Source organism: Amycolatopsis sp. H20-H5 (genome assembly GCF_035828755.1).
GTDB lineage: Bacteria > Actinomycetota > Actinomycetes > Mycobacteriales > Pseudonocardiaceae > Amycolatopsis.
On sequence record NZ_JAYMZS010000033.1, the window covers coordinates 1 to 57,671 of the forward strand.

Sequence of the window (57,671 nt, forward strand, 5' to 3'; positions counted from 1 at the left end):
GCACGGCTGCCTCAAAACCCACACCCACTACAACGAAAACACAGCCTGGGCACACCACACCACCACACAAACCAGACAAAACACCACCGCCGCTTGACAAACAAAACCCAGGGATGTCTTCAGGGGCACGCATGAAACGGTCGTGGCGGTATGAAATGGGCGAATGGGTGGACTTTCCGTCCTTTGTGGAGGGTAAGCGGCTTCGAAGGACAGGTGCCCGAGGCTTCGAGCGGCGGCTGCTGCGACAGTTCTCAGACGCGTTCTGAGGGATGATCACGCGCTCACAGTACTGCGCTGACCTGAGAAGCCGCGGGACAGGCGCTCAGCCGTTTGTATCGTTTCAATGCCGCAGCGAACCGGACAGCGTGTTGTCAAGACCGGGTTCGCCCACCTCGACACGACCCTGCTCGCGAAGATGGCCGCGGTGACGGGAAAGACCGCCGATGCCACGAAGTACGCCGACCTGGCGAGCCGGATCGCCGCGGGCTTCACCAAGCGCTACTTCGCCGTGGACACCGGCGTCTATGCCAACAGGACTCAGCTCGCGTACGCGCTGCCCCCGTGACCGGGGCCAGGTCATGAAACGTTTCAGGACCTGGCTGGGCCGTCAGGCGGTGACGAGCACGAACGGGAGCCCGCAGAGTTCGGCCACCGCGGCCAGTTCGGCGCCGCGGTGGCCGGTGCCGAGCGCCCAGTGGTGCCCGACGCCGGAGCTGCTCCAGGCGTCGGTCCACTCGCCGGGATGGCAGCCGAAGTCGACGCGCGAAGTCGTGTTCCCGATGCGCAGCAACGGTCCGCCGACCACGCGGCCCTGCGAGGCGATGAGCCGGAAGCCGCCGTCGCGGTCCTGGCCAAGGCCGAACGTGGTCACGTCCCCGTGCCGGACGTCGAACTCCACGGACACGCCCCAGCCGCGCTTGCCGTGGTAGACGCCGAGGCCGCGCAACAGCGGCTTGCCGTCGCTGATCGCGAGGTGGGCCGGGCCGTCGTGCCCCATCTCGACGACGTTGTCGTGGAAGTTCAGCGCCTGGAGCTCGGTGAACGAGCCGCCCCCGCCGAGCCGGTCCATGATCAGCATCGCCAGCGAGGTCCGCAGTTCGTACTCGCCAGCCGCCGGGATGCCCCGCGCGGTGAGCAGGGACGCGCCGAGGATGAGCCCGGCGCCGACCCGCTCGTGCGTCTCGCCGTCGAGCCCGCGGTGGTAGTAGGCGAGGCTGTCGAGCCCGAAGTCGTCGACCAGCCTGTCCAGCGCGACGGAAACCGTGGCGCCCCAGCGGAGATCGCCCTCGTCGACGCTGGCGTCGACCTGGAAGACCTCCCGTGCGAGCGCGACCCGCGCCGTGGTTTCGGTCTCGGTCACCTGCTCGGTCCGCACGCGCAGGTCGTCGATCTCCAGCACCTCGACGTGCCCGCCGAGCTGGGCGGGCACGAGCGTCAGGTCGGTGGAGACGTCGAGCATGCCAGGGTAGAGGTGCCCGAGCAGGCCGTGCCGCCCGTGGCGCAGCGCGCCGCGGACGCCCGCCGCGCGGACCCACCGGCCGATCTTCTCCCAGGCGGCGGGCTCCTCCAGATATCCGCTGACGGATCGGGTTTCGATGCCGCACCGGCGGAAGGTGCTGACCAGCTCGGGCAGCGGGCAGGCGCCGCAGTAGGCCAGCCAGGCGCCGGTGTCGAAGGTGGCGTGGTCCATCGCCTCGGTCGGCTGCAGGTTCAGCAGCAGGACCGGCGCGCCGCCGCGCTGCGCGATCGGGACCAGCATCGACGCGGTCAGGTACGTCGTCAGGTACGCGACGATGAGGTCGCACCCCGCCGCGTGCAGCTTGGCCGCCGCCACCGCGCCTTCCCGCGCGTCGGAGATGAAGCCGACGTCGACGACCTCGCAGCCGGACTGCCCCATCCGCTCCGCCACCCTGGCCGCCGAGCGCCGGAGCTGGGGGAGCAGGCCGGGGAACTGCGGCCAGTACGCGCCGAGTCCGCCCGCGACCAGCCCGACCTTGGTGCGGCGGTGCTCCCGGCGGGGTAGCGCTTCGGCCTGCGTCATTGCCGGCTCCTGGGGTCCGAGGAGCCTGAAACGTATCAAAGTCGGCGGCCGTTGGGGAGTGCGGGGCTTTTCCGGAAAAGCACTGACGGGTGGGGAGGTCGGGGGTGTCCCGGCCTCCCCACCCGTCAGTGGGGGGATCAGCGGTGCGGTCAGCTCAGCGTGACTGCTCCGTCGTCGATGACGAAGGACGTCTGCAGGGAGCTGTCTTCGGTGCCGGTGAACTTGAGCGCGACGGTCTGTCCGGCGAACGAGGACAGATCGACGGTCTTGAGCACGTAACCGGCGGCCTGGTTGAGGTTGGAGTAGCTGCCGAGGCTGGTGGTGCCCCCGGTCAGGGTCAGCTTGTCGTAGGCGGTGGTGGTGGTCGTTTCACCCGTATCGATGTGGAGGTAGAACGTCAGGCTGGCGTGGCAGCCCGCCGGGATCGCCACCGACTGGGAAAGGGTGTCGGTGTGGGCGGAGCCGTAGCCGTTGAGCCACGCGTTCCAGGTGCCGCCGTGGGTGGGCTGGCTGGTGCCGTTCTGGGCGATGACCCCACTGCTGCCGGCCCAGACGGTGTTACCGGATTCGAAGCCGGGGTTGCCCAGCTTCTGCCCGGAGCAACCACCCGTGGTGCCGACCGTCCAGCTGAACGAGGCGGAACCGGTGCGGGCGGCGCTGTCCTTGGCGGTCACCGTGACGTTGGAGGTCGCCGCGGTGGTCGGGGTGCCGGAGATCGCGCCGGTGGAGGCGTTGATCGACAGGCCGGCGGGGAGACCGGTGGCGGTCCAGGTGTACGGCGCGGTGCCGCCACTGGCCGACAGCGGCAGGTTGACGGCGGTGCCGACGGCGGTGGACTGGTTACCCGGGTTGCTCACCGTGACCGTGCCGGTCGCGCTGCAGGTCGGGTCGGCCGACTGGGCCGGGACGCTGATGGCGTCCCAAGCGGCCTTGACGATGTTGAACTCGGCGCAGCTGCCGGGGAAGAGGTTCTTCGCCGCGGTCAGCGTCCAGGTGCGGTACTTGAGGTACGAGCTGCCGGTGGTCTTGAGCAGCATCGCGTTGTAGAAGATCTTCACCGCGTTCTGGACACCGAGGCCGGTGACCGTCGAGCTGTTGCAGGTGGTGCTGGTCGGCTGGCCGTTGGTCGGGTTGGTGCCCTCGGCGAGCAGGTAGAACCAGTGGTTGCCGGGACCGGCGGCCGCGTGGACCTCACCGTTGGGAACGGAGCTGTCGTAGCAGTTCTTGTCGCCCAGCGCGGACGGGTTGTACATGTTGCGGATCGGGCCGTTGCCGACGAGGTTGATCTGCTCGCCGACGAGGAAGTCCGGCACGTCGTACGGGGACGGCTCGTTGGCGAACCACTCGGTCGAGGCGCCGAAGACGTCCGCGACGAACTCCTGGGTGCCCAGGCCGGAGATGCCGCCGGGGGTGTGGTCGTCGATGCCGTGGCCGTGCTCGTGCGCGACCACGTCGATGGAACCGATCCAGCCGCCGGCGGTGTTCTTGCCGATCTGGACCTGGCTGCCGTCGTAGTAGGCGTTCTGGTCGTTCAGGCCGACCCGGATCGGCCAGCCGCCGCCGTTGCCGTCGAAGCTGTTGCGGCCCAGCCACTGCGTGAGCATCTTGTTTTCGGTCTGGGCGGCGAACAGTGCGTCGACGCAGCCGGTCTCACGGCTGGTGGCGTTGCCGTTGCCCCAGCTGTCGTCCGGTCCGCTGAACGTCGTGTTGTTCGCGGCGTCCTGGCAGCTGACGTTGGTGAGGGTGGGGTCCTTCAGCGAGTACGTGCTGCCGGAGTGCGTGGTGGCCAGCGGAACGGGGTTCGGGCCGTTCCACGCGCTGTTGCCGTCACCGTGCAGGACGTGTTCCTGGGTGTGCAGCACGGCGCCGGTCGCGGCGTCGACGACCACGTCGAGCTTGCTCGGGCCCTCGGCGTCGCGGCCGAGAATCGTGCTCTGCCAGGCGAGTTTGGGCGTGCCGAGGGCGTAGGTGACCAGCTGGGCCGCCCCCACACTGTCCACGGTGCCCAGCTGGTGCCCGGCGACGGACTCCGCCTGTGTCTTGGACACCGTCGGCTTGGTGGTGGCCAGGTTGATCGTGGTGTCCTGGCCGACCGAGGTGTTCAGCACCTGGCCGGTGCCGTCGGTCACCACGACGAAGTCGCCGCCGACGACCGGCATTCCCTTGTAGGTGCGGTCGTACGGGACGTACTTCAGCCCGTTCGTCGAGGAGATCACCTGATGCTGCACGAAAACGTCGTCCGCACTGGCGTGCAGTGCGGCGGGCCTGCTGGCCACCAGGCTGGTCGCGGCACTGGCCGCCATCGCCTCGGCGTTCGGCATGGCGGCGGGGGACGGTTGCGCCTGTGCGGCGGCGGTTGTGGCAAGGGCGGCGACCAGCACACTGGTCGCGGCTAAGACGACAGGACGTCTCAGTTTCATCGACGGATCTCCTCCGGCAGGGCGAACAACACGACCCGTCCTTCTGGGACGGATCGTGAACGGGGATAGAGAGAAGTGAAAGGTGTTGCTAATGAACGAAAGCAAGGATCCGCCTCGGAACGCCGGTGAACAACCGACGAACGTAGTGAACTTATTCGAGGATGGCGATACATCCCAAACGGGACAATCAGGGATCAAGTAGCCCAATTCGGCGGGGCTCCGGTTTCCGGGAACGCCAGATGATCTTTGACCGCAAGGAAAACGGGGCCGGTTCCGGCACTCAGCGTGAAACCCGTGTCCAGGCAAGGGGTTTCCCCGTTCGGCCGCACCGGGTGCCGTCAACCGGTGGGTGGTGATCGAAAAGAACGCCGGAAACGGCGTCCCGGTGCGGGAAAAGGGCTTGTCAAGGCGAAGATCGGGTGTGAAAGCGGGGAGCGCGGTAGCCGTGGACGCACCGTCTCATCCGGAGAAATGTACGCACTGTGACGTAGGCGTTCCGCGGTGACGAACGATTGGGCCGGATGCTCCTGGAGTGGTTCGGCTTCTCGGCGGTGTTCTTCGCTTCCACGATCGGTTTTCCGTGGCGATAGGCCAAGTGGCGCAATGTCCTGAGAGGCCGCGCGGCGGATCAAGCGAGTCCGCGGAGCACCTTCGCCGGTCGCCGGTCGCCCAGGATGGTGGCGACCATCTCGAGCACGTCACGGGTGCCGCGGACGTCGTGGGCCCGGAACACCGCCGCGCCGTCGCGGGCGGCCATGGCCGTGGCGGCCAGGGTGCCGGGTCCGCGCTGCGCGACCGGGGCGTCGAGGGTCTCGCCGATGAAGTCCTTGTTGGACAGTGCGATCAGCACGGGCAGGCCGGTGGCGACGAGGCGGGCCGTGTGACGGAGCAGTTCGAGGCTGTGCCAGGTGTTCTTCCCGAAGTCGAGGGTCGGGTCGATGAGGATCCCCTCGCGGGGCACCCCGAGCCGGACGGCGTTCTCCGCGCTGCGGGTGGTTTCCTCGATCACCGCGGCCACGACGTCGGGGTAGTGCGGGCGGTAGGGGTCGGTCCGCGGCGGGAGCCCGCCGGTGTGGGAGCAGACGTACCCGGTGCCGAACTCCGCCGCGACCTCGACCAGCCGGGGATCCGTGCCCGCCCAGGTGTCGTTGAGCAGATCGGCCCCCGCTTCGCAGACCTCCCTGCCCACCTCGTGACGCCAGGTGTCCACGCTGATCACCAGCTCGGGGAACCGATCGCGGGCCCAGGCCACGATCGGCACGACCCGGCGGATCTCCTCCTCGGCGGTGACTTCGCCGCCTTCGGCGCCCGCGCGCACACCACCGATGTCGACGATGTCGGCGCCCTCGGCGACAACGCGCTCGACGGCTTCCCGCGCGGCGATGTCGGCGAAGGTGGCGCCCCGGTCGTAGAAGGAGTCCGGGGTGCGGTTGATGATGGCCATCACCAGCGCGCGGTCACGTTCGACGCGGCGGCCGCGGAAGACGAGCGACCGGTGGTTGTTCGGGGTGGGCATGCTGCGGCCTCCGCGATCGGGTCGGGCGGTGTCGGTGCTCCGGCGCGGTTACGTGGCCACGGACGCCGGACTGCGGTGGATGTCCGGCTGGGTGAGCTGGTAGCCGGTGTTGGCGGAGAAGTCGGCGGTGAGGGCGAAGCGGTCACCGCGGACGATGGTGTGGCGCCATTCGACCGGACGGCTGCGCGCGTGGCTGAGCCGGTTGATGGAGAACGCCGCGGTGCCGGGCGGGCAGTGCAGCTGGGCCTGCTCGGCGGTGGTGGGCACGACGGCGTGGACGTCTTCGTGGCCGTGGTCGAGCCGGATCCCGGTGCGGGTGGCTAGTTCGGCGTAGAGGCCCGTGTGGGTGAAGTCGGCTTGCAGCAGTGGCGCGGCGAGGGCGGCGGGCAGCCAGACGCGGTCGAGTGCGAGCGGTTCTTCACCGGCGAGGCGCAGTCGTTCGAGATAGACCAGGGGAGTGGAGCCCTCGAGGTCGAGCCGGGCGGCGACGACGCCGTCGGCGCGGAGGTCCAGGGTGCGCACGATGCTGCGCTGGGGCAGTCCGGCGGTTTCGACGGCGGCGAAGAGGCTGTAGAGCGCGCCCATCGGCTGCTGGATCTCCGGCGGGGTGGCGATGCGGGGCTGGCGGCCGCGTTCGGCGACGATGACCCCGTCGGTGCGGAGCTGCTGCAGGGCCTGGCGCACGGTGTGACGACTGACTCCGTAGTCCTCGACCAGCGCCAGTTCGCCGGGGAACTGGGCGGTGAACTCGCCGTCGGAGAGGCGGGTGAGCAGGTGTTCCTGCAGCTGCTGCCACAGGGGGGTTGCCCTGGTCCGGTCGAGTTTGCGGTGGGCCACGTCCCCTCCTTCGCGTCGCTGGTCAGGCTACCGGTTGCGCAATGTACGGACATCCCTTAGCTTGAATGTACGTACATTGCGAACGGAGTGGGCGGATGGTTCGGCTGGAGACTGCCGAGGCAGGCCACGGGACCGGCCGGGTCCCGTCGGCCGAAGACGGTAAGGCGTGGTTCGCCCGCGTCGCGCCCGGCCTGGCGCTGGCGCTGGTCGTGGCGGCCGTCGCCACCGCGCTGGGCAAGCTCGTCCCGATCGCCGGCGGGCCGGTGCTCGCCGTCGTGCTCGGCGCGCTCGCCGCGGCGGTGCTCCCCGGCCTTCGCGCCGAACGGTGGGCGCCGGGATACGGCGTCGCGGCGAAGCCGGTCCTGCAACTGTCCATTGTGGTCCTGGGCACCGGATTGTCGCTGCAGCAGGTCTTGCGGGTCGGCGGCCGGTCCTTGCCGGTCATGCTCGGCACCCTCGCCGTCGCGCTCGGCGGTGCGTGGCTGCTCGGCCGGTGGCTCGGCGTGCGGGGCGACACCCAGATCCTCATCGGCGTCGGCACCGGCATCTGCGGCGCGTCCGCGATAGCCGCGACGACGGCGGTGATCAAGGCGAAAGAGACGCAGGTCGCCTACGCGATCGGGACGATCTTCACCTTCAACATCGCGGCGGTGCTGCTGTTCCCGCCGATCGGGCACCTGCTCGGGATGAGCCCGCACTCGTTCGGGCTGTGGTCCGGCACCGCCATCAACGACACCTCCTCGGTGGTCGCCGCCGCCTACGGTTACGGCGGGGACGCCGGTTCCTACGGCCTGGTCGTCAAGCTCACCCGTACGTTGATGCTGATCCCGATCGTGATCGTCCTGGCGATCCTCACCGCCCGCAAGCAGGCCCGCGCCGACGCCGCGCGCGAGGGCGGGGCCGCGGCCGGGTTCAGCCTGCGGACGATGCCGTGGGGCAAGATCGTCCCGCTCTTCCTCCTCGGCTTCATCGCCGCCGCCACGCTGGACAGCCTCGGCGTCATCCCGGACGCCTGGCACCCCGCGCTGTCCGAACTGGGCACGTTCCTGATCACGACCGCGCTCGCCGGGATCGGGCTTTCCCTGCGGCTGGGCGACATGCGCAGGGCGGGACCCCGCCCGCTCATGCTCGGCGGGTTGCTGTGGATCGCGGTCGCGGTCAGCAGCCTCGGGCTGCAGGCCCTCACCGGCACTCTCTGAGCCGGGATGATTCCTGGTGGCCGATAGCGGACATTGGCCGGTCCGCCCCTGCCCTTCGCCGTTTTCGCGGGCGAAGCTCCGTGGCCCGGGATGCCTTCCCGGAAACGGATCTGAGGGGATCACATGATCACGATTCGCAGAAACGCACTGAGGAAATTGGGCGCGGCCGCGGCGGTCGCCGGACTGATGGTGGCCGGTGCGCTGGCGACCGCCCCGTCCGCGCTCGCCGCGCGCACCCCGCCGCCGGGCTACGGCCTGTACGCGAACTGCCCTGGCAACGAGCTTCCCTCCACCGACCTCGGGTCCGGGCGGCTGCGGCTCTGGTACTCCACGCTCAACGGCGGCACGTTGTGCGCGAAGGTCTACGACGATCTTCCCGGCTCGCACAACATGTACGTCTCGATCAATCGCACCGACTGGAAGACCATCTATTCCGACGACGGCTACTACACCACCTACGCGGGCGGTGTGGCGGTCTTCGGTATCAACGGCAAATGCGCCAACGTGAACGGAACCCTGGAAGTGGGGGCGTACACCGCGGCCAAGAGCAGGTTCACCTGCGCCTGAGTGAGCCGGGACAGTTCCCGGCGACTGTATACAGTATACGTTTTATGGGTTAGGGTCGTTCCGTCGCAGTGTCGTGAAGAAAGACGGAGGTTCGCACCCCCATGTACAAAGTCACCGACCCGGCGACGGGCGAACTGATCGAACAGATCCCCAACGCGACCGACGAACAGGTCCTGGCGGCCATCGAGCTCGTCCACCACGGGTACTCCTCGTGGCGGCGGCGTCCGGTCACCGAACGGGCGAAGATCGTGTGGCGGGCGGCGGAGCTGTTCGCCGAGCGGGCCGACGAGCTGGCCGCGATCATGACGCTGGAGATGGGCAAGCGGATCAACGAGGGCCGCGGCGAGGTCGGCATCGTCGTCGACATCTTCAAGTACTACGCGGAGAACGGCCCGGCGCTGCTGGCCGACGAGCCACTGCCGATCAAGGGCGGCGAAGCGGTCATCACCAAGGGCCCCCTCGGTGCGCTGATCGGCATCATGCCGTGGAACTTCCCGTGCTACCAGGTCGCCCGGTTCGTGGCGCCGAACCTGGTGCTCGGCAACACGATCCTGCTCAAGCACGCCTCGATCTGCCCGCGCTCGGCCACCGCGATCGAGGAGATCCTGCACGAGGCCGGTGTGCCCGAGGACGCCTACCAGAATATTTTCGCGTCCAGCTCGCAGATCCCGTGGATGCTCGCGGACCCACGCGTGCAGGGCGTGTCACTGACCGGCAGTGAGCAGGCCGGGATCTCGGTCGCCGCCGAGGCCGGCAAGAACCTGAAGAAGTCCGTGCTGGAGCTCGGCGGGTCCGATCCACTGATCGTGCTGGACACCGACGACCTGGACGAGACGGTGCGGATCACCGCGACGGCCCGGATGCGCAACTGCGGGCAGTCGTGCAACGCGCCGAAACGGATGATCGTGCTGGCCGGGCTCTACGACGAGTTCGTCGATCGGCTGGCCGCGCGGGTGACGGACTACTACGTGCCGGGTGACCCCGCGGACCCCGACACGAAGCTGCCGCCGCTGGCGTCGGTCGCCGCGGCCGACGAGGTGGCCGCCCAGGTCGCGACCGCGATCCGCCAGGGCGCGACACTGCGCGCCGGAGGACATCGCGTCGAAGGGCCCGGCGCCTACCTGGAGGCCACCGTCCTGACGGACGTCACACCGGAGATGGACGCCTACTACGAGGAGATCTTCGGCCCCGTGGTGCTCGTGTTCCGCGCGGCGGACGAGGACGAGGCGATCGCGATCGCCAACGACACCCCGTTCGGGCTGGGCGCCAGCGTGTTCGGCACCGACCGGGCACGGGCCCGCCGCGTCGCCGAGCAGATCGACGCGGGCATGGTGTACGTGAACAGCTCCGGCGGGTCCCAGGCAGACCTGCCGTTCGGCGGGATCAAGCGCTCCGGCATCGGCCGGGAACTCGGCCCGCTCGGCATCGAAGAGTTCATGAACAAGAAGTCCATTCGCTTGTAGTGTCCCGGGATCGTTGCCGACGAGTCACTTGACGAGGATCTCGTCAGTGGTGGCGATGAGAACCTTGATCGAGACGACGGAACCCGCCGATTCCCTCGGCGAGATCTCGGGCCGACCATAGGTTCACCTTCGGACGCGACACCCGCCCACCGCCATGACCTCTTCCACATCCAGGCATAGCAACGGGAGCCTCGGAGCAGGAGGTGTCGCGTCCTACTCGGTGTGGGGTGGGTCGTGTGCGGTGTTGCGGATGGGTCTTCGCTCCGGATCCAGCCACGCGGGCGGGAGCCATTCGATGATTCCGTTACGCAGCCGCATATCCCAGCCGCCATGGTGGAGTAGGTGGTGATGTCTCTCGCAGGCGAGTCCGAGATTGACGATATCCGTCGGACCCCCAACACCACCAGGATCACTCCAATACACAATGTGGTGTGGCGTTGCCCATTTCGGACCTCGTGAACACCCCGGACCGGTACACCCGCGATCCCGGATGATCAACGCCCGCCGCTGCGCCGGAGTCGCTGTCCGCACCGCGCGGCCCAGGTCGAGGACTTCGCTGGCGCCGTTCAGTACTGCCGGTACGGCTTTCGCGTCGCAGCACATCCGCCGCACCTGACTCACACTCAACGCACCATAACCATCTAACATGACTATGCCTGCGCGGCGTTCCAGCTCCTCCAGCCCGATCGTCACCGTCACGACCGCCCGTTCACCGGCCTTGACGGGCAGGTCCGGAGAGCGGGCGGCGAGGTCGAAGATCGCCGCCAACGCATCACCGTGACGCTGCGCCGCCGTCCGCGAATCCCGGTTACCGAACACATCAACCGGATCAGGCTTCGCCAACGGAATCAACATGTCCTCCGCGAAATGCCCGGCCTCAGGATCAAACTCACCCGAGTACTTCATCCGACCATCACGCGTGAACGAGTACCGGAACTCCCGGTGGGGACGGGACAGGTCCCGCTCACGATCCTCCGGCTTCTTGTCCAGCACATCCCAGTACCCCAGCACCCGCCGACCCACCTTCCGAACCGTGGCGGGGATCGCCTGCTGCGACAACTCGACCAACGTCGCCTCGTGCGCCGCGACCTCCTCCACTGACACTGAGTCCGGAGCCTGCGAGAGGACGTGTTCGATCTCGTGGGCGTGTTCCCGGTTGATCTCCCCCGACTCCAACGCCTTCCGCATCAACGGAAGCACCGCAGTAGCCTGAGCAACACGAGCGGACGCTTCCCTCTTCGACACCCGCAACGACAACGCCAACATCGTCGCCGTATCACGAAAACCCTTCTCCACAGACAAACCGCGCCTGTCGATGTCACCGACGAGATCCAGCATCCGCGCATACACACGACACAAATCCCGTTCGACAGCAAGAAGCCCAGCAGTCAGCTCCCCATCGGAAAGCTGCCACACCGGCATCATCTCATCAACACTCACACCCCCATTCTACCCGAACATTTGTTCGAATCACCACCCGTTCAGGTACGACTGACCAACTTCTTCCTGGCGTCAGAAACCTCTACGCGGCAACGAAATGGAACAAAAATATCCGGCTGGTGCTGTGGCCGCACAGGTTGGCCGGGTTGGTCAGGCTAGGTGGGGTGCGTGTTGGCCTCAGCGGTGTTGGCGTTCGCTGGGGACGCGTGCTCGTTCACGGCGTTGGGCGAGTTTGTGGTAGCTGGCGGGCAGTCTGCCGGGGTGGTTCCTTTTCATCCAGCTTGCGCCGAGGTGGGGCCGGATGGTCAGTGGCCCGAACTCGTCGAACGCGAACACGCGGTCCGGAAGTTACTGCTCACGTGCTTGATGTAGGCGGCGGGAAGACCGCCACCGCCACCCGGCCAACCTTCTTGGATGCAGCGCTAGGCACCTTTTCCGAAGCCAGAAACCCTTACGTGGCAAAGAAGATGAACAACATATCCGGTTGGACGGCTCGCTGGTGGGCCATCGCCTACCCGTGCGCGAACAGGTCCACCAGCTCAGCGTCCAAGGTGGCGCCGACCTGCCGGGAGGTCAGACTATCCGCTTGTGGATCCCGGCACGGAAACGCTTCCTCGCCGCTCATCGCCGGTGGGGTCTACTCCAAGCCGCCCAGGTGGACCTTCGCCGCTTTTTCCGCCTTGCGCCGTTCCATGACGGCGATCTTCTCGTTGTTGAACGCGGAGAACCCGATCTCGCCGTGGGCCACGCGCTTGCCGCCCTGCACCAGTTCCAGTTCGAGCTCGAAGTCCAGCTGCCGGTCGGGCTTGTCGATCGACAGCTCGCGCACCGTGCAGGTGATCTGCGCGGGCACCGGGAACAGGAAGTTGTCGAACGTGAGCCGGACCGAGTTCCACACGAGGTAGAAATTGGTCAGTGGCCAGCGATCGCGGTAGCCGCTCTCGAACGCGGCGAGGAAGAGTTGTCGCGCCGCCTCGACGATGACCATGCCCTGCACGTGCTCGCCGCTCTGGTGGTCGGCCAGCATCTCGTTGTGGCCGTGCACCCGGATGTCCGCCGCGTAGACGTGCGCCCCGGTCCGGCGCAACCGGGCCAGCAGCACGTTGTCGACGTCGTGCTTGTGCACCACGTCCCGGCCGAGCGGCTCGATGTCCTCGCCGTCGAAGCGGATCCGGTCGGTCAGCCCGTGCCGCGCGATCGCGGCCTCCACGTACGCGCGCTCGAACGCGCCGACGCCCTGGCCGGTGAGCAGCCGCACATCGCCGGGAGCATCGTCGAAGCGGCCTTTGTCTATTTGGGACGCCATTCCGGACACGGTCTGCACCCGGTCGCCGTGGGTGAAACCCGCGAACCGGTCCGCGACGACCATGATCCTTTGGGGTTGCGGAACGCGCAGTGCCGGTGCGGTGTCTGAGAGCAACTCGGGAATCGTCATCTACTGGACCTTCCTGGTTTCTGCTATAGGGCGCCGGTTGTGCGACGCGGCGTGGTCAGTTATTTTCAAAGAGTGCGTGGCGCCCGACGGCGTTGTCGGCACCGTCTGCGCCGTTTCGAGGCTATGGCGTGGTTTCCGCCTGTCACAGTGCCAAAGAGAGCAGGCCGACCCGCGTCGCCCGACCCGCGTGAGGTGGGTAGACGAATGGCTACTCCACTCTGTGTGTCCTACTAGGACACCGGATGAACATTGACCGGTCGCCGCGCCCCGACGTAGGTTCGGTTCACGACAGACCGCATGGGGGCGATCTTGCCGGCAGTGACGAGTGCGCGGATTCCGTGCCAACTCGGCGTGTCCCGGCGCTTTTCACCAGCTTTCTAGCTATCGAAACGGATGCCCCGACGACGATTCCCCTCGGCGACGCAGCCGGGGGAATCCGCCGGGGATTCAGCATGCTCTCTTCGCTGAAGAAAGGGGAACGACATGGTGCAGCCGGGGCTCCGCGACCGGTCGGCGGTCATCGCCGGCATCGGTTCGTGGCTGCCGAACCACGTGGTCACCAACGAGGATCTCGCCGCACAGCTCGACACCAGTGACGAATGGATCAGGAGCCGCACCGGCATCGGGACGCGGCACGTCATCGACGAGGGCATGGCCACCTCGGATCTCGCGGTGGAGGCGGGTTCCCGCGCGCTGAAGTCGGCGGGCTGCCCGGACGTCGACGGCGTCCTGGTCGCCACCACCACCCCCGACCGGCCCTGCCCGGCCACCGCGCCGGACGTCGCGAGCAGGCTCGGCCTCGGTTCCGTGCCCGCCTTCGACATCGCCGCGGTGTGCAGCGGCTTCGTCTACGGGCTCGCCGTGGCGTCCGGCCTGATCGCCCTCGGCGCGCTGGAGCGCGTGCTCGTGATCGGCGCTGATGCGTACTCCACCATTCTCGACCCGCGGGACCGCACCACCCGCGCGGTGTTCGGCGACGGCGCGGGCGCGGTCGTCCTGCGGGCGGGCCACGCGGACGAGGACGGCGCGCTCGGCCCGTTCGACCTCGGCAGCGACGGCGCGCTCGCGGACCTGATCACCATCCCCGCCGGGGGTTCGCGGCAGCGCTCCAGCCCGGACCGGCCGGTCGAGCGCGAGGACGTCTACTTCCAGATGCAGGGCAAGAAGGTGTTCAAGAACGCCGTCGCCCGGATGTCCGAATCGGCGCGCGAGGTCCTCGGCCGGTCCGGCTGGACGGTCGAGGACGTGGATCATGTCGTTGCGCACCAAGCGAACCAGCGCATCCTCAACGCCGTGGCCGCCGAGCTCGGCGTCCCTGGTGAGCGCGTCGTGTCGAACATCGAGCGGGTCGGGAACACCTCCGCCGCGTCCATCCCGCTGGCACTGGTCGACGCCGCCCGGTCCGGCGCGCTGCGACCGGGGGACCGGGTGCTGCTCACCGCTTTCGGCGGCGGGCTCACCTGGGGCTCGACCACGCTGCGGTGGCCGGACGTCGTCCCGCTGGGCCGCTGAACACCAGTTAACCACTACCGGAAGCGGAGCAAATCATGAGTGACCTCACCAGCGGCGTGCTGAGCATCCTGCACAGCCATTTCCTCGTCGACGCCGACGTGCTCGCCGGCGACCCGACCCTCGAGGACATCGAGTTCGACTCACTGGCCATCGTCGAGTTCGCGACGGCCGTGGAGAAGCGGTTCCACATCCCGGTCGACGAGGACGAACTGACCGTCGACCACACCATCTCGCAGGTGATCGAGATCCTCGGCCAGAAGCTCGCGAAGGTCTGACGGACGCCTGCGCCGCGACCGGGGACGGCCCCCGCCCCCCAGGCCGTCCCCGGTTCCCCCCTCTCACCCGGCAACACCCGACAAGGGAGCAGCTCCATGAACCAAGTCGCCGAGCGGATCCGCGTGGTGGTCGCGGGCGGCCACCGGCTGCCGCGGATCGCGTTGTGCCACCTGCTGCGGATCGAGTTCGACGTGGTCGCCACCGGTGGTCTCGACGAGGCCGCGCACCTGGTGACCCGGCACCGCCCGGATGTGGTGCTGCTTGACGTCGACGCGCCGCGCGAGTCCGTGGGCAGGTTCCCGCGGGTCGGCGGGGGCGCCCCGGTGATCGTGCTCGGCGACCACGACGATCCCGCCGCCGGTGATCTCTACGCGCTGGGCGCCTGCGACTACGCGCACAAGAACACCAGCCAGGCCGAGCTCTTCTTCACCATCCGCCACGCGCTGCACGGCCGTTACGGCCAGCCGAAAGCGCACCTGCAGGCGGTGGCCCCGCCGGGTGCCGCGGCTCTGAAGACCCTGTCGGCGCGCGAGTGCGAGATCGTCGGCTACGTCGGGCTCGCGCTGAGCAACCGGCAGATCTCCCGCAGGCTCGGCATCACCGAAGGTACGGTCAAACAGCACCTGCGCAACATCTTCACGAAGCTGGGCGCGGTGTCGCGCCTCGACGCGGTGAACCGGGCGATGGCGGCCGGGTTGATCGCGGATCCTCCCGTCGCTCGCGTTTTCCGCGACGGCACGGCCACCTGAAACGGTAGTTCCGGCACGAATCGAGGAGAACCTCTTGCTAGCTGTGGTGAACACACCGGGTGGCGTCGCGCCCACCGGGATCCGCGAGGTCGGCGAGCCGGAGCCGGGCGCGGACGAGGCCGTCGTCGCCGTGCGGTCGTTCTCGGTCAACCGGGGCGAGCTGTCCCTGATCGAGCGCAGGCCGGACGGCTGGCGGCCCGGCCAGGACATCGCCGGGGTGGTCGTGCGGGAGGCCGCCACGGGCGCCGGTCCGCGGCTCGGCGACCGGGTCACCGGCCTGGCCGACCAGGCGGGCTGGGCCGAGCGCGCCGCGTTGCCGGTGTCGAGGATCGCCGTGCTGCCGGACAACGTCGGCTTCGGGGACGCCTGCACGCTCGGCATCGCCGGGCTGACCGCGGTGCGGCTGATCCGCCGGATCGGCGCGCTGATCGGCAAGCGGGTGCTGGTGACCGGCGCGGCGGGCGGTGTCGGCAGGCTGCTGGTCGAGCTGGCGTACGGCGCGGGCGCCCACGTCAGCGCGGTGGTGTCCAGTGAGAAGCGCGGCGAAGGGCTCGACGCGCTGGGCGCCCAGCGCGTCGTGACCGATGTCAACGAGCTCACCGGCCCCTTCGAGGTCGTTTTCGAGGCCGCGGGTGGGGAGCAGCTCGCCGCCTCGATCCGGATGGTCGCCGCGTACGGCACGGTGCTGCTGTACGGCAACTCGTCCCGCGAGCCGATACCGTTCGACTTCAACACCCTGATGCGCGGCCATGTCGGCGCCCGGGTGGACAGCCTGCTCTACGCCACCGGCGACCCCGACGACGTCGACTTGGCGATCCTCGTCGAGCTGGTCGCCACCGGCAGACTGCACCCCAAGATCGGCTACGGCGGCAGCTGGCGCGGGCTCAACGACGCCCTCGACGCGCTGCGTGGCCGTGAAGTGGCCGGGAAGGTCGTCCTCGATATCGGCTGAGCTGGTTTCCGGTGCCCCTGCCCGTGTTTCGTCCGGACAGGGGCACCGGCGTCTTCACGGCCGGGCGACGACCTCGATCAGCGCGCCGGTCCAGGTGAACCCGGCTCCGGCACCGAGCAGCAGCACCTTGTCCCCCTTGTCCAGCTGCCCGGTGGTGATCAGGTGGCTCATCCCGACGGCCGCGTCGCCGCTGCCCAGGTGGCCGATGGTCCGGCCCAGGTCCCACAGCGATTTGCGCTCCCCGTCGGTGAACGCGGTGAAGTAGTTGCCGCTCAGCAGCCCGTGGCCCAGGTTGGGGAACACGATGTGGCGCAGCGAGTCCTGCGCGTCGCCGGGCAGCAGCTCGTCCCGGATGGCGCTGACGGCGGCGCTGGTCCGCACCGAGAGCGAGCCCTTGCCGTGCTCGGCGAGGTAGCCGCGTTTCGCGGCCCGCACGTCGTGCTCGTCGCTCAGCAGCTCGGCGGTCTCCGGTAGCGGCTCGGCGGTGCGGTGCAACGACTCCATGCCCGGGTTGGACACCGTGTGCAGGCCGGTCACCTTGAGGGCGCCGCGTTTGCGGGAGACGAGGAAAGCGCCCGAGCCGTCGCCGTACACGATGCCGTAGTCGCTGGTGTAGCGGTTGAACGAGGATGTGCCGAACCGGTCGGTGGCGGCGGCGATGACCCGTTCGTCGTAGCGTGACCTGGCGAGGTGGTCGCAGGCGAGCTGCAGGCCGATCATGTTGCCGTTGCAGCCCTGCATCAGGTTGAACGGGATCGCGCGGTCGTTGCCCAGCGCGTTCTGCACGTAGGACGCGGGCGACCACAGCCGTTTGTGCCCGTTGCGGTGGATGGCCGAGACCGAGATCATGCCGACCGACGAGGCGGGCGCGCCCGCGAGGGACAGGGCCTGCTCGGCGGCGCGCACCGCCATGTCGCCGGGGTAGAGCTCGGTCTCCACCGCCACGGTGTCGTATCCCGTGGCCAGCACCCGTTCGGTTTCCGGACCGGGGAGCTCGGCAACGGCGTCGACCAGCTTTTCGCGGTGCTCCGGCAGATAGCTGCCGACGGCTTCGAGATAGATGTCGGTGGCGATGGTCATGAGATCGTCTCCTGGGCGCGTAGGGCGGGCAGCTGGCTCCAGACGGCGGCCAGGGTGGTGAGCTTCTGGGTGATCGCGGCGAGGTCGGCTTCGTCGGCGGCGGTGCGCATCGCGGTGAGCAGGTCGTTAACGTCGGTGCTGGCGATCACCTCGTGCGCCCGCGCGTGCCGTTCGGTGTGGTAGTCCTCGAGCAGCTGCTCCACCTTGGCCTCGTCCAGCGTGCCGCCGAGCACCTGCGCGAGCCTGCCAGCCAGATCGTGCGCGTCGTCCAGGCCGAGGTTCATCGCCTGGCCGCCGGCCGGCGCGTTCAGGTGCGCGGCGTCGCCGAGCAGGAAGGCCCTGCCGTACCTCAGCCTCGGCGCGACCCGCTGGTGCACGGCGTAGAACGCGAGCTCGTCGAGCGGGTCGAGCCGCAGCCGGGCGGTGAAGCCGAGCTGATCGAGCGCGGCGGTGTAGTCCTTTTCGGACAGTCGGTCCACGGAGGTGAGCCTGCGGGTGCCGCCGAACGGCCCCGCCACGCGGAAACGACCCCGGGGCAACGGGAGCACGGAGACGACGCCGGTGTCCGAGACGTACATGGCGGACTCGTCCCCAGGCAGCTCGTGGCGCGGCCTGCCCTCGCCGAGCAGATAGCTGAACGGGAGGGTGACCCCCGGGAACTCGTCGCCGAACAGCTCGATGCGCACCGCGCTGGACGCGCCGTCGCAGCCCGCGATGAACCGGCTGCGCACCTCACGCACCAGGTCGCCCTGGCGGACCGAGGACAGCACCCCGCCGTCCTCGGTTTCGGTGTGCGACACGTACCGCGTGTCGCGCACGATCCGGCCGCCCCGCCCGGTGAACCGCTCGGTCAGCACGCGTTCGAACGTGGGCTGGTCGATGTTGACGTAACAGGGGAACCTGCTGTCCAGTGCGGTGAAGTCGATCCCGAACGACCGTCCGTCGGCGAGGTGGAAGGCGATCCGCTTCTGCGCCACGCCCTCGGCGAGAATCCGCCTGGCCACGCCGAGTTCGTCGAGCAGCTCGAGGCTGTGCGCGTGCACCATCACCGCGCGCGTCCGCGTGTCGATGTGATCCGCCTTGTCCACGACCAGGCACGAGACGCCCCGGTGCTGCAGTTCCAGTGCCAGCATCAGCCCGGCCGGGCCGGCGCCGACAACGAGCACGTCACTGTCCACCAGGGCCGGGCAACCTGGTTCGATGGTCGCGGGCATGGGCTGACTCCTCGGGCCGGGGTGCGGGATGTGTGCCCACGCTAATGACGCCGCCCGCGGCCGGGACATCCTCCTTTGGACATAGCCGGGCGTATTCCCAAGTTGCTCCGAATGGACAAGAAAAACAGGGCAGGGACACGGCTACAGTCGATTTCACCGGCCATCGCCGCATTCCCGGCACTCCACACGAAAAGGGGTTTCACCCGCATGGGCAAGAACACGCGCGAAGTGGTCGAGGCATACCTGGGACATCTGGGCAACGGCGAGGTCGAGGCGGCCGTCGCGCTGCTCGCCGAGCCGCTGGACTGGTTCACCCCCGGCAGCACCACGCTCATCCCGTGGATGGGCCAGCGCTCGACGAAGGACGAGGTCAGGACCTTCTTCTCGATGGCAGGTGAGCACATGACGGCGGAGAACTTCGCGGTCAGCCGGATCCTCGCCGACGGCGAGCTGGCGATCGTGCTCGGCTCGTTCAAGTACAAGGTCAACGCCACCGGGAAGAGTTTCGAATCCGACTTCGCCCTCGAGGTCCGGGTCACCGACGGGCTCATCGACCGCTATCACATGCACGAGGACAGCTACGCCATCCACCTCGCGTTCCTCTGACAAAAGGAGCCGGGACCCGAATTCGCGGCTTCGCGAGAATTGTTGAGGAAGGGAGGAAGCCGATGCCAGAGGAAGACGACTACGACGTGCTCGTGGTGGGGGGCGGCCCGACCGGGATGACCGCCGCCTGCGAGCTGCTCCGCCGCGGTGTCCGGGTCCGGGTGATCGACGCCGCGCCGCAGCCGAGCGTGCATTCGAAGGCGATGCTGGTGTGGCCGCGGACCGTGGACATCCTCGAGGATCTGGGGCTGGCCGGCGAGGTCGCCGAGATCGCGGTGAAACTGCGGCAGATGACCTACTACTCCGAGAAGAAGGTCACCACCCGGCTGCAGATGGACGAGGGGCTCGCGCCCTTCTGCCTGCCGCAGCGCCACACCGAGGAGATCCTCGCGGTGGGACTGAAGGGTCTCGGCGGCCAGGTCGAGCGCAACGTCCGGCTGCTCAGCCTCCAAGGTGTCGACTTCAGCGGCCAGATCCGGCCCGAGCAGCGGATCACCGCGGTGCTCGAACTGCCCGACGGCACGGTCGAGCGGATGCGCGTGCCGTGGGTGATCGGCGCGGACGGCGCCACCAGCGTCGTGCGCAACCAGCTCGGCATCGCCTACGAGGGCGCGACTTACGAGAACCGGTTCCTGATCACCGACGCGCGCATCGCCGGGGATCCGCTGGACCCGGACGAGGTGCACTACCACCAGTCCCGCATCGGCGTGCTGGCGATCGTGCCCCAGCCCTACGGCCTGTTCCGGTTCTTCACCAACGCGCCCGCCGACGTCGAAAACGGGACACTGGCGGACATGCAGAGCCTGGTCGACGTGCGAGGGCCCGGTGGGCTCAAACTGATCGAGCCGGACTGGGTCACCACGTTCCGGGTACACCGCAGGCGGGCGGCTAGTTTCCAGCTCGGCCGGGTGTTCATCGCCGGCGACGCCGCCCACGCGCACAGCCCGATGGGCGGGCAGGGACTCAACACCGGCATCCAGGACGCGCACAACCTCGCCTGGAAGCTCGCCTCGGTCATCCGCGGCGACGCTTTCCCTTCGGTGCTTGAGAACTACACGCCCGAACGGGCCGAGGTGGCCGACGCGGTCGTGCGCGACACCGACCTGCAGACGCGGATGGCGATGTGGAACAAGGGGCCGCAGGTGGCCCTGCGCGACCTGGCCATGCGCACGCTCGACAAGACCAAGCTGCTGAACCGGTACTACATCCCGATCGCGGCGGGACGGCGCTGGGTGTACGAGGAACCCGGCGCGGTGAAGATGGAGATGTGCGACCTGCGCGCCGCGTTGCGCAGGCATTCGAAGGCCGGTGCGGCGCTGCCCCGCGAGCTCTCCGTGGAGCTGGGCGTCACCGGTCCCGGGGTCGATCCGAACCGGTACAGCGTCGTGGTGATGCCCGGCGCGGAGAACGAACTCGCCGGCCTGCACGCCGCGCTGACGCATCTGATCGAGCCGTGGTCGCGGCAGGTGCGGGTGATCGCGGTCGGCAACCGGAAGCTCAAGACCGCCCGGCAGCAGCTGCACTGCCGCCGTCCGGGTTTCTACCTCGTGCGCCCCGACGGCCACGTCGCGATGCACGGCCACCAGGACGATCTCGACAAGCTCTACCACCGGCTCGGCACCCTGCTCGTCCCGCGGGAAAAGCCCGTCGTGAACACCAGCCCAGAGTCAGACACCGTGGAGGATACCGTGACCAGCGCCAACAACAACTACGTCCCCCCGGCCCGAGTGGTCGGCAACGGCCCGCACAAGGTGATCGTGCTGCACGCACTGTTCGCCGACCACCAGTACTTCGAGCACTTCTGGTCCTTTGTGGACACGACGAAGTACTCCTACGCCTTCATGGACGCCCGCGGCTACGGCAAGGCCTTCGACGTGCCGGGCACCTACATCACCGACGAGATCGCCTCGGACGTGCTGACCCTGGCCGACAGCCTCGGCTGGAACAGCTTCTCGCTGATCGGCCACTCGCTCGGCGGCATGCCCGCGCAGCAGGTCTTCCTCAAGGCACCGCATCGGGTGCGCAAGCTGATCGGCATCTCGCCGGTGCCCGCCAACGGGATGCCCATCCCGGACTCGGACTTCCCGCTGTTCGCCGACGCCGCGCACAGCAGGGAGAACCGCAAGACGATCCTCAACCTGACCACCGGCCACAAGCTGTCGGACGTCTGGCTGAACAGCTTCGCGGACGCCTCCATGCAGGCGGTCGGCCCGGTCGCCTTCCGAGGTTACCTGGATTCCTTCCGCACCACGGACTTCTCGGCCCGGGTCACCGGTTCGGACGTGGCCACCCTCGCCGTCGTCGGGGAGAACGACCCGGCCGTCACCGCCGACGCGATGAACGAGACGTGGATGAAGCACTACCCCAACAGCGAACTCGCCGTCATCGGCAACTCGGGCCACTACCCGATGCTGGAGACGCCGATCGCCCTCGCGACGCTGCTGGAGACCTTCCTCGACAAGTGACCCCGCGATGGTCCCTGAAGGCCACCATGACGGCGTAAAACGCCGTGATGGTGGCCTTCAGGGACACTTGCGCTGGAGGTGACTTTCGGGCGTGCCGGGAGGGTTAGCTGACGACGCTCGCCGTCGCCGGGGCGGCGGTCTCGGCCACGGGGGACAGGGTCGCCGCGAACTCCGCCAGCCTGGCCAGCGCGTCCGCGGACGGCGAGCCTGGCTTGGCGTGGTAGGTGATCACCCGCTGGTCTTCGGAATCGGGCAGGGGCAGCGCTTCGAACGACAGGGTCAGCTCGCCGACCACCGGGTGCCGGAACTCGCGGACGCCGTGGGTCTTGTCCCGCACCGGGTGCGAGGACCACAGCCCGGCGAACTCGCTGCTCTTCACCGACAATTCGCCGACCAGCGACGCCAGCTTGGGGTCGTCGGCGTAGCGGCCCGCCACCATGCGCAGCAGCGCCACCAGGTCACGGGACTCCGCGGTCCAGTTGGAGTAGAGCCAGTGTGCCTGCTCGTCGAGGAACACCAGCCTGGCCATGTTCGGCTTCTCGACCGGCCGCAGCGGGCTGTCCGCGCTCAGGTGCCCGGTCAGCAGGGCGTGGGCGAGCGGGTTCCACGCCAGCACGTCGGTGACCCGGCCCAACACCACGGCCGGCACCCGGTCGAACGACTCGATCAGCTGGCGCACCCCGGGCCGGACGCGCTCCTGACGCGAGCCCGCGTCATTTTTGCGGCTCGGCCGGGCGAGGTTGGCCAGGTGCACCTTCTCGTCGTCGTTGAGCTGCAGTGCCCTGGCGAGCGCGTCGAGCACGGCGGGGGAGGCGTTGCGGTTCTGACCCTGCTCCAGGCGCGTGTAGTACGCGGCGCTCACACCGGCGAGGTGGGCGATCTCCTCGCGGCGGAGCCCTGGCACGCGCCTGCGTGCGCCGAAGCCGGTCAGCCCGGCGTCCTCCGGCCGAAGCCGGTTGCGCCGGGACAGGAGAAACTCGCCGAGTTCACTACGCTGAGCCACACGGGCGAGCATACCGAGGATTCCCGCGCACAGCGGGTTTCCGCCGCGGGCAAAGCACGTCCGAGACTGTCCCTGCCGGTGGTAGGAAAGCCTGGCGTACGAAAAAGATGGGTCTGGGTAACCCTGGAGCCAGGTCCCACACTTCCCCGTGAAGCACTCCTCCCGTGGAAGTGAAAGGTCCATCCATGTCGACTGTCGACGACAAAACACCACTGCCCGGCGGGACAACCACGCCGGACGCCGCAGGCCCGCCCACCATGACCTCACGTCAGCGGCTGATTCTTTTCCTGCTGCTGGGGGCCCAGTTCACCCTCGCGGTGGACTTCTCCATCCTGAACGTGGCCGTCCCCGAGATCGGGGCGAAGGTCGGCTTCTCCCTGGAGAACCTGCAGTGGATCGCGACCTCGTTCGCGCTGACCGCCGCCGGCTTCACCCTGCTGTTCGGCCGGATCGCCGACCTGTTCGGCAGGCGCAAGCTGTTCATGGCGGGCATCGCGCTGCTGGGCGCGGCTTCGCTGCTCGGTGGCCTGGCCAACAGCCCGACGGTGCTCATCATCGCCCGGGTGGCACAGGGTCTTGGCACCGCGATGGTCACCCCGGCCGGTCTTTCGCTGCTGACCACCTCGTTCCCCGAGGGCCCGCTGCGTGACCGCGCGCTCGGCCTCAACGGCGCGATGCTGTCGGCGGGCTTCACCTTCGGCGCCGTCCTCGGCGGCGTGCTCACCTCGCTGGTGAGCTGGCGCTGGGCCTTCCTCATCAACGTCCCGGTCGCGGTGCTCATCCTGGTGGTCGCGCCGATCCTGCTCAAGGAGAGCCGGACCCAGCACGCGAAGCTCGACATCCCCGGCGCCGTCACCGTCAGCGTCGGCCTGATCTCACTGGTGTTCGGCATCTCCCAGGCCGGCACGAAGGGCTGGGGCAGCGCGACCACTCTCGGCGCGCTCGCGCTGGGCGTCGTCCTGCTGGTCTCGTTCTGGTTCATCGAGCTGAAGTCCAAGGAGCCGCTGGCTTCGGTGCGGGTGCTCGGCAGGCGGTCGGTCAGCTTCGGCAACCTGGGTGGCGCGGCCACCTTCATCGGCTTCACCGCGATGATCTTCCTACTCACCCTGTACCTGCAGGAAGTGCTCGGCTACAGCCCGCTGACCGTCGGTCTCTGCTTCGGCGTGCTGGGGATCGGCGCGTTCCTCGGCGGCGTCACCGCGCCGCGCTGGATCGGCGTGTTCGGCAGCAGCAGGGCGTTGCTGGTCATCTCGCTGATCGTGCAGGCCGTCGCGGTCGGGATCCTGTACTTCGCCGGTGACAACCGCGGCTGGCTGATCCCGGTGCTGGTGCTCGGCTTCATCTCGAGCTACGGCCACGTCTGCGCGATCGTGGGCTACCTGGTCACCGCGACCTCGGGGCTGCCGGACGACCAGCAGGGGCTGGCGACCGGGATCACCACGATGACCCAGCAGGTCAGCATCACCATCGGCATCCCGATCATGAGCGCCATCGCGACCTCACGGATCTACTCGCTGGGCGGGGCGACCGTGGAGAACAAGCTGAGCGGGGTGACGGTGGCCATCCTGTCCAACGGCCTGATCGTGCTGGCCGTGGCACTGATCGTCGGCTTCTTCCTCCGCAAGGGGAAGACGGCGGCGCCGGTCGCGGGCTGACGCCTGGGCCGTTCGCGAAGATCCCGGAAGAACGCACCGATCCGTGTTCGGCGGACGGTCGGGCTTACCGGGATTTTTGCCGTTGGCGCTGGCGGCGAAATTCGGGTAAGCGTTTCGTTTTCCGGTCCGAAAAGTCCGAATACCTGACGGTGCTTGAATTAACAACAATCATTTCAGGCCGCTGCCACCCCGGCGTGTTCGTGACGGAAAAGTCATTGCTTGTCATCATTCTGTCGAATGACCGGAACCGGATGATCGTGCGTCGAGTCAATAGGCTGATCGTGTGGATTATCCCGTTGTTTCCGCGCCCGCACCGGACCGCCGCATTCGCGTGGTACGCACTGTCATCGCGCGATCGCATACCGCTTCGGGGCCGGGGGGTCCAGAAGATCGCCCAAAATACCCCCTGTGAGCAATATCATACTCACACCTATTCGCTGTCCTGTGCGGACAAAGGACTGTAATAATGCACTTATCCTTCACAAGGAACAACGGTCGACCCAGACTAATCGAAGATCACAATAAATCGTCGATCGAGACTTCGCTTCGACCACTGCTCGGCATCGGATTCTGGCGGGAAGTATCCGATTAATCGAATTCGGACAGCACTACCGTCGCGGCGATGAGGCCGGCGGCTGGGGGGATTCTCTCATGGGTCGGGTTACTCCACGGGCACAAGGGGAAAAGAATGACTGAGACTGCTGGACGTATGGCCGTGCGAGCGCAATTGGTGACCGGGGTAGTCGTGGGGATCGGCAACGATCTCCTGCGGTATGGGGTGGAGCGGATGTCCCAGTCACTCGACTGCGTGTCCGCGGTGCGGTTCGTCCCGGAGCTGGCGGCGGCCATCGAGCTGGCCGAGGGTGGCCGCGACGTGCTGGTGGTGCTGCTGGCCGAGGTGGACGGGCCGATGCGGCTGCGGCTGAACCAGGCGGGCGAGCGGGGCGTCAAGATCATGCTCCTGATCGACGACGACGATCTGACCGAGCTGTCGAAGGTGGTCGGCATCAAGGGCGCCGGCTTCCTGGCGGTGTCCAGCCTCAGCGAGGGCACGCTGTACGACGCGATGTCGCGGATGTGCCGCGGCGAGGTGCCCATCCCGGCGATGCTGGCGCACAGCCTGCTGGCGATGGCGGGGGAGCGGGCGGAACCCGCCCGGTCGCAGCCGCGCATCACCCCGCGGGAGCAGGAGGTGCTGCTGCTCATGGTGGAGGGGCTGAGCAACAAGCAGATCGCGCGGCGGCTGCGGATCTCGGAGCACGGCGCCAAGCGGCTGGTGGCCAACATCCTGGCCAAGACCGACTGCACCAACCGCACGGTCGCGGTGGCCAAGGCGCTGCGTGAGGGCCTCTACGAGCAGTGCGCCCAGGCCCGGGGGCAGTAACCGTCCACAGTGGAACGAACGGCCGCCGGGCCGGGCGCCGCCGTCAGTGCAGCGGCCCGGTCTGCGCGGACAGGATCGGCCAGCCCCGTGCCCGCGCGTGCCGGACCAGCACCGGGTCCCCCTCGACGGCCCGCGGGTTGCCCACCACGGACAGCATGTCGAGATCGGTGGCGTGATCGCCGTAGCCGAAGCATTCGGCGGCCGAGAAGCCCCACCCGGAGATCGTCGCGGCCACCGCGGAAGCCTTGGCCGCGCCGATCATCGGGGTGACGACCTCGCCGGTGAGCAGGCCGCCGTCGCCCACCACGGGTTCGGTGCACAGGACGACGTCGGCGCCGAGGTCTTCGGCCAGCGGTCGCAGGCAGGCCGGGAACGAGCCGGACACCAGGCCGACGGAGTCGCCCGCCGCGCGGTGCACCTCGACCGCCCGCACCGTGGCCTTCACGAACGCGGCGGAACCGGTGCGGTAGGCCGCGTACCACGCCCGGCCCGCCGTGAGCAGTTCGTCGTACGACGAGCCGGTGTAGAGGCGGTAGTAGCTCCGGTTGATCTCGCTCCGGGGGACGTCGTCGGCGGCCATCGTCTTGATGTCGCTCATGGCCCGCTCGTAGGCGGTGCCGTCGTCACCCCGCGTGTCCAGCCAGAAGCGCAGGAAGTCGAACATGCTCTTCGCCTTGATCACGGTCTCGTCGACGTCGAAGAACGCCGCTCGTCCGGAAGATCGCATTGTCTGTCCCCGTTCCAGTTCGGCAGCGCACTGCGCACTGCGACTATGGCAACGCCCACGTTCGGCGACAAGACCAGCACGGGCTGTTCTTCCGGTCACCTGACGTGACCAGCCGGGCGGAGTGGCGGGCCGGGCAGCGCCGGTCGGCTACCCCACCCGCCCGGCGGGGCGGGCGAGCGGGGCGAGAACTGCTCTCCGGCCGCGGGAAGCACCTTAAGTTACCCATGGGTACGTAGTGACTTGAGGTTCAAGTGAAAGTATAACTTGTTCTAAATACCTCAAGGATGAGGAACATCACATGAGTGAAAAAGCCATGTGGACTGGCAGTTCCACGGCGGTATCCCGTCGATCTTTTATTGCAGGAACAGGTTCTATCTTGGGTGCGGTCGCGCTCGGCGGTCACGCCGCCGCCGCGCCACGGAAAGGCGCCCCCGTCGCGGCCGCCGGGATCGTCACCGGGGCCCACGTCCCGGTGCTGGTGATCGGCACCGGGTACGGCGGCTCCGTCGCCGCTCTCCGGCTCGCTCAGGCGGGCGTCGACGTCCAGATGATCGAGATGGGCATGGCGTGGGACACCCCCGGTTCGGACGGCAAGATCTTCGCCAACACGACGAGCCCGGACGGCCGGTCCTATTGGCTGCGCACCAAAAGCAAACAGCCGCTGAGCAACTTCTTCGGCTTCCCGATCGACCGGGACATCCCGCGCTACACCGGGATCCTCGACGCCGAGGACTTCAGCGGGATCACGGTCTACCAGGGCCGGGGCGTCGGCGGCGGCTCGCTGGTGAACGGCGGGATGGCGGTCACGCCGAAGCGGGAGAACTTCGGCGCGATCCTGCCGTCGGTGAGCGCGGCGGAGATGTACGACGTCTACTACCCGCGCGCCAACGCCGGGCTCGGAGTCGGCACCATCGACCAGTCCTGGTTCGAGACCACCGACTGCTACCAGTACGCCAGGGTCGGCCGTAAACAGGCTCAGCGCTCGGGATTCCCGTTCGTCTTCGTGCCCGACGTCTACGACTGGGACTACCTGAAGCAGGAGGCGGCCGGGACCGTGCCCAAGTCGGCGCTGGCGGGCGAGATCCTCTACGGCAACAACTACGGCAAGAAATCGCTGCAGAAGACCTACCTCGAGCGGATCAAGGCGACCGGCCGGGTCACCATCTCGCCGCTGCACAAGGTCACGTCGGTCTCCCCGGCGGCCGGGGGCGGCTACACCGTCGTCATCGACCAGCTCACCACGAGCGGCGACACCATGGCCACCAAGACGGTGACCGCGGACAAGGTGTTCTTCGCCGCGGGCAGCGTCGGCACCAGCAAGCTCCTGGTCCGGCTCAAGGCCACCGGCGCGCTGCCCAACCTGAACAACGAGGTCGGGAAAGGCTGGGGTGACAACGGAAACGTCATGTGCGGCCGCGCCAACCACCTGTGGGACCCGACCGGCAGCCTCCAGGCGGCCATCCCCACCGGCGGCATCGACAACTGGGCGGCGGGCGGCGCGTTCGCGGAGGTCGCCCCGCTGCCGACCGGGATCGAGACGTTCGCCTCGTTCTACCTGTCGATCACCAAGAACCCGAACCGCGCCGAGTTCACCTGGAACGCCGCGACGGGCACGGTCGAGCTGAGCTGGCAGGTCGCGTGGAAACAGCCCTCGATCGACATGGCCAAGAGCATCTTCGACAAGATCAACGCGAAGGAGGGCACGATCTACCGGACGGACCTCTTCGGCGTCTACCAGATTTGGGGCGACCATCTCACCTACCACCCCCTCGGCGGCGCGGTGCTGAACAAGGCCACCGACAACTACGGCCGGGTCCAGGGCCACCCCGGTCTTTACGTCATCGACGGCGCGCTCATTCCCGGCAACACCAGCGTGAACCCGTTCGTCACCATCACGGCGCTCGCGGAACGGAACATCGAGAAGATCGTCGCCACCGACCTGTGACGACGCCCGCGGGGTGGGCCCGAGCCCGCCCCGCAGGCTCGTTCAGGCCGTCGGCAGGACGCAGACGGTGTCGATGCCGAGCACGCGGTTGAGCCTGCCGAACGCCAGCCAGGAACCGATGCTCATGGTCAGCTCCACGATCTCCTGCTGGCTGTAGCCCGCCTTCATCCTGGCCCAGAACTCGTCGTCGAGGCCGTGGTGGTCCAGCGCGTACCGCTCGGCGTACTCGGCCGCCAGCCGGGTGCGCTCGTCGAACGTTTCCGTGGTGCGCCACTGGGTCACCGCGTCGGGGAACCCGTCTTCGACCTTCTGCCCGTCGCGGTCGGTCCGCCAGTCCAGGCAGAAGACACAACCGTTGATCTGCGCGATCCGCAGCCGCGCGGCCTCGAACTCGCGGAGCCCGAGCGTGGTGTTGGCGTACACCGACAGCGAGAAGGCGGCCGCCGCCGTCCCGATCCCGGGGACCATCTCCCCCCAGACGTAGCCGATCGGGTCCTTGCCTTCGGGGATGTCGATGTTCATCGTTGTCTCCTTCCGAGCTTGCCGAGTGCGGGCCGCAGCGGGACGTCCAGTGCGTCGTAGAGTCCTGGCTTCGCGTCGGCGAGCCAGTCGATGGCTCCCACCAGCCTGCCGACCGCGGTGGCGTTCCCGCCCGCGGACCGGTTCTCGCCCTCGTCGGTGGCCTCGATGGTGACCTCGATGCGCGGGCGACCTTCGACGACGACCCGGTGCGCTCCCACACCGTTCGGCGGCGACGGCCAGTCCGGCGCGCAGGACGGGTGGATCCGCGTGACGTGCTCGATGACGATGCGCGGCTGCCTGCCGACGATGCCCTGCACCTCGAAGCGCACCGCGCCCTGGGTGCCCGCCTCGAACTCGCCCATGGTCCTGGTGCGCACGGTGTCCTCGAGCGGGCGCCGCTCGAGCGTCTCGCGGATCTCGTCCAGCTCGACGCCGAGCGCCCTGGCCATCAGCCGGATCTGCCCGCCCCACACCATGGTCGGGACCGTCGCCATCAGCATCGGCGGCGTGTAGCCCATCGGCTGGCCCATGCCGATCAGGTAGCGGACGGAATCGGGCTGGTCGTAGGTGGAGTAGTCGAAGATCTCCTGGCACCGGAGCACGTCCACGGTGGTGCCGAGCCCGCTGATCAGCAGCGGCAGCACGTCGTTGCCCCAGCCGGGATCGACGCCGGAGACGAACAGCGAGCCCCCGCCGTCCGCGACGGCGGCCAGCACCGGCTCCCGCAGCTCCGGTGGTGCGTTGCGCTGGTCGTAGAGGGCGTAGAGCGCGGGAGTGACGACCACCGCGCCCGCCCGCATCGCTCTGGTGATGTCGGCGAGCGCCTCGGTGGGCCGGATGTCCCCGGACGCCGCGTACACGACGGCCTGCGGACCGGCGGCCAGCACCGCGCCGATGTCGCTGCTCGCCGCCACGCCGAGCTCACGGCCAAGCCCGCCGAGCTCACCGGCGTCGCGGCCGACCTTCCCAGGACTGTGCACGAGCACCCCGGTGAGGTCCAGCGCCGGATGGGCGTCGACGGCCCGGATCGCCGCGCGGCCGACATTTCCCGTACCCCAGACCACGGTGGCAATCATGGGGTGCAGGCTAACGGTCGCGCCTCGGGGGAAGGCAAGGAAAACGTTCCACTGGGCGGACTGCCGCTCCGGCTGGCGCTCGTCCGCGCTGCTGAGTGTCTACTTCGGACGGTGAATCGGCTAGGACCGGCGGCGGGGTTTCCCGGTCTTGCCGCCTCGCTGACGACTCTTGCCCGCCGCGGGCTTGCGCCCCTCGGTTTCGGGCCGCTTGCGCTTCTCCGGCGCAGGGGCCGGTGCGCGCCCCCGTGTGCTGTTGACGGTCCGGCCGCGGACGATCCCGATGAACTGTTCCATCAGGTCCGTGGTCTCGTCCTCCAGCCACGACAGCGCGACGCGCGATTCCGGGGCGTCCGGCACGGGCCGGTAGGGTGAGGTCCTTGCGGTGGTGCAGCCGGGCGAGGGACTGCGGCACGACGAGCACCCCGACCCCGGCCGCCACCAGCTCGATGGCGTCCGCCGTCGTGGCGGGGCGCTCGATCGCCGGTCGGCCGGGCAGCTGCTCCCAGGCGAGAGTGTCGTCGAGGGGGTGCAGCACGACGTCGTCGGCCAGGTCCCCGGCGGACACCTCGTCGGCGGCGGCCGCGAAATGGTCCTTCGGGACGACGACCACGGTCGTCTCGGTGTAGAGCGGGATCGCGTGCAGGCCCGTCCGGTCGATCGGCAGCCGCAGGAGCACCGCGTCGGCCTCGCGTTCCCGCACCAGACCGGCGGCCTCGGCGGCGGGCACCCCGACGAGGGTCAGCCGGACCCCGGGCAGCCGCTCGTTCCAGGTCCGCACCCACTTGGCCGGCGTCACCCCGGGGACGTACGCGAGCGTGAATGCTGAAGGTGCGTCCGGGCCTGTCACGAGCCCAGATTACCGGGTGTGATCGGAGGTGGCGCACACGCCCGATACCCTCGATGTCATGAAGTCGCCAAAGACCCCCCAGACGATGAAGCCCGCGACCGCGGCGAAGAAGCTGGGTGTGTACCTCGAAGCCACCCCCGCGGAGTTCCAGGAGGGTGTCGTCTCGCGCGACGAGCTGAACGCCCTGCAGACCGATCCGCCCGAGTGGCTGAGCGAACTGCGCCGCAACGGCCCGCATCCCCGGCCGGTCGTCGCCGCGAAGCTGGGCGTCTCCATCGGCGGTCTCGCGCGGGGCGGAATCACCGATCCCCTCACCACGGAGCAGATCGACGCGGTCAAGTCGGACGGCCCCGCCTGGCTGGAGCGGGAACGCACCAACCAGGCCGAAGCCCGCAAGGAAGCGGAGCGCCTGAAGGAGAAGAACGCGGAGCTGCGCGGCCCGCGGTCCTGATCGGTCCTGATCGGACACCGGCCCGCCCGGTCCGCGCCTACGGGACGGTGACCTACTTCTTGACCGGGTACGCCTGGGGTGCCCCGTCCTTGTCGACGCCGATTCCGGCGTACTCGCTGACCCAGGACGGGGTGACGCCCGGCGTGCTGGAAATGTCCTTGCCGGTCTTGGCGTCGAGCACGATCGCGGCGCCGCCGTTGGTCGTGCCGTAGAGGGCGCCGTGCCACACGGTCGCGACGTGGCGGGGCGCGACCCGGTTGGCGGCGGAGTCCGGCAGTGCCCACAGCTTCTTGGCTGTCTTGGCGTCGTACGCGGTGACCTGCGAGTCGACCGTGCACACGAGCACGGACTGCTGGTCGTACAGGCAGTCGCCGTAGTCCTTGATCGCGTAGTTGTAGTCCCGGGTGAGCTTGCTCTTCTCCGTGCCGCTCGCCGGGTCGAGGAACAGCATCGACGGTTCGCCGGAGTCGTAGTCGGTGTGTTTCACCACGGCGAGTCCCGGGTCGGACGGCACCACGACGACCGCGCTCGACCTGGTCGCACCCGTCCAGAGCTGCTTGCCGGTGGCGACGTCGAGTGCGGTGGCCTGCACCATCGAGGAGTTCTCGGCCACGTTGTAGTCGGTGCCCACCAGCACGTCGCCGCTGGCGGCGCCGGCGTCGTAGTCCTTGCGGTCCCACAGGGTTTTGCCGGTCTGGGCGTCGAGGCCCACCGTCAGGTTGTCCTCGTCGCGGTGGTAGCTGGCCACGACCACCTTGTCGGTGACCGCGGCGACCTTGCTGATGGCGCTCTGGCCACCGCCGCCGTAACTGTCGTCGGCGACCTTGACGTCTGCCTGCCAGGCTTTCGCGCCGGTGGTGGTGCCGGTCGCGACGACCGTCAGCGCCGTGTAGCCCGGGGTGGTGCCCTGCTCCGGCACGGCGGTCGGCACCGCCGCCACGGCCAGCTTTTCGGTGACCATCGGCGGGAGGGGACCGACCGGGTTGACGAACGGCCCGCTCTGGGCGTTGGGGTCCGCGGCCTTGCCGTCGATCTTGGTGGTCCACGTCTGCCGTCCGGTCAGCGCGTCCACCGCGATCAGGGCGTCCGGGGTCACGATGTAGGCGGTCCGGTCCCGGAGGCTCACGAACTTGGAGACGATCTCCCCGCCGAGGTTGGCGCGCAGCGCGGACGACGGCAGCGCCACCGCCTTGTCGTCGAACTCCGTCGGCGGGTCCGCGGTCTTCGCCTCGGGTGCGGCCGGGCTCGGGGCCACCGGCGACGTCCCGCTCACCGGTCCGGAAGCCTGCCCGCCGGACCCGCTGCCGCAGCCGCCCGCCACGGCCATGAGCCCCAGGCAGGCCAAGGTCACCACAGTGCGCCGCATGTGCGTCCCCCTCAAGTCGTCGCTCCCTCGAGCTCCCCGATGTAACATATCGGGCCCCCATGTCACCCTGGTGGCAGATCCAACCATAAGCGGCAGAACGGCGCTCGCGGTTTACGCCGATTCGATGCGATCCGCACCCGATCGGCTGGTTGCCCGGATCGTCGAGCAGACGACGCCCGCGCCCGGGTCACAAGGTGCAGGAAACGTTGACCACCTGGGCAACTGTGCGTGGGTTGGGAATCCCGCCCCCACGTGCCGCACCTACTATGCGTAAGTACCGTGCCCGGCGACGCTGGTCCGCGTAGTGACAAGGAGAGTTGTGAGCAATCCGCTGGTTGCGCAAGCGCAGGATTCGACGAAGGCGTACTCGGGTATCTCGCTGGCGGAATCGGCGAGCGATCTGAAGTCGGCGATCGAGTCCGGCGACTGGGCGTCGGTGGCGCTGGGTTCGGTGGGGACGGCGCTGGACGCGCTGTCGATGGCGATGGACCCCTTCGGTGCCGCGCTGGCCGCGGGTGTGGGCTGGCTGATCGAGCACGTCGGGCCGCTCAAGGAGGCCCTCAACGCGTTGGCGGGCAACGCCGACGAGATCGCCGCGCAGTCGGAGACCTGGAAGAACATCGCCACCGAACTGGGCGGCGTCGGCGGGGATCTGGCGTCGATGGTGTCGGCGGACACCGCGTCGTGGACCGGGATCGCGGCGGACACCTACCGTCTGCGCGCCGCGAACACGGTGTCGCTGCTCAGCGCCGCCCAGAAGGGGTGCGAGGGCGCGTCCAGCGGGGTGAAGACCGCGGGCGAGGTCGTCGCGGCTGTTCGCGCGCTGGTCCGCGACATCATCGCGGAGCTGGTCGGGCACATGATCAGCTGGGCGTTGCAGGTGGTGTTCACCCTCGGCATCGGCCTGATCTGGGTGGTGCCCCAGGTGATCAACGCGGTGGCGAAGACGGCCTCGAAGATCGCGGACATCACCAAGCGCCTTGTCAAGGCGCTGCAGTCGCTGATCCCGCTGCTCAAGCGCGCGGGTGACCTGTTCGCCGACGCCTCGAAGGGGCTGCGGGACATCAAGCCGGGCGCGGTGAAGGCGCAGGGGAAGGTCGACTCGGTCCCGTCGGGCCCGAAGGATCCCTCGGCGGGGCCGAAGGGTGGTGGCGCGGGCGAGAAAGGCGCGGCCAAGCCCCCGCCGGACGGGAGCACCACCCCGTCGGGTTCGCCGGGCGCGCCGCCGAAGGCCGACCCGCCGCCGGTGTCGAAGGCCCCCGACGAGCCGCCGAAGGCGCCTGACGAGCCGCCGAGGAGTACCGATCCCTCGCCCGGCACCGGCCCCGACGGCCGCACGAACCCCTCGGGCACGCCCAAGGGCGGGCCCGCCACCCCTGCGCGGATCAGTGAAAGCAACCCCAACCCGGCCGAGCACACGACGCCGTCCCCGGACAAGTCGAAGTGCGGCGACCCGATCGACGTGGCCACCGGCGCGGTGCTCCTGGAGCAGACGGATCTGACGCTGCCCGGCGCGCTGCCCGTCGAGTTCGGCCGCACCCACCTGTCCAGCTACCAGTCGGGCCGGTTCTTCGGTCCCACGTGGACGTCCACAGTGGACGAACGGATCGAGGTCGAGCCGGACGGGCTGTACCTCGCGCTCGCGGACGGGCTGCTGCTGCGGTACCCGATGCCGCGCGGCATGGAGGCCGTGCTGCCCGACGAGGGGCCGTATCTCGCGCTGCGCCGGGTGCGGCACGGCTTCGTGGTCGGCGATCCGCAGTCCGACCGGATGCGCTACTTCGCCGCCCGAGCCGGCCAGTCGACACTGCCCTTGCGCGCGGTCGTCGACGGTGCGGGCAACCGGATCGAGGTGCAGTACCGCGACGGCGTGCCGGTGGCGATCGAGCACTCCGGCGGGTACCGCGTCGAGATCGACTCGGCGGACGGGCTGATCACCGCGCTGCGTGTGCCCGGTTCGCCGGTCGCGCTGTGCGAGTACCGCTACGACGCCGCCGGCAGGCTCGCGGAGGTGATCGACCCCGCCGGGACCCCGCAGCGGTTCCGCTACGACGCCGACGGCCGGATCGTCCGCTGGGAGGACGTGAACGGCCGCTGGTACAGCTACGGCTACGACGCCGAGGGCCGTTGCGTCCGCGCCCAGGGCACCGACGGCTACCTCGACACGGAACTGGCCTACGACCGGGAGAACCTGGTCACCACGGTCACGGACTCGCTGGGCGGACTCACCCGCTACCGGCTGGACGAGCGGCTGCGCGTCATCGGCCGGACCGACCCGCTCGGCAACACCACCAGCACCGAGCTGGACCGCTTCGGCCGGGCGGTCTCCAGCACCGACGAGCTCGGCCACGTCACGCGCTGGGAGCGTGACGCCGTGGGCAACGTCGTCACCGTCGTCCGGGCGGACGGCAGCCGGATGACCACCGAGTACGACGCCCGCAACCGGCCCGTCCTGGTCACCGGACCGGACGGCGCCGCGTGGCGCTACGAGCACGATGAGCGTGGGCGGCTGGTCCGCAGCACAGACCCGATCGGCGCCGTCGACGCGTACACCTACGACGAGGCCACCGGCACGATGGCCACCGTGACGGACGCGCTCGGCGGCGTCACCCGGTTCGAGGCCAACGCGGCGGGCCTGCCCGTGACCGTCACCGCCCCGGACGGCGCGGTGACCCGCTACACCTACGACGAACTCGGCCGGACCGCGAGCGTCACCGACCCGCTCGGCGCGGTGAGCAGGATGGCCCGCAACGCCGCGGGGGAGCTCGTCGAACAGGTCGACGCGGACGGCGCCGTGCACCGGTTCGCCTCGACCGCCCGCGGCAACACCGACGAGCGGACCGGCCCGCGCGGCGGTGTCAGCCGCGTCGAGTACGCCCACTTCGACCTGCCGGTCGTCGAGCGGCGGCCGGACGGCGGCGTCCTGCGGTACGGCTACGACACCGAGCTGCGCCTGGTCACGGTGACCAACGAACAGGGCGGGGTCTGGCGCTTCGACTACGACCCCGCGGGCAGGCTCGTGCGGGAGACCGACTACAACGGCCGTGTCCTCGACTACGCGTACGACCCCGCGGGACGGCTGGTGCTGCGCAGCAACGGCGCCGGGCAGACCATCGTCCTGGAGCGGGACGCGCTGGGCCGGTTGATCCGCCGCCGCAGCGCCGACGAGGTCGCCGAATTCGCCTATGACGGCGCCGACCGGATGGTCCTCGCCCGCAACGCGCACAGCGAGGTGCGGTTCAGCCACGACGCGCTGGGCCGGGTGGTGGCCGAATCGGTCAACGGACGCGTCGTGAGTTCGGGCTACGACCCGCTCGGCCGCCGCACCCACCGGCACACCCCGTCCGGCGCCGAGTCGGTGTTCGGCTACGACCCGCGCGGACGGGCGACCTCGATGGTCAGCGCCGGGCGCACCCTCCGTTTCGAATACGACCTCGCCGGCCGGGAAACGGTCCGGCGGCTGCTCACCGGTGCCGGGATCGCCGCCGAACTCCGGCAGGACTGGACGCCCTCGGGCCAGCTGGCGACCCAGACCGTGCGGCGCGGCGGCGCCACCGTGCAGCGACGCGAGTACGGCTACCTGCCCGACGGCTACCTGTCCGCGGTGAACGACCTGATCTCCGGGCCCCGCGACCTGGACGTCACCCCTGGCGGGCAGGTGCTCGCCGTGCGCGGCGCGCGGTGGCAGGAGCGGTACACCTACGACCTGGCCGGCGCGATCACCGCGGCGGACTGGCCGGGCGCACCCGGGGCCGGCGGCCCCCGCGCCTACCAGGGCACCTTGCTGACGTCCGCCGGCGCCACTCGCTACGGCCACGACACCGACGGCAGGGTCGCCTTCCGCGAGCGCGGCGCCCAACGCTGGGAGTACCGCTGGAGCGCCGAAAATCGCCTGATCGGGGTCCGCACCCCGCAGGGGGCGAACTGGCGCTACCGCTATGACGCGCTGGGCAGGCGGATCGCCAAGCAGCACCTCGACGAGGCGGGCGCCGTCGTCGAGCAGACCGAGTTCGCCTGGGACGGCACGCTGCTCGCCGAAGAGGTGCGCGGCGTACCCGGCAGGCCGCTGACGGCCACCGTCTGGGAGTGGGCGCCGGGGGCCGAACGTCCCCTCACCCAGACGGAACGGGTGCTCGGCGGGCCCGAGGTGAACGATCGGTTCCACGCGATCGTGACCGACCTCGTCGGCTCTCCCGCGGAACTGCTGGACGACTCCGGCGCGCTGGCCGGGCACCAGCACACCGCGCTGTGGGGACCGATGGTGTCCACCGGTGGCCAGGCGGGCACGCCGCTGCGGTTCCCCGGCCAGTACCACGATCCCGAGACCGGCCTGCACTACAACCTGCACCGCTACTACGACCCGGAGACCGGGCGTTACCTTTCGCACGACCCGCTCGGCCTCACGCCGGACCCGGATTCCCTGGCGTACGTGGGAAATCCGACCGCGTTGATCGACCCGCTCGGGCTGGCCAAGGTCGCCCCGTGCGCCGACGCCGCCGGCGGTGGCGGAGGCGGCGGCAAGAAGCCGGACAGGTTCCACCCGTACAGCCGTCCCAACGAGGCCCCGCCGGTGAAGCGGCGCAAGCACAAGTACCCGGAAGGCACCTACGGGGACAAGGATTTCGAGCGCAAGCGCCTGGAGAAGGAGTTCGGGTCGAAGATCGACGGCAACTCCACCCACCAGTCGGAGCACACCGCGGGCTTCGACGTGCTCAACGACAACGGTGGCCCCAGCAAGGTCGCCCGGAAGGACGACCCGAACCTCGAGAACAACGCCTGGGCCTACTACGAGGAGCACGGCGCCCACCGCGGTCACCCCGGTACCGGGACCGGCAGTGCCGTCCACGAGTCCGGCTTCAACTCGACTTCCTACCGGGAGTCCCAGCGCAACGCGCTGGAGGCCAACGACCCGAACACGGCGATCCAGCTCAACCAGCTCGGGTACGCCCACCAGCCCGGCTTCCAGGGCACCCACGCCGATCCCGAGATGCAGATCCGGCGGGACATGGCCGACGACTCCTACCACCGGATGGTCGACGACGTCCACCGCGGCGGCGAAGGCCTGCGCTACAACCCGGCACCGGGCGCGGACGTGCCCACCGGCGGCGCGACCGTCCCGGGCACGGGCGCGGCGGGCAACCCGCACGTGACCACCCGTCCGCTGGACGACGCCGACGCGTTCGAACTGCACGAGGCCCGCAACGCCGCGCGAACCGGCGATTGGCCGGGGGACGAGGCCTGGCAGCGCTACTACCCCGATCCCACGCCCCAGGACTGGGCGCGGCTGGAGCGTGGCGACTTCGATCCGCCGCAGCTGCCGGGCGGTGGCGACCCGATGGACCTCGGCTAGCCACGCGGCGGCCTGCTCGGACGTCCCCATCTATACGATGGCGTATAGTCCGGGCGGACGTGAGGGGAGACAACGCATGGGCGCGACCCGCACGCCTCGGGGCAAGTGGATCGAGGAAGGGCTCCGGGCGCTCGCGGCCGGTGGGCCGGAGGCCGTCCGGATCGAGGTGCTGGCACAGGCGCTCGGCGTCAGCAAGGGCGGCTTCTACGGGTACTTCGGCAATCGGGGCGTACTGCTCACCGAGATGCTCGACACCTGGGAGCGCGAGGTCACCGAGGCGGTGATCGAGCGGACCGAGAGCGGCGGGGGAGACGCGAGGATCAAACTGGGGCGGCTGTTCGCGATCGCCTCGGCCGGTGACGACCCGGTGATCGGCGCCACGACCGACCTCGCGATCCGCGACTGGGCGCGGCGCGACGAGGCGGTCGCGCGGCGGCTCCGGCGCGCGGACAACCGGCGGATGGCGTACCTGCGCTCGCTGTTCGGCTCCTTTTGTGCCGACGACGGCGAGGTCGAGGTCCGCTGCCTGCTCGCGTTCTCGGTGCGGATCGGCAACCACTTCATCGCCGCCGATCACGGCCCCCGCGATCGCACGGAGGTGCTGGAGCTGACCAGACGATGGCTGCTCAGCTAGAGCGCGTCGCTGGTGATTTGACTGTCCCTGAAGGCCACCATCACGGCGTTAGACGCCGTGATGGTGGCCTTCAGGGACTTCGGCGAGAGTGGCGCTGCGCTCGTCGGCGGCGATGAGCTGGTCGAGCCGGTGGAGGGTGTGGGTCATTTCCTCGACCCTGGTCGCGAGGCGGTCGCGGTCGGCGTGGAGCATGCGGCGCTGCGTGGTGGTGGTGTGGCCGTTGTTCACGCAGGGCAGCAGTGTCGCGATGGCACGGCTGCTGAGCCCGGCCGCGTAGAACTGCTGGAACAGGCGTACCACCTCGACGGTGTCCTCGGTGTAGCGGCGCTGTCCCGACGCCGTGCGCTCCGGGCTGAGCAAGCCTTGTTCCTCGTAGTAGCGCAACGCGCGCACGCTCACCCCGGCCCGCTGTGCGACCTCGCCGATCTTCATCGCCCGATTCCCCTGCCTTCGCGCTTGACCCTCACGCCAACGTGAGGTTCTAGGGTAGCGAACGTGGATATTCGAAACGAGATCGCGCTGGTCACCGGCGCAAACAGGGGTATCGGGCAGAGCTTCGTCGCCGAGTTGCGAAGCAGGGGCGTCCAGAAGGTCTATGCGGCGACTCGCCGGCCGGAGACCGTCCCCGCGCTGCCCGGTGTCGTCCCGCTGCTGCTGGACGTCACCGACGACGCGTCCGTGACCCGGGCCGCGGCCATGGCCGCTGACACGACACTGCTCATCAACAACGCCGGGATGTCGACCTTCGCCCGGCTGACCGACGGCGCGGAGAAGGACATCCGGCTGGAGATGGAGACCAACTACTTCGGCACCCTGCGCATGGTTCGCGCGTTCGCGCCGATCCTGGGCGCGAACGGCGGCGGTGCCGTGCTGAACGTGCTGTCGGTCATGGCGTGGATGGCGTACGAGCACTCCAACAGCTATGGGGCGTCCAAGGCCGCGGCCTGGGCGCTGACCAACGGCATCCGGTACGAACTCGCCGGTCAGGGCACCCAGGTCACGGCGCTGGCCATGGCCAGTGTCGACACGGACATGATGGCCGAGATCGAGGACGAGAAGTCGGACCCGGCGGTGATCGCCAAGGCGGCGCTGGACGGCATCGAGGCCGGTTCCCTCGAAGTGCTGGCCGACGGGCGGACGGCCCGCTGGAAGTCCCGGCTCGGCGAGGACCCGGCCCAGTTGTATCCGCACCTGTCCGCCCGCGCCGCCGTCAAGCCGTAAGCCCCCCCGGGACGGAGGTCGACACCTTCGTCCCGGGCGCACCACTCCTCCGACCGGCCTCAAAGGACAGTCACGCCCGCAGGTGGGCCCTGGCAGGCGCGACGGCGTGGTGCAACGGCAGGCCGAGCACCAGTCGTCGCAGTTCGCGCAGCACGAGTTCGCCCAGCCGGGCGCGCTCCGCGCCCAGCGCCCCGGCGAGGTGCGGGGTCAGCACGACGTTGGGCAGGCTGTAGAACGGGGAATCCGCCGACGGCGGCTCCGGCCAGGTGACGTCGAGGACCGCGGTGAGATCCGGCCGGGCGCGCAGCACGGCGACGGCCGACGGTTCGTCGACGACCGCGCCGCGCGCGGTGTTGATCAGCGTCGCGCCGGGACCCAGCCGTGCCACGAGGTCCCCGTTCACCACTCCCGCGGTCTCCGGCAGCAGTGGCGCGTGCAGGCTGACGACCGCGCAGGTGTCGAACAGTTCGGTCAGCTCCACCAGTCGCATGTCGAGGTCCGCCGCTTCCGCGACGTCGGCGACCGGGTCGGTGGCCACCACCTCGACTTCGAAGTTCCGCAGGTGGGCGGCGACCAGTCGGCCGATCTCGCCGAGGCCGAACAGTCCCACCCTGGACCGGTAGGCCCCGGCGACCCGCGGGTCGGCCGGGTAGGCCCGCCGCTCGCGGAGTTCCCGGCTCAGCCGGTGGGTCTGCTTCAGTCCTAAAAGGATCTGAGCGAGGGTGAACTCCGCCACCGGCACGGCGTTCGCGGCGGCCGCGGACACGATCGGGATCTCGCGCGCCCAGAACCCTGGCGTCGTCAGTGGGTGCACCGAGCCGGCCGCGACCAGTACCGCGCGCAGGTGCGTCGCGTGCCGCAGCAGGTCCGCGTCGAGCACCGGCGCGCCCCAGCCGGACAACAGGACCTCGACCCCGGCCAGCGCCGCCGGGTCCCTGGCGAGCGCTTCACGGGTGAGCGGCGGCCGCGAGCACGTGAGCGCTTCGATCTCCCGCACCACCTCCCTGGGGTAGACGTCGTCGCGGCGACGCTCCTCCATGACGAGCAGCGCTACCGGCCGGTGCAACGGATCTGTCATCTCTGCCTCCCGAGGGCGACCATACATCGGATGCTTGATGCCATCCAGTGAGAAATTCGGTGAGCCTGTCCGGCATGGGGTCAAGTTCGATTCGTAATCATCGGACCATTGACCTGTCGCCTGAAAGCGCTTACTTTCCGGTAAGCGTTATCCAGAGTAGACAACGTGGTCCACACTGAACAGGAGAATCGATGCGGAGATCGCGGTGGATCGGCGTGGGACTCACCGTCTCAGCGCTGGTCCTTTCGGGCTGCTCGGCAGGCCCGGCAGGCACGAACGTCCAGCAGGACACCAAGGCACCCTTGGAACTCTGGACCAGGACGACCCCCGGTGGCCCGGCCGAGAAGGCCACCCGCCGCCTCGCGGACGCCTTCGAGAAGGCGACCGGCTACCAGGTACAGGTCACCGCGATCTTCGATGACTTCGAGACCAAGCTGGCCCAGCGTGCCGCGCAGCGCGACCTGCCCGACCTCGTGATGAACGACGTCACCCAGATGGGCACCCTGCACAGCCAGGGGCTGCTCCGCGAGATCGAGCTCGGCAAGCTCAAGCACGTTCCCGAACTCACCGAGCAGGCCGTGAAGTCGGGCAAGACGGGTGACGGCAAGCAGTTCGGCCTCCCGTTCTCCGCGCAGGCCTCGGCACTGCTGATCCGCAAGGACTGGCGGGAGAAGGTGGGCATGGGCGTCCCGCAGAGCTGGGCCGACCTGGTGGCACTGGGCAAGGCCTTCACCACGGGCGACCCCGACGGCAACGGCAAGAACGACACCGCCGGGCTGTCGGCGACCCTATCGACCACGCGGGGCTACGCCTCCTGGTACTTCTCCAACTTCCTGTGGGCGGGCGGCGGTGACTTCGTCGCCGACGCGGGGGACGGCAAGTTCAAACCGGCCATGAGCACGCCCGAGTCGATCGCCGCCACGCAGTGGTTCCGCGACCTCGGCTGCAAGGAGAACGTGATCCAGCCCGGCTCGGTCACCATGGCCACCCCGGCCACCAACGAGACGTTCGAGGCGGGCAAGGCCGGGATGTACGTCGTCGGCCCGTACCTGCTGCCGCGCTTCGACAAGTCGCTGGGCAAGGACAAGTACGAGGTCGTCCCGATGCCGAAGGCGGCGAAGAACGCCGATGTGCTGGCCGAGGGCGGTTCGACCTACCTGATGGCCGGTTCGCCGAACCAGGCCGGGCAGGACGCCTTCGCCGACTTCTCGATCTCGGCCGAGGGCCAGCAGATCGGCATGGAGGGCGATTCCGGGTTCATCGTGCAGCTGCCGGTCAACAAGAACGTCGACATCACCAAGGTGCGGGCCGACCCGCGCTGGAAGACCTACGCCGACATCTACCAGTCCTCAGGCCACTACGCGCCGTCGGTCCCGAACTGGACGCCGGTCCGGCAGGCGACCGCGGACACGGTCAGCGCACTGGTCGCCGACTGCCGCCTCGACCTCAAGGCGGAACTGGCCAAACTCGACACGAAACTCGCGGCGACCCTGAAACAACAAGGAGTCGGCGCGTCATGAGCGTCGACCACGCGGGTCCGCGGGTCATCGACGAGGCCGTCAGCCCGGCGCCCGCGCCGAAGGCCCGACGGCGTTACCGCCGCGAAGGCAGCCGGTGGACCCCGTGGCTCTTCCTCGCCCCGGCGCTGATCCTGTTCGTGTACTTCAAGTTCATCCCGATGATCACCGCCGTGGTGATGTCCTTTCAGGACGTCCAGCCGTATCTGGGCAACCGCTGGGTGGGCACGGAGAACTACAGCGCGGTGCTGGGTGACGAGGCGTTCCACAGCGCGACCTGGCACACGCTGGTCATCGCGGTGGCACAGACGGGCGGCTCGATGCTGCTCGGGCTGGTGCTCGCGCTGGTGATGGAGGGCCAGACCAAACGGCTCAAGTTCCTGCGCTCGGCGGCGTTCCTGCCGGTGGTCGTGCCGATCGCCGTGGTCGCGGAGCTGTGGCGGATCATGTACCACCCGACCGGGGACGGGATGCTGAACTCCCTGCTCGGGCTGTTCGGCGCGGGGCCGTCGGGGTTCATCAACGACCCGGACACCTCGCTGATCTCGGTCATCGTCACCGGCGTCTGGCGCGGCGCGCCCTACGACATGATGATCTTCCTGGCGGGCTTGGCCGGGGTCGACCGCGGGCTCTACGAAGCGGCCACAGTGGACGGTGCTTCCCGCTGGCAGAAGGTCGTCCACGTGACCCTGCCCGGGTTGCGATCGGTGTTCTCGATCCTGTTCGTGCTCGCCGCGATCCGCGGCCTGCGGGTGTTCACCGAGGTCTTCCTGCTGACCAACGGCGGCCCGAACGGCTCGACCGAGGTGGCCATGACCCTGATCTACAAACTCGGCCTGGAACAGAACCGGCTGGGCGTCGGCGCGGCGGGAGCCGTCCTGCTGTTCCTGGCGACGCTCGTGCTGACGCTCTGCGTCCAGCTGCTCCGACGGAGGCGAAACGCATGAGCGCGGCCAACGACACGGCACTCGGCCTGGACGCGGTGAAGTCGCCCGCCGGACGGTTGCTGAAGCTCGCCCTCTACGCGCTGCTGCTCCTGGTGTTCGCCGGGCCGCTGCTGGCACTGCTCGTCGGCGCGTTCGACCACGTGACCGACCCGACCGCGCTCAGCGTGATCCCGTCGAGTCCCACCCTGGACAACTTCGGCGTCGCCTTCGAGCAGGGCGTGGGGAAGTACCTGCTGAACTCGTTCTTCGTGGTCGGGTTCGGGCTGCTGCTGCAGGTCATCGTCTCGGTACTGGCCGGGTATGCCTTGGCACGCAAGAAGTTCCGGTTCATGTCGCTGGTGCTGGTCGCTATCCTGGCGACGCTCATGCTGCCGGAGGAGATCCTCGCCATCCCGCTTTCGCTGATCCTGTCGGACCTGCCGATCGTGCATTTCAACCTCATCGGCAGCCTGGCCGGGATGATCGTGCCGCTGGGCGCGTGGGCGTTCTCCATCCTGGTCATGACGGAGTTCATGAAGGACGTGCCGCGCGAGCTCGAAGAGGCGGCCCGGATCGACGGCGCCGGTGACCTGCGGATCTTCGCGCAGATCATCCTGCCGATGTGCAAGCCCGCGCTCGGGGTCGTCGGCGTCTTCGGCTTCACGATGATCTGGGACCAGTACCTGCTGCCGCTGCTCGTGTCGACCGACTCGTCGTCGTACACCCTGCCGCTGGCGCTGCGGACGCTGCGGATCGATCCGACCGTCACGCCCGGCGTGATCATGGCGGCGTCGCTGCTGGCGCTGCTGCCCTCGGTGGTCGTGTTCCTGTTCTTCCAGCGCTCGTTCGTCCGTGGCCTCGCCTCGGGCGCGCTCAAGGGCTGATCCCAACACTCCACTGTAGACAGAAGGAGCGTTACTTCCGTGAGTTCCACCGACACCGCGTGGTTCACCCGCGACCGGTTCGGCCTGTTCGTCCACTGGGGACTGTATTCGCTCGCCGCCAGGCACGAATGGGTCCAGAGCCGCGAGAAGCTGACCGACGAGCAGTACCGGCCCTACTTCGACCACTTCGAGGCAGACCGGTACGACCCGGTCGCCTGGGCGCGGGCCGCCAAAGCCGCTGGAATGCGCTACGTCGTCCTCACCACCAAGCACCACGACGGGTTCTGCCTGTGGGACAGCGATCTCACCGAGTTCAAAGTCACCAACACCCCGCACGGCGAGGACGTCGTCGGCCCGTTCGCCGAGGCGTGCCGCGCGGAGGGGCTCAAGGTCGGCTTCTACCACTCGCTGATCGACTGGCATCACCCGTCGTTCCCGGTCGACGGCACCCATCCGCGACGCGACGACGCCGAGCACATCGCGGCCACGGCGGACGCGGACATCGCCGACTACCGGCGCTATCTGCACGGCCAGGTCCGCGAACTGCTCACCCGCTACGGCACCGTCGACTACCTGTTCTTCGATTTCTCCTACGCGGGCCGCGAGGAATGGTGGGGCGGCAAGGGGCCGGACGACTGGGACTCGAAAGCCCTGCTCGAACTGGTCCGTGAGCTCCAGCCCGAAATCCTGGTCAACGATCGCACCGGTGTCCCCGGCGACTTCATCACCCCCGAGCAGTACCAGCCGTCCGGGCCGATGACGGCCGACGGCGTGCCGGTGGTGTGGGAGGCGTGCCAGACACTCGACGGCAGCTGGGGCTACGACCGCGACAACCTCGACCGCAAGAGTCCTGAGCTGCTCATCCGCATGCTCGTCGACGGCGTGTCGAAGGACGGCAACCTGCTGCTCAACGTCGGACCGACCGGCCGGGGCGAATTCTCTCCCGAGGCGAGCGCGACGCTCGCCGAGCTGGGCCGGTGGATGGACCGCCACGAGCGGTCGATCCGCGGCTGCGGGCCCGCGGAGTTCACCGCGCCCGCCGACTGCCGATTCACCCAGCGCGGTGACCGGCTCTACCTGCACCTGTTCGCTTGGCCGCTGCACCACGTGCATCTGCCGGGGCTGGCCGGGCGGGTGAGTTACGCCCAGCTGCTCACCGACGCCTCGGAAATCCAGCAGGTCCGGACCGATCCCGGTGCGGTGGCCCAGAACACCCGGATGAGCGGCCAGCCCGCCGGGACCCTCACGCTCCGCCTGCCGACGCGGCGTCCGGACACCCCCGTTCCGGTGATCGAACTGTTCTTGAACTGACTGAACTCTCCGTCCCCACCCGACTGACCCGGAGGCATCATGGACCGCCGAACCTTCCTCAGCAGCGCCACGCTCGGCGCCGCACTCGTCGTAGTCCCGCTGGGCACCGCCGCCGCGGCGTCCTGCCGCGAGGCCGCGCCCGTCAAATCGCTGGCGGAACTGCAGGCCGCGATCGACAAGGCCGCCGCGGGCGCGGTGATCACCCTCAAGAACGGTGACTACACGGTGCCGACCGGCAAGCCGATCACGGTCAAGGGCAGGCGTGGCACGGAGGCGCAGCCGATCACGATCGTCGCCGAGTCCCGCGGCGGCGTGGTGCTGCGCGGCGAGCAGAGCTTCGTGTTCAGCAGCTCGTCGTTCATCACCATCAGCGGTTTCTCGCTGCGGCAGAGCACGACCCTCGACGTCCCGCCGGACTGCTCGGCGATCCGGCTGACCCGCAACGATCTCCAGTTCGCCGACATCTCCGAGCTGAACTGGGTGATGGTGCGCGCCGACGACAGCAAGGTCGACCGCAACCATTTCCACGGCAAGACCACCCAGGGCATCTTCCTGGGCATCGAAGGCGCGGGGAAGGACGGGATGGCCCAGAACGTCCAGGTCTTCCGGAACTACTTCTCCGACCACAGCTTCGCGGGCGACAACGGTGGCGAGCCGATCCGCCTCGGCCTGAGCCCGCGGGCGCTGACCAAGGCAGGCGCGAAGGTCGAGTACAACCTGTTCGAGCGTGCCAACGGCGACCCCGAGGCGATCTCCATCAAGTCCTCCGGCAACTTCGTGCGGCACAACACCATCCGCGACAGCAAGGGCGGAATTGTGCTGCGGCACGGAAATGGCACCCGCGTCGAGGCGAACTACCTGCTCGGCGGCCAGGAAGGGGTGCGGATCTACGGTAACGACCACGTCGTGGTCAACAACTACGTCGCCGGGATCACCGGTCGGGGACTGGTCGTCGGCAGCGGCAGCGAGCGCGACCACACCCCTGGCGAACCCGACGACACCCGCCGTGGCAACGACGCGGCCGACCGGGTCCTCATCGCCAACAACACCTTGCTGAACAACAAGAGCACGCTGTCGGGCGAGACCAACCGGCCTTTCGAGCCGCACGACTGCGTCATCGCGGACAACCTGCTCATCGGTGACACCGGTGACCTGGTGTCGATGGGGAACACCGTCGGTTTCCGCTGGTCGGGCAACATCGTGTTCGGCGCGGGCACGGACGGCAACGCCCCGGCCGCGGGCTACCGGCGGGTCGACCCGAGGCTCGCGCGGGGCGCCGACGGCGTCTCCCGGCTCACCGCGAGCAGCCCCGCGATCGGCGCGGCGACACTGTCCCCGGCGCCGGTCACCGAGGACATCGACGGCCAGCCGCGGGGGAGTGCCCGCGACGTCGGGGCTGACGAGTACTCATCGGCGGCCCCGCTACTCCGTCCGCTCACGCCTGCCGACGTCGGGCCCGCCGCGCCGTAAAGTCACGGGGTGCTCGCCGGAGGTGATCCACCGGCACGATCGAGGAGGAACCATGCCGCAGCGCGCCGCAGGCTCGGTCACCCTGGCCGACGTCGCCCGTGAGGCGGGTGTGTCGCTGGCGACGGCGTCACGGGCGCTCAACGGCGGCACCAGACAGGTCCGCGGCGACCTGCTGGAGACCGTGCTGAAGGTCGCCGAACGGTTGCGGTACACGGCGAACGGGCCCGCGCAGGCGATGGCACGCGGGCGCAGCAACGTGGTGGGGCTGCTGGTGCACGACATCGTCGACCCGTATTTCTGCTCCATCGCGTCCGGGGTCATGCGGGTGGCCGCGCGGCACCGGCTGACGGTCACCATCGCCAGCACGGAAAACCAGCCGGAGAAGGAGGTCGAGTACGTCGCGACGCTGCGCGGGCAGCGGGCCAGTGCGGTGATCCTCGCCGGATCCCGGATCGAGCACCGCACGCTGCAGCGGCGCCTGACCGTGGAGCTCACGGCCTTCGAAGCCGCCGGTGGCCGCGCCGTGGTGATCGGGCAGAACAGGTTGCCGTTCGACACCGTCCAGCTCGGGAACCGGCCGGGCGCCGCCGATCTCGCGGCCCGGCTCACCGGACTGGGCCACCGCTCGTTCCTGGTGCTCGCCGGGCCCCCGGCGCTGCTGACCTCGCGCGACCGCCTGCGGGGTTTCCAGGACGGTCTCGGGCGCGACGGTGTGGCACTGACCGCCGGGCGGATCGTGCACACGGAGTTCACCCGCGACGGCGGTTACGACGCCATGGCACGGGCACTCGACGGTGGTTTCCGCGACGGATGTGTCTTCGCGGTCAACGACGTGATGGCGGTCGGCGCCATCGCCGCCTGCCGTGACCGCGGGCTGCGGGTGCCCGCCGACGTCGCGGTGGCGGGCTTCGACGACATCGTGACGCTGCGGGACATCAGGCCGTCGCTCACGACGGTGCGGGTGCCGATCGAGACGATGGGGGAGCACGCGCTGGACTTCGTGCTCTCCGAGCGGGCCGGCAGTCCCCGGGTCAAGCATGTGACCGGCGAGGTCGTCCTGCGCGAGAGCACCCGGCTGTAAACGCTTTCTTTTGCGAGCAAACCGGCACTTGCCGGTACTCGTCCACCGCGTCTACCGTTTTGGGTAAGCGCTTTCCAAGGAGGCTCGATGACAGCGGAGCGGACGCTCGGCGTGGTGATGAACGGCGTGACCGGCCGGATGGGGTACCGCCAGCACCTGGTGCGGTCGGTGCTCGCGATCCGCGAGCAGGGCGGCGTCGAACTGGCCGACGGCTCCCGGGTCCGGCTCGAGCCGGTGCTCGTCGGGAGGAACGCGGAGAAGCTGCGGGAGATCGCGCGGCGCCACGGGCTCGACCGGTGGACCACCGACCTCGATGCGGCGCTGTCCGACGACAGCTGCCCGCTCTATTTCGACGCGCAGCTCACCCAGGCCCGCGAGAAGTCGCTCGTCCTGGCCATGGACGCGGGTAAGCACGTCTACACCGAGAAACCGACTGCGGAGACCCTCGCCGGGGCGCTCGAGCTGGCGCGGCGGGCGCGGGCGGCGGGTATCAAGAACGGCGTCGTGCACGACAAGCTGTACCTGCCGGGGCTGCTCAAGCTCAAACGCCTTGTCGACTCCGGCTTCTTCGGCCGGATCCTCTCTGTGCGCGGCGAGTTCGGCTACTGGGTGTTCGAGGGCGACTGGCAGTCCGCGCAGCGGCCGAGCTGGAACTACCGGGCCGAGGACGGCGGCGGCATCGTGCTCGACATGTTCTGCCACTGGAGCTACGTGCTGGAGAACCTGTTCGGCCGGGTCGAGGCGGTCATCGCGAAAGCGGTCACCCATCTGCCGGAACGCCACGACGAACGGGGAAACCCCTACGCCGCGACGGCCGACGACGCCGCGTACGGCATCTTCGAGCTGGCGGGCGGGATCACCGCGCAGATCAACTCGTCGTGGTGTGTGCGGGTGAACCGGGACGAACTGGTCGAGTTCCAGGTCGACGGGACACACGGCAGCGCGGTCGCGGGGCTGCACGGCTGCAAGGTCCAGCCGCGGGTGGTCACGCCCAAGCCGGTCTGGAACCCGGACCTCGCGCAGAGCGAGCCGTTCCGCGCCCAGTGGCAGGAGGTCCCGGACAACGTGGTGCGGGACAACGGGTTCAAGGCGCAGTGGGAGCAGTTCGTGCGGCATGTGGTCGACGACGCGCCCAACGCCTACGACTTCATGGCCGGGGTCCGCGGGCTGCAGCTCGCCGAGGCGGGCCTGCTGTCGTCACGCGAGGGCCGTCGCGTCGAACTCGGTGAGCTCTCGCTGTGACCGCCACCGTCACCCTGCCCGGCGCCGACGGCAGGCTTTCGGAACTCACCCTGACGCCGCCGCCGCCGATCCGGCCGCGCCCGGCTGGCCCGATCACCAGCCGGGTCGCGTTCGCCGCCGCGCACGTCGTGCCCGCGGTGCACGCCGACAACGTGCCCGGCGCCCCGGCGGAAATCGACTGGGACTCGACACTGGGTTTCCGCCGTCACCTGTGGTCCCACGGCCTTGGTGTGGCCGAGGCGATGGACACCGCGCAGCGCGGCATGGGCCTGGACTGGCGCTGTACCCGGGAGTTGATCCGCCGCAGCGCCGCGGAAGCCAGGACGGCCGGGGGCCGGATCGCCGCCGGGGCGGGCACCGACCAGCTCGGCGACGGCGTCGGTTCGCTGGCGGAAATCACGGCGGCGTACGAGGAACAGACCGAAGTCGTCGAAGACAGTGGCGCACAGGTCATCCTGATGGCCAGCAGGCAGCTGGCCAGGCTCGCGAAGAGCCCGGAGGACTACCGCGAGGTCTACGACCGGCTGCTCGATCAGGTCGCCGAGCCGGTCGTGCTGCACTGGCTCGGCCCGATGTTCGACCCGGCGCTGACGGGATACTGGGGCTCACCGGAGGTCGACGTCGCGGCGGAAACGGTCCTCTGCCTGATCCGGGACCACGCCGCCAAGGTCGACGGGATCAAGGTGTCGCTGCTCGACGCGGAGCGGGAGAAACGGCTTCGCGCGGCGCTTCCCGCCGGTGTCCGGCTCTACACCGGTGACGATTTCAACTATCCGGAGCTCATCCGCGGCGACGGCGAGCACCACAGTGACGCGCTGCTGGGCATCTTCGCCGCGATCGCCCCTGCCGCCTCGACCGCGTTGCGGGCACTGGACGCCGGTGACCTCGACGGCTACGACGCCGCCTTCGCCCCGACGGTCCCGCTGGCCAGGCACATCTTCGCGGCGCCGACCTACTACTACAAGACCGGCATCGCGTTCCTGTCCTGGCTGGGCGGGCACCAGCCGGGCTTCACCATGGTCGGTGGCCTGCAGAACGCGCGCAGCGCGGTGCATCTCGCCGGGATCGTCCGCCTCGCGGACAGCGCCGGGCTGCTGCCCGACGTCGACCTGGCCGCTCATCGGGTGCGCCTGTTCCTGGAGACGGCGGGAGTGCCGCGATGACACCGGACCGGCTTTCCCTCAACCAGAAGACCACCGACTCCTGGTCGCTGCACCAGGCCGTGGACGGCTGCGCGCGGGCGGGGTTGCGCTCGATCGGGCTCTGGCGCGAGCCGGTGCGCGAGGCAGGACTCGCCACGGCCGCCCGGCTCGTCGCCGACGCCGGGCTGCGGGTCTCCTCACTGTGCCGCGGCGGATTCCTCACCACCGACGACCCCGTCGCCGCGCGCGGGGCGATCGAGGACAACGTCCGCGCGATCGAAGAAGCGGCCGAGCTCGGCGCGGCCTGCCTGGTGCTGGTGGTCGGCGGGCTGCCCGACGGCTCGCGGGACCTGCCCGGCGCGCGTGACCGCGTCGCCCGCGCCCTCGACGCGCTCGTGCCCCGCGCCGCCGAGCACCGCGTCCGGCTGGCGCTGGAACCGATGAACCCGATCTACTGCGCCGACCGGGGCGTGCTCTCCACCCTGAGTCAGGCGCTCGACCTGGCAGAGCGGTATCCCGCGGACCGGGTCGGCGTCGTCGTCGACACCTTTCACGTGTGGTGGGATCCTGAGGTGCTGCCCCAGATCGCCAGGGCGGGCACGCGGATCTTCGGCTTCCAGGTGTGCGACTGGATCACCCCGCTGCCCGCCGACACGCTGCTGGCCCGCGGCATGATGGGCGACGGCCACATCGACTTCCGCGCGCTGCGGGCGGCGGTCGACGCGGCGGGGTACGACGGGGACATCGAGGTGGAGATCTTCAACGCCGACATCTGGGCCGCCGATCCCGACGCCGTGGTCGAGACGATGAAACGCCGCTACGTCGAACACGTGGTGGGCCGGTGATCCGGCCGGGTCTGTGCTCGGTGACGCTGCGCCGCCTCGACGTCGACGAGGTCGCCCGGCGCGCGGCGCTGGCCGGGCTGACGGTGCTCGAGTGGGGCGCCGACGTCCATGTCCGGCCCGGCGACGAGCGGGCGGCGGATCGAGCGCTTGACGCCATGGCGCGGCATGGGCTGACCTGCGGTTCGTACGGGTCCTACTTCCGCGCCACCCCGGCGGAGACCGGTCAGTTCACCCGGATCGCGGCCGGCGCTGTCCGGCTCGGCGCCGCCCGGGTCCGGGTGTGGGCTGGCAAGGCCGGGTCGGCCGCTGTCGCCCCCGACGAACGCCGGCACGTCGTCACCGCGCTTCGCGAGGCCGCGGACATCGCGGCGGGCCACGGGCTGGACGTCGCGCTCGAGTTCCACGGCGGCACGCTGACCGACACCGCCGCGTCGACGGCCCGGTTGCTCGACGAAGTGGGCCGCGCCAACCTCGGCACCTACTGGCAACCGCCCCAGGACCTGCCGGACGAGCAGGCGCTGGCCGGGCTTTCCCGGCTGCTCGAGCACGTCCGGGCGGTCCACGTCTTTTCCTGGTGGCCGGGTAACGAACGGCAGCCGCTGACCGCGAGGACGGCGTTGTGGGCACAGGTCTTCGCCCTGCTCGCCCCGCTGGCCCGGCCGGTCGACGCGCTCCTGGAGTTCGTGCCGGGCAACGACCCGGAAACCCTCACCACCGAAGCACAGTCCTTGCGGCAACTGCTGGCCGCCGTCTTACCCGCAAGCCCCTGAAGGCCACAGCGTCCCCAAAGGCCCGTCGCCTCGTCGGCGACGGGCCTGACGGCGTTTAACGCCGTCATGGTGGCCTTCAGGGCACACTCGAATACGGGCTGGAACGCGAGGTGTGAGGGCGTGGGCGTCGCCGGGCCCCGGTCGTTGTGACGTTTTCTGTCGGTGGGGCCCAGTATCCTGATCGGGTGAGTATCGAGGCGGTGCGGACACCGGCCAGATCGTTTTCCCTTCCCGTGAGCGCCACCGGCGCGGACCAGCAGGAGCCCCACGCATGACCGACACCGCGAACGCCCCCTCGCTGCACCGGCAGCGCGCGCCGGCCCGGTCCGGGCTGGTGATCGGAGTGCTGGTGCTGTCGGCCTTCGTGATGATCCTGAACGAGACCATCCTGAGTGTCGCGCTGCGTGACCTCTCGGCCGACCTCGCCGTCCCCACGACGACCATCCAGTGGCTGACGAGCGGATTCCTGCTCACCATGGCCGTGGTCATCCCGGTCACGGGGTTCCTGCTCGAGCGTTTCACCCCGCGCCAGGTGTTCCTCTTTTCGCTGACGTCGTTCAGCCTCGGCACGCTGCTGTGCGGGCTCGCCCCGGGGTTCGCCCTGCTGCTGGTCGGCCGCATCGTGCAGGCGTGCGGCACGGCGGTGATGCTGCCCCTGCTGATGACCACGGTGATGCGGCTCGTGCCGCCGCACCGGCGTGGCGCCACGATGGGGACCATCACCATCGTCATCGCGGTCGCGCCGGCCATCGGCCCGACGATCGGCGGCGCGGTGCTCTCGTCGCTCGGCTGGAGCTGGCTGTTCTGGATCGTGCTGCCGCTGTCGCTCGCCGCGCTGGTGACCGGCGCGGTGCTGCTGCGCATCGACAGCCCCACCCGGAAGGTGCCACTCGACCTGGTGTCGGTGCTGCTGTCCGCGGTCGGTTTCGGCGGCGTGCTGTACGGGCTGTCCGTGGTGGGCGAGTCCGCCGCCGCCGAGCCGCCGGTGCCGCCTTGGGCGCCGGTCGTGGTGGGGCTCGTCTCGCTCGTGCTGTTCACTTGGCGCCAGGCCCGGCTGCAACGCCGTGACAGGGCACTGCTGGACCTGCGTCCGTTCACCTATCGCGGGTTCGTCGTGTCCCTGGTGCTCACCGCTCTGCTGTTCCTGTGCCTGATCGGGGCGGGCGCGATCCTGCTGCCCCTGTACCTGCAGACAGTGCTGCACACCTCGACGCTGGTGAGCGGCCTCGCCGTGCTGCCCGGTGGGCTCGTCCTCGGCCTGCTCGGACGTCCGGTCGGCGCGTGGTTCGACCGCGTCGGCGCCCGTCCGCTGGTCATCCCGGGAGCGGCGGCCATGGCGGCCTCACTGTGGTTGTTCGCCACGCTCGGGCCTGCGTCGTCGCTGGTCGTGGTCATCGCTGTCCACGTGCTGCTGATGGCCGGGCTGGGCCTGATGATGACCCCGCTCATGACCGACTCGCTCGGCGTGCTGCCCGACCATCTCCACTCCCACGGCAGCGCCATCCTCGCGACGTTGCAGCAGGTCGCCGGAGCGCTCGGCACCACCCTGTTCGTCACCGTCGCCACGCTCGCCAGTGCGGGCGATTCCGGCGGCAGCCCCGACGCCGCGGGTCTCCACCTCGCCTTCATCGTCGCGGGCTGCATCGGCCTGGCCGCGTTCGCCGGTTCTTTCTTCGTCCGGTCCGTCCGCCTCGAGCCCGCGGGCGAGGTCCAGTGATCGAAAGATCAGTTCTCCCGGCGCCGACGGTCGTCCTTTGTGGACTGTTTCGCGCCCGGCAGCTAGCTTTCGGCCTCTCCGGCGAGGGCTTGATAGACGGGCCGGAGCAGCTCGGCGACCTCTTCGCCGCCCACGGTGATCGCGAACGGGGGAACCTGGCCCAGTATCGCGTCGACAGGGGCCTCCGGACCACGTAACGGAGCGGCGCCCCCCAGCCCCGGGGCCTGACCACAGTCGAAGAAGCTGTCCATGACTTCGCTCAGCGCTCGCGGCCGGTCACCCGGATCGAGCGTCTCGTCGGGGCCGAGCCGGTCCCGCAGCTCGTCGAGCAGCGTCTCGCGGTCCCTCCCGCGCAGCGCGAGGAGGGTGAACGGATCGGCCCCGACCCGCGCCGTGAGCGCGGAAAACACGGCGTCCAGGTGCTCGCACGGCACCTGGACCCCGGGGCAGGTGCAGTCCAGCGACACATCCCGCGCCGAAACGGGGAACAGTGGCAGCCGGATGGCGGCGAAGATCTGCTCGACGTCCTGGGGCAGTTCACCGCCGAGCAGCAGCGCGGTGCACGAGGCCTTCGCGGCCAGGGCATGGGTGATCGCCGCCCAGTCCGCCTTCCCGAACGCCGACAGCCCGATCCGCATCCTCGTACGGGCGCGGCCGGTCGCCCCGCACCCGGGCGTCGGCGCGGCCCGCGCTGATCCGCAGCGAGACGACCCGGCCAGGAGCGGCCGCCTTCCCCGGCGCGGGCAGGTCGACACCCAGTGACTTCAGCGCCCGGGTGAATCGAGCCGACCACCAGGGGACAGGTTCACTCATCGGTCGCGTCCGTTCCCAGCGTGAGCATCTCGCGCAGCGCGTCGGCGGGAAGCTCGGTGAGCCAGTTCTCGCCCTCACCGACGACCATCCCCGCCAGCGCGCGCTTTCGGGCGATCAAGGTGTCGATGCGTTCCTCGATGGTGCCGGGGCAGACGAGCTTCCGGACCTGGACGTCGCGCCCCTGGCCGATGCGGAACGCCCGGTCGGTGGCCTGGTTCTCCACCGCCGGGTTCCACCAGCGGTCCAGATGCACGACGTGGCTGGCGGCGGTCAGTGTGAGCCCGGAGCCGCCCGCCTTGAGGGAGAGCAGCAGGATCGGCGGCCCGTCGCCCGACTGGAACCGCGCCACGATCGCGTCCCGGCGTCCCTTCGCCAAGCTCCCGTGCAGGTACGCGACGTCGGCGCCCAGCCGGTTCGACAGATGCGGGACGAGCAGGTGCCCGAACTCGGCGTACTGGGTGAAACACAGCACCCGATCTCCCGAGGCGAGGATTTCCTCCAGGATCTCTTCCAGCCGGATGACCTTGCCGGAGCGGCGCCCGATCGGGGAGCCGTCGTGCAGCAGGAGCGCGGGGTGGTTGCAGACCTGCTTGAGCTTCGTGATCGCGGCGAGGATGTTGCCGCGTCGTTTGATGCCCTGGCTGTCCTCGATCTTCGTCATCATCTCGTCGACGATCGCGCGGTAGAGCGTCCCCTGTTCGCGGGTGAGCCGGTACTCCTGCCTGAATTCCAGCTTCTCGGGCAGCTCGGGGACGATCGCCGGGTCCGTCTTCACCCGGCGCAGCAGGTACGGCTGGGTGATCCGGCGCAGGGCCGCGGCGGTGGCGGTGTCGCCGCGGCGCTCGACGGGGACGGCGAACCGCCGGCGGAACTCGGGACTGGTACCGAGCAGCCCGGGGTTCAACACGTCCATCACCGACCACAGGTCGGCCAGCCGGTTTTCCACCGGCGTCCCGGTCAGCGCGAGCCGGTGCTCGGCCGTGAACCGCCGCACCGCGCGAGCCGTCGCGGTGTGGGCGTTCTTGATCGCGTGCGCTTCGTCGAGCACCAGGCGGCGCCAGGCGACGGTCTCGAGTTCGACGGCGTCACGGGCCGCGGTGGCGTAGGTCGTGATGACGAGATCGGCGTCGGCGATTCGCTGGGCGAGCGGTTCGCCGTGCGGGCGGCCGCTGCCGTGGTGGGCGTGGACACGCAGCCCCGGAGCGAAGTTCGCCGCCTCCCGCTGCCACATGCCGACCAGCGACATCGGGCACAGCACCAAGGTCGGCTTGCGGGTGTGTCCAGCTCGCTCGACGGCTTCGAGCGCCAGCGTCTGGACCGTCTTGCCGAGGCCCATGTCGTCGGCGAGGCAGGCACCGAGGCCCAGCGCCGCCATGAAGGCCAGCCAGTCGACGCCCCGCTGCTGGTAGGGGCGCAGCGTCGCGGTGAACGTCGGCGGCACTCCGACCGGCCGGAGCGTCCGATGGAGCCGCTCGGCCAGCACGTCCCCGACCCAGCCGTCGGCGCTGACGTCCGTGACCGGGAGCGGCACCTCGGTGTGCCGGTGGACGAGGTCGAGCAGGTCGGCGGCGGTGGGCACCTGGGCGTGCGGCCGGTGGCGGTCGCGGCGCAGGAACTCGAGACCGGCGCGCAGCCGGTCGGCGTCGACGCTGATCCACCGGCCGCGCAGCCGCACCAGCCGCGACTTCGCCGCCACGAGCCTGCGCAGCTCGTCCTCACCGAGTTCGTCGTCTCCCACCGCCACCGACCAGCGGAATCCGGCCAGCTCGTCGCGCCCCACCCTGTTTCGGGTGACGACCTGCTCCGGGGGCGAGCTGTGGACCGAGAGCCGGAGCCCGAGCCTGCGCCTGCCGTCCCAGGTAGCCGGCAGTTGCGCTTCGAACCCGGCCTCGACCAGCCGAATCGCGCCGGAGGTGAGGAACTGCTCTGCCTCCTCGACGGTGATGTCGTGGGTCGCGGGCGGGGATGCGCGCAACGCGGGCGCCAGCATCGGCTCCACCAGCGCGGCCCGGCCCAGCTCGGCGACGAACAGCCCCTTGGGGTCCCTGACCAGACCGTCCGCCTCGCCCGACCAGATCTGCCCGGCCGAGAGCAACAGGCTCTGGTCGGCCGTCGCCCGCAGGAGAAACTGCAGCTGCCACTTCGTCCCGTCCCCGGTCTGGTCGTCGGGATCGTCGACGGCCTGATCCCGCAGCGTGGCGACTTCGGCCAACCGGATGCACGCCCGGCCGTCGACGACATCGGTGTCGGCGACCCCGTCCCACTTCGCGACGGACTCGGCCACTACGCGCAGCTCCCGGAGCGGCAGCTCGACCCGGGGATCGCCGCCCCGCAACGCGGACAACCAGACCCCGGCCGGGCCCCGGCCCCGGCTGAGGTCCACCGGCGGATGAGCCCGTGCCAGCCGGTCACGGACCCCCGCGTCGACCAGGCTGTGCACCGCGTCGGTGGCGATCGCCGCCGGAGTGGCCCCGGTGAGCGGCGCGATCTGCTCGGCCCGGCCGACCGGGGGCATGGCCGCGACCAGCGCGTCGAACGCGACGGAATCCAAGCCCTGGAGCACGGGGCGCCACCGCGCCTTGGCCGAATCCCCCTGGCGGACCAGCGTGGGCAGCACCCGGCCGCGGCGCACCAGATCCGCGGCCAGCCGCGCCATCGCCCGCAGGTAGGTGACCGAATCGCCGTAGGAGGCCGAGCCGGCGAGGTCGTCCAGCTCGCTCGGATCCACCACGAGCGCCGGAACCGACCATGGCCGCAGGGACACCGCCGAGCGGCTACGCGCGGCCGGTTCGGAGGACGCGAGCGGCCGGTTCGCGCGCGACGGGAGCAGCAGCACCGCCGACGTGGGCTTCCCGGGATGCAGCGTGGTCAGCTTGGCGCTGGAGACCGCGAACGGATGCGGAAGCGCGATCCGCGCCGAGC

At 69.5% G+C, this 57,671-nt stretch carries 45 protein-coding genes and 1 pseudogene (1 of these 46 running past the window's edge); 28 read left to right on the top strand and 18 right to left on the bottom strand.

What is annotated here, in order from left to right; translation table 11 throughout:
* Positions 1-343 precede the first annotated feature (343 nt).
* Positions 344-565, top strand: a complete 222-nt coding sequence (locus tag QMK34_RS19735; protein ID WP_326415585.1) for an alpha-L-rhamnosidase-related protein — start codon at positions 344-346, stop codon at positions 563-565.
* Between the two features lie 42 nt (positions 566-607).
* On the opposite strand, the gene QMK34_RS19740 is transcribed toward QMK34_RS19735, so the two are convergent.
* The 4 genes from QMK34_RS19740 to QMK34_RS19755 all read right to left on the bottom strand — a co-directional run bounded on the left by QMK34_RS19740 (position 608) and on the right by QMK34_RS19755 (position 6,814).
* Complete coding sequence (locus QMK34_RS19740; protein WP_326415586.1) at positions 608-2,041, bottom strand: L-fucose/L-arabinose isomerase family protein; 1,434 nt, start codon at positions 2,039-2,041, stop codon at positions 608-610.
* A gap of 149 nt (positions 2,042-2,190) precedes the next feature.
* On the bottom strand, positions 2,191-4,461 hold the full coding sequence (locus QMK34_RS19745; RefSeq protein WP_326415587.1) for a M4 family metallopeptidase: 2,271 nt from the start codon (positions 4,459-4,461) through the stop codon (positions 2,191-2,193).
* A 628-nt stretch (positions 4,462-5,089) separates the two neighbouring features.
* Complete coding sequence (folP, locus tag QMK34_RS19750; protein WP_326415588.1) at positions 5,090-5,977, bottom strand: dihydropteroate synthase; 888 nt, start codon at positions 5,975-5,977, stop codon at positions 5,090-5,092.
* Positions 5,978-6,025: 48 nt separating this feature from the next.
* Positions 6,026-6,814: a GntR family transcriptional regulator gene (locus QMK34_RS19755; protein WP_326415589.1), complete on the bottom strand. Its 789-nt coding sequence runs from the start codon at positions 6,812-6,814 to the stop codon at positions 6,026-6,028.
* 95 nt (positions 6,815-6,909) lie between these two features.
* On the opposite strand from QMK34_RS19755, the gene QMK34_RS19760 reads away from it, so the two are divergent.
* The 3 genes from QMK34_RS19760 (at position 6,910) to QMK34_RS19770 (ending at position 10,043) form a co-directional block, all read left to right on the top strand.
* Entirely contained in the window at positions 6,910-8,013 is a 1,104-nt protein-coding gene (locus QMK34_RS19760) for a YeiH family protein (protein ID WP_326415591.1), read from the top strand.
* A gap of 123 nt (positions 8,014-8,136) precedes the next feature.
* The gene (locus QMK34_RS19765; RefSeq protein WP_326415592.1) at positions 8,137-8,580 is read left to right on the top strand and encodes a hypothetical protein; all 444 of its coding nucleotides are present in this window, start codon (positions 8,137-8,139) and stop codon (positions 8,578-8,580) included.
* Positions 8,581-8,681: 101 nt separating this feature from the next.
* Positions 8,682-10,043, top strand: coding sequence for an NAD-dependent succinate-semialdehyde dehydrogenase (locus tag QMK34_RS19770; RefSeq protein WP_326415593.1), 1,362 nt, complete (start codon positions 8,682-8,684; stop codon positions 10,041-10,043).
* Between the two features lie 213 nt (positions 10,044-10,256).
* Here the strand turns inward: QMK34_RS19770 and QMK34_RS19775 are convergent, their stop codons facing one another.
* Together QMK34_RS19775 and QMK34_RS19780 are read right to left on the bottom strand one after the other, a co-directional pair.
* The gene (locus QMK34_RS19775; RefSeq protein ID WP_326415594.1) at positions 10,257-11,483 is read right to left on the bottom strand and encodes an HNH endonuclease signature motif containing protein; all 1,227 of its coding nucleotides are present in this window, start codon (positions 11,481-11,483) and stop codon (positions 10,257-10,259) included.
* Positions 11,484-12,120: 637 nt separating this feature from the next.
* Positions 12,121-12,918 carry an AfsA-related hotdog domain-containing protein gene (locus tag QMK34_RS19780; protein ID WP_326415595.1) on the bottom strand — a complete coding sequence of 266 codons (798 nt, stop codon included), beginning with the start codon at positions 12,916-12,918 and terminating at the stop codon, positions 12,121-12,123.
* A 483-nt stretch (positions 12,919-13,401) separates the two neighbouring features.
* Here QMK34_RS19780 and QMK34_RS19785 point away from each other — a divergent pair, with 483 nt between their 5' ends.
* The 4 genes from QMK34_RS19785 to QMK34_RS19800 all read left to right on the top strand — a co-directional run bounded on the left by QMK34_RS19785 (position 13,402) and on the right by QMK34_RS19800 (position 16,407).
* A complete protein-coding gene (locus QMK34_RS19785) occupies positions 13,402-14,430 on the top strand; it encodes a beta-ketoacyl-ACP synthase III (RefSeq protein WP_326415596.1) in 1,029 nt (342 codons plus the stop codon).
* Positions 14,431-14,465: 35 nt separating this feature from the next.
* Positions 14,466-14,705 (top strand): acyl carrier protein, encoded by a 240-nt coding sequence (locus tag QMK34_RS19790; protein WP_326415597.1) that lies wholly within the window; start codon positions 14,466-14,468, stop codon positions 14,703-14,705.
* Between the two features lie 96 nt (positions 14,706-14,801).
* Positions 14,802-15,455, top strand: a complete 654-nt coding sequence (locus tag QMK34_RS19795) for a response regulator transcription factor (RefSeq protein ID WP_326415598.1) — start codon at positions 14,802-14,804, stop codon at positions 15,453-15,455.
* A gap of 43 nt (positions 15,456-15,498) precedes the next feature.
* Positions 15,499-16,407 carry a zinc-binding dehydrogenase gene (locus QMK34_RS19800; RefSeq protein ID WP_326415651.1) on the top strand — a complete coding sequence of 303 codons (909 nt, stop codon included), beginning with the start codon at positions 15,499-15,501 and terminating at the stop codon, positions 16,405-16,407.
* 54 nt (positions 16,408-16,461) lie between these two features.
* Here QMK34_RS19800 and QMK34_RS19805 read toward each other — a convergent pair whose 3' ends face one another.
* A complete protein-coding gene (locus tag QMK34_RS19805; RefSeq protein WP_326415599.1) occupies positions 16,462-17,487 on the bottom strand; it encodes a ketoacyl-ACP synthase III family protein in 1,026 nt (341 codons plus the stop codon).
* Positions 17,484-18,701 carry an FAD-dependent monooxygenase gene (locus QMK34_RS19810; protein ID WP_326415600.1) on the bottom strand — a complete coding sequence of 406 codons (1,218 nt, stop codon included), beginning with the start codon at positions 18,699-18,701 and terminating at the stop codon, positions 17,484-17,486. The genes QMK34_RS19805 and QMK34_RS19810 overlap by 4 nt, the downstream gene beginning before the upstream one ends.
* A gap of 207 nt (positions 18,702-18,908) precedes the next feature.
* Here QMK34_RS19810 and QMK34_RS19815 point away from each other — a divergent pair, with 207 nt between their 5' ends.
* Complete coding sequence (locus QMK34_RS19815; RefSeq protein ID WP_326415601.1) at positions 18,909-19,307, top strand: nuclear transport factor 2 family protein; 399 nt, start codon at positions 18,909-18,911, stop codon at positions 19,305-19,307.
* 62 nt (positions 19,308-19,369) lie between these two features.
* Positions 19,370-21,772, top strand: a complete 2,403-nt coding sequence (locus tag QMK34_RS19820; RefSeq protein ID WP_326415602.1) for an alpha/beta fold hydrolase — start codon at positions 19,370-19,372, stop codon at positions 21,770-21,772.
* 103 nt (positions 21,773-21,875) lie between these two features.
* Here the strand turns inward: QMK34_RS19820 and QMK34_RS19825 are convergent, their stop codons facing one another.
* On the bottom strand, positions 21,876-22,775 hold the full coding sequence (locus QMK34_RS19825) for a helix-turn-helix domain-containing protein (protein ID WP_326415603.1): 900 nt from the start codon (positions 22,773-22,775) through the stop codon (positions 21,876-21,878).
* A 185-nt stretch (positions 22,776-22,960) separates the two neighbouring features.
* On the opposite strand from QMK34_RS19825, the gene QMK34_RS19830 reads away from it, so the two are divergent.
* Both QMK34_RS19830 and QMK34_RS19835 read left to right on the top strand, forming a co-directional pair.
* Positions 22,961-24,430, top strand: a complete 1,470-nt coding sequence (locus QMK34_RS19830) for an MFS transporter (RefSeq protein WP_326415604.1) — start codon at positions 22,961-22,963, stop codon at positions 24,428-24,430.
* Positions 24,431-25,118: 688 nt separating this feature from the next.
* Positions 25,119-25,814, top strand: a complete 696-nt coding sequence (locus tag QMK34_RS19835; RefSeq protein ID WP_326415605.1) for a helix-turn-helix transcriptional regulator — start codon at positions 25,119-25,121, stop codon at positions 25,812-25,814.
* Positions 25,815-25,857: 43 nt separating this feature from the next.
* Here the strand turns inward: QMK34_RS19835 and QMK34_RS19840 are convergent, their stop codons facing one another.
* Positions 25,858-26,541, bottom strand: coding sequence for an HAD family hydrolase (locus QMK34_RS19840; RefSeq protein WP_326415606.1), 684 nt, complete (start codon positions 26,539-26,541; stop codon positions 25,858-25,860).
* Positions 26,542-26,917: 376 nt separating this feature from the next.
* Here QMK34_RS19840 and QMK34_RS19845 point away from each other — a divergent pair, with 376 nt between their 5' ends.
* Positions 26,918-28,486, top strand: coding sequence for a GMC oxidoreductase (locus QMK34_RS19845; protein WP_442785179.1), 1,569 nt, complete (start codon positions 26,918-26,920; stop codon positions 28,484-28,486).
* 42 nt (positions 28,487-28,528) lie between these two features.
* Here the strand turns inward: QMK34_RS19845 and QMK34_RS19850 are convergent, their stop codons facing one another.
* The 3 genes and pseudogenes from QMK34_RS19850 to QMK34_RS19860 all read right to left on the bottom strand — a co-directional run bounded on the left by QMK34_RS19850 (position 28,529) and on the right by QMK34_RS19860 (position 30,931).
* Positions 28,529-29,008, bottom strand: coding sequence for a carboxymuconolactone decarboxylase family protein (locus QMK34_RS19850; RefSeq protein ID WP_326415608.1), 480 nt, complete (start codon positions 29,006-29,008; stop codon positions 28,529-28,531).
* Entirely contained in the window at positions 29,005-30,084 is a 1,080-nt protein-coding gene (locus QMK34_RS19855) for an NAD(P)H-dependent amine dehydrogenase family protein (protein ID WP_326415609.1), read from the bottom strand. Before QMK34_RS19855 ends, QMK34_RS19850 begins: the two co-directional genes overlap by 4 nt.
* A 120-nt stretch (positions 30,085-30,204) precedes the next feature.
* Positions 30,205-30,931 (bottom strand): annotated as a pseudogene (locus tag QMK34_RS19860) (LysR substrate-binding domain-containing protein).
* Positions 30,932-30,989: 58 nt separating this feature from the next.
* Here QMK34_RS19860 and QMK34_RS19865 point away from each other — a divergent pair.
* Positions 30,990-31,382, top strand: coding sequence for a DUF5997 family protein (locus QMK34_RS19865; protein ID WP_326415610.1), 393 nt, complete (start codon positions 30,990-30,992; stop codon positions 31,380-31,382).
* A 52-nt stretch (positions 31,383-31,434) separates the two neighbouring features.
* Here the strand turns inward: QMK34_RS19865 and QMK34_RS19870 are convergent, their stop codons facing one another.
* Positions 31,435-32,748 (bottom strand): outer membrane protein assembly factor BamB family protein, encoded by a 1,314-nt coding sequence (locus QMK34_RS19870; RefSeq protein WP_326415611.1) that lies wholly within the window; start codon positions 32,746-32,748, stop codon positions 31,435-31,437.
* Positions 32,749-33,067: 319 nt separating this feature from the next.
* On the opposite strand from QMK34_RS19870, the gene QMK34_RS19875 reads away from it, so the two are divergent.
* A complete protein-coding gene (locus QMK34_RS19875) occupies positions 33,068-38,098 on the top strand; it encodes an RHS repeat-associated core domain-containing protein (protein ID WP_326415612.1) in 5,031 nt (1,676 codons plus the stop codon).
* A gap of 76 nt (positions 38,099-38,174) precedes the next feature.
* Positions 38,175-38,732 carry a TetR/AcrR family transcriptional regulator gene (locus tag QMK34_RS19880; RefSeq protein ID WP_326415613.1) on the top strand — a complete coding sequence of 186 codons (558 nt, stop codon included), beginning with the start codon at positions 38,175-38,177 and terminating at the stop codon, positions 38,730-38,732.
* A 48-nt stretch (positions 38,733-38,780) separates the two neighbouring features.
* Here QMK34_RS19880 and QMK34_RS19885 read toward each other — a convergent pair whose 3' ends face one another.
* Positions 38,781-39,164, bottom strand: a complete 384-nt coding sequence (locus QMK34_RS19885; protein WP_326415614.1) for a MerR family transcriptional regulator — start codon at positions 39,162-39,164, stop codon at positions 38,781-38,783.
* 63 nt (positions 39,165-39,227) lie between these two features.
* On the opposite strand from QMK34_RS19885, the gene QMK34_RS19890 reads away from it, so the two are divergent.
* On the top strand, positions 39,228-39,953 hold the full coding sequence (locus tag QMK34_RS19890) for an SDR family oxidoreductase (RefSeq protein WP_326415615.1): 726 nt from the start codon (positions 39,228-39,230) through the stop codon (positions 39,951-39,953).
* A gap of 70 nt (positions 39,954-40,023) precedes the next feature.
* On the opposite strand, the gene QMK34_RS19895 is transcribed toward QMK34_RS19890, so the two are convergent.
* The gene (locus QMK34_RS19895) at positions 40,024-41,031 is read right to left on the bottom strand and encodes a hydroxyacid dehydrogenase (protein WP_326415616.1); all 1,008 of its coding nucleotides are present in this window, start codon (positions 41,029-41,031) and stop codon (positions 40,024-40,026) included.
* Between the two features lie 191 nt (positions 41,032-41,222).
* Between QMK34_RS19895 and QMK34_RS19900 the strand changes: the two genes are divergently transcribed.
* The 11 genes from QMK34_RS19900 (at position 41,223) to QMK34_RS19950 (ending at position 53,936) form a co-directional block, all read left to right on the top strand.
* Positions 41,223-42,551, top strand: a complete 1,329-nt coding sequence (locus tag QMK34_RS19900) for a sugar ABC transporter substrate-binding protein (RefSeq protein WP_326415617.1) — start codon at positions 41,223-41,225, stop codon at positions 42,549-42,551.
* Positions 42,548-43,495 (top strand): carbohydrate ABC transporter permease, encoded by a 948-nt coding sequence (locus tag QMK34_RS19905; protein ID WP_326415618.1) that lies wholly within the window; start codon positions 42,548-42,550, stop codon positions 43,493-43,495. The genes QMK34_RS19900 and QMK34_RS19905 overlap by 4 nt, the downstream gene beginning before the upstream one ends.
* Positions 43,492-44,358 (top strand): carbohydrate ABC transporter permease, encoded by an 867-nt coding sequence (locus QMK34_RS19910; RefSeq protein ID WP_326415620.1) that lies wholly within the window; start codon positions 43,492-43,494, stop codon positions 44,356-44,358. The genes QMK34_RS19905 and QMK34_RS19910 overlap by 4 nt, the downstream gene beginning before the upstream one ends.
* A 39-nt stretch (positions 44,359-44,397) precedes the next feature.
* On the top strand, positions 44,398-45,669 hold the full coding sequence (locus QMK34_RS19915) for an alpha-L-fucosidase (protein ID WP_326415622.1): 1,272 nt from the start codon (positions 44,398-44,400) through the stop codon (positions 45,667-45,669).
* A 39-nt stretch (positions 45,670-45,708) separates the two neighbouring features.
* Positions 45,709-47,139, top strand: coding sequence for a polysaccharide lyase 6 family protein (locus QMK34_RS19920; RefSeq protein WP_326415623.1), 1,431 nt, complete (start codon positions 45,709-45,711; stop codon positions 47,137-47,139).
* A 52-nt stretch (positions 47,140-47,191) separates the two neighbouring features.
* The gene (locus tag QMK34_RS19925; protein ID WP_326415624.1) at positions 47,192-48,220 is read left to right on the top strand and encodes a LacI family DNA-binding transcriptional regulator; all 1,029 of its coding nucleotides are present in this window, start codon (positions 47,192-47,194) and stop codon (positions 48,218-48,220) included.
* An 87-nt stretch (positions 48,221-48,307) separates the two neighbouring features.
* Positions 48,308-49,462: a Gfo/Idh/MocA family protein gene (locus tag QMK34_RS19930; protein ID WP_326415625.1), complete on the top strand. Its 1,155-nt coding sequence runs from the start codon at positions 48,308-48,310 to the stop codon at positions 49,460-49,462.
* Positions 49,459-50,625 (top strand): dihydrodipicolinate synthase family protein, encoded by a 1,167-nt coding sequence (locus QMK34_RS19935; protein WP_326415626.1) that lies wholly within the window; start codon positions 49,459-49,461, stop codon positions 50,623-50,625. Before QMK34_RS19930 ends, QMK34_RS19935 begins: the two co-directional genes overlap by 4 nt.
* Positions 50,622-51,449, top strand: a complete 828-nt coding sequence (locus QMK34_RS19940; RefSeq protein ID WP_326415628.1) for a sugar phosphate isomerase/epimerase family protein — start codon at positions 50,622-50,624, stop codon at positions 51,447-51,449. The genes QMK34_RS19935 and QMK34_RS19940 overlap by 4 nt, the downstream gene beginning before the upstream one ends.
* On the top strand, positions 51,446-52,219 hold the full coding sequence (locus QMK34_RS19945; RefSeq protein WP_326415629.1) for a sugar phosphate isomerase/epimerase family protein: 774 nt from the start codon (positions 51,446-51,448) through the stop codon (positions 52,217-52,219). The genes QMK34_RS19940 and QMK34_RS19945 overlap by 4 nt, the downstream gene beginning before the upstream one ends.
* Before the next feature lie 271 nt (positions 52,220-52,490).
* Positions 52,491-53,936, top strand: coding sequence for a DHA2 family efflux MFS transporter permease subunit (locus QMK34_RS19950; protein WP_326415630.1), 1,446 nt, complete (start codon positions 52,491-52,493; stop codon positions 53,934-53,936).
* A gap of 62 nt (positions 53,937-53,998) precedes the next feature.
* Here QMK34_RS19950 and QMK34_RS19955 read toward each other — a convergent pair whose 3' ends face one another.
* Together QMK34_RS19955 and QMK34_RS19960 are read right to left on the bottom strand one after the other, a co-directional pair.
* Positions 53,999-54,574: a hypothetical protein gene (locus tag QMK34_RS19955; RefSeq protein ID WP_326415631.1), complete on the bottom strand. Its 576-nt coding sequence runs from the start codon at positions 54,572-54,574 to the stop codon at positions 53,999-54,001.
* Positions 54,575-54,741: 167 nt separating this feature from the next.
* A protein-coding gene (locus tag QMK34_RS19960) for a DEAD/DEAH box helicase (RefSeq protein ID WP_326415653.1) crosses the window boundary here: on the bottom strand, positions 54,742-57,671 show its 3' portion. The gene runs 88 nt beyond the window's last position; the window shows 2,930 of its 3,018 coding nt (coding positions 89-3,018); its start codon lies beyond the right edge, outside the window; the stop codon is at positions 54,742-54,744.

Bases quoted from the DNA above. Each gene is read 5' to 3' on its own strand.
- QMK34_RS19880 (WP_326415613.1), top strand. From the start codon at position 38,175: ATGGGCGCGACCCGCACGCCTCGGGGCAAGTGGATCGAGGAAGGGCTC.
- QMK34_RS19830 (WP_326415604.1), top strand. From the start codon at position 22,961: ATGTCGACTGTCGACGACAAAACACCACTGCCCGGCGGGACAACCACG.
- QMK34_RS19950 (WP_326415630.1), top strand. From the start codon at position 52,491: ATGACCGACACCGCGAACGCCCCCTCGCTGCACCGGCAGCGCGCGCCG.
- QMK34_RS19900 (WP_326415617.1), top strand. From the start codon at position 41,223: ATGCGGAGATCGCGGTGGATCGGCGTGGGACTCACCGTCTCAGCGCTG.
- QMK34_RS19760 (WP_326415591.1), top strand. From the start codon at position 6,910: ATGGTTCGGCTGGAGACTGCCGAGGCAGGCCACGGGACCGGCCGGGTC.
- QMK34_RS19885 (WP_326415614.1), bottom strand. From the start codon at position 39,164: ATGAAGATCGGCGAGGTCGCACAGCGGGCCGGGGTGAGCGTGCGCGCG.
- QMK34_RS19840 (WP_326415606.1), bottom strand. From the start codon at position 26,541: ATGCGATCTTCCGGACGAGCGGCGTTCTTCGACGTCGACGAGACCGTG.
- QMK34_RS19855 (WP_326415609.1), bottom strand. From the start codon at position 30,084: ATGATTGCCACCGTGGTCTGGGGTACGGGAAATGTCGGCCGCGCGGCG.
- QMK34_RS19745 (WP_326415587.1), bottom strand. From the start codon at position 4,461: ATGAAACTGAGACGTCCTGTCGTCTTAGCCGCGACCAGTGTGCTGGTC.
- folP (WP_326415588.1), bottom strand. From the start codon at position 5,977: ATGCCCACCCCGAACAACCACCGGTCGCTCGTCTTCCGCGGCCGCCGC.
- QMK34_RS19910 (WP_326415620.1), top strand. From the start codon at position 43,492: ATGAGCGCGGCCAACGACACGGCACTCGGCCTGGACGCGGTGAAGTCG.
- QMK34_RS19785 (WP_326415596.1), top strand. From the start codon at position 13,402: ATGGTGCAGCCGGGGCTCCGCGACCGGTCGGCGGTCATCGCCGGCATC.
- QMK34_RS19955 (WP_326415631.1), bottom strand. From the start codon at position 54,574: ATGCGGATCGGGCTGTCGGCGTTCGGGAAGGCGGACTGGGCGGCGATC.
- QMK34_RS19940 (WP_326415628.1), top strand. From the start codon at position 50,622: ATGACACCGGACCGGCTTTCCCTCAACCAGAAGACCACCGACTCCTGG.
- QMK34_RS19870 (WP_326415611.1), bottom strand. From the start codon at position 32,748: ATGCGGCGCACTGTGGTGACCTTGGCCTGCCTGGGGCTCATGGCCGTG.
- QMK34_RS19805 (WP_326415599.1), bottom strand. From the start codon at position 17,487: ATGACCATCGCCACCGACATCTATCTCGAAGCCGTCGGCAGCTATCTG.
- QMK34_RS19865 (WP_326415610.1), top strand. From the start codon at position 30,990: ATGAAGTCGCCAAAGACCCCCCAGACGATGAAGCCCGCGACCGCGGCG.
- QMK34_RS19810 (WP_326415600.1), bottom strand. From the start codon at position 18,701: ATGCCCGCGACCATCGAACCAGGTTGCCCGGCCCTGGTGGACAGTGAC.
- QMK34_RS19850 (WP_326415608.1), bottom strand. From the start codon at position 29,008: ATGAACATCGACATCCCCGAAGGCAAGGACCCGATCGGCTACGTCTGG.
- QMK34_RS19820 (WP_326415602.1), top strand. From the start codon at position 19,370: ATGCCAGAGGAAGACGACTACGACGTGCTCGTGGTGGGGGGCGGCCCG.
- QMK34_RS19780 (WP_326415595.1), bottom strand. From the start codon at position 12,918: ATGACGATTCCCGAGTTGCTCTCAGACACCGCACCGGCACTGCGCGTT.
- QMK34_RS19770 (WP_326415593.1), top strand. From the start codon at position 8,682: ATGTACAAAGTCACCGACCCGGCGACGGGCGAACTGATCGAACAGATC.
- QMK34_RS19925 (WP_326415624.1), top strand. From the start codon at position 47,192: ATGCCGCAGCGCGCCGCAGGCTCGGTCACCCTGGCCGACGTCGCCCGT.
- QMK34_RS19930 (WP_326415625.1), top strand. From the start codon at position 48,308: ATGACAGCGGAGCGGACGCTCGGCGTGGTGATGAACGGCGTGACCGGC.
- QMK34_RS19795 (WP_326415598.1), top strand. From the start codon at position 14,802: ATGAACCAAGTCGCCGAGCGGATCCGCGTGGTGGTCGCGGGCGGCCAC.
- QMK34_RS19920 (WP_326415623.1), top strand. From the start codon at position 45,709: ATGGACCGCCGAACCTTCCTCAGCAGCGCCACGCTCGGCGCCGCACTC.
- QMK34_RS19815 (WP_326415601.1), top strand. From the start codon at position 18,909: ATGGGCAAGAACACGCGCGAAGTGGTCGAGGCATACCTGGGACATCTG.
- QMK34_RS19765 (WP_326415592.1), top strand. From the start codon at position 8,137: ATGATCACGATTCGCAGAAACGCACTGAGGAAATTGGGCGCGGCCGCG.
- QMK34_RS19835 (WP_326415605.1), top strand. From the start codon at position 25,119: ATGACTGAGACTGCTGGACGTATGGCCGTGCGAGCGCAATTGGTGACC.
- QMK34_RS19735 (WP_326415585.1), top strand. From the start codon at position 344: ATGCCGCAGCGAACCGGACAGCGTGTTGTCAAGACCGGGTTCGCCCAC.
- QMK34_RS19905 (WP_326415618.1), top strand. From the start codon at position 42,548: ATGAGCGTCGACCACGCGGGTCCGCGGGTCATCGACGAGGCCGTCAGC.
- QMK34_RS19740 (WP_326415586.1), bottom strand. From the start codon at position 2,041: ATGACGCAGGCCGAAGCGCTACCCCGCCGGGAGCACCGCCGCACCAAG.
- QMK34_RS19790 (WP_326415597.1), top strand. From the start codon at position 14,466: ATGAGTGACCTCACCAGCGGCGTGCTGAGCATCCTGCACAGCCATTTC.
- QMK34_RS19895 (WP_326415616.1), bottom strand. From the start codon at position 41,031: ATGACAGATCCGTTGCACCGGCCGGTAGCGCTGCTCGTCATGGAGGAG.